The sequence below is a fragment of the Stecheria intestinalis genome (assembly GCF_009696165.1).
Taxonomy (GTDB): Bacteria; Bacillota_I; Bacilli_A; order Erysipelotrichales; family Erysipelotrichaceae; genus Bulleidia; species Bulleidia intestinalis.
In genome coordinates this window covers 57,672-113,112 of the sequence record NZ_VUMN01000005.1, presented here as the reverse complement: position 1 = coordinate 113,112, position 55,441 = coordinate 57,672, and the positions used below count along the sequence as shown (strand labels likewise).

Below are 55,441 nucleotides of genomic sequence, written 5' to 3'. Positions count from 1 at the left end.
TTCCTGATCCGCAGGTTCTCGATCTCGAATACGTCAGCTTCTCGTTTCTCAGGGATCATGATCTCTTCTACTCCGTTTATCCAAAGAAGAAACGTCCTCGGTACAAGAAGATTTATAACCGTATTCTACCGATGAAGTATGAGATTCCCTCATAATCATCTGACCGGCACCACCAATCACTAAGCACTGAAATCATGGCAGGTTCTGGCTGAGCATCCGTCATTATTCCCCGTTGCGCTGACCGTGTCTGAATTTTATCGGCACAGCAGGGCAGGTTTTACTGCGCTTAAATTGTAACGTATTTGAACACTTTTCCTATCATTTCAGGCAGAAAATCCATAGAAAAGAGACCGGAATTACTTCAGAACCGGTCTCTCACTATTCCTTGTCACACACAGCTTGCGATAACTTCGTAAAACTTGCGTTCAGTTTTTCAATTCACCATCTGTATAGTTCTCAGAGTCTCCTTCTGAAGCAATCTTCTGATCCGTCCATGCATCAATTGCCTTCTTCAGCTGCTGCAGATAGGGAGAAAACTGTACCTGTTCTCTTCCATAAGTCTTCTGCAGATCATATTCCAGCGGCAGCCATGAACGAATATCTGCTTCATCATGAGAGATGACTGCTTCCAGCTTATCCAGCGCCTTGTAAAGCTTTGCCTCAGGAGTCTTCAGTTCAATCATCTCCTGCAGAAGCGAAAGCCATTCTTCTTTCGCCGGCGAAGGAAATGAATTCACCCAGTTCAGATACAGGTCTTCTTCTGCAGTCTCATTCTGAGCTGTCTTCTCAAATGTCGGAATATCACCTGTAAAAGCTTCGCCGAGATCATGGATCAGACACATCCGGATGACCCGGTTCATATCCAGATTCTGATACTCCGGTACGCCATCCAGCAGCATCGCCATGAGCGCAAGTCTCCAGCAATGATCCGCCACACTTTCCTTCCGGCCTTTCTCAGTCCAGTTATGGCGGGTGCTGACTTTCAGCTTTCCGGCTGTGTTCAGAATCTTCAGCAGTTCTTCTGGTTTCATTTCAGGTTTCTCCATTTCTTCAGGCATCAGGATACTGTCAGTGCCGTCAGCAATCATTTTCATGACATTTAGTTCTGAATCAGCAGACAACCTGCTGGCAATCATAAATCCGGCGGATGATCGCTATCCTGGAATCTGAGGTCACTGTATCATAATCAATCCCGGAATTCATCCTATCCGCAGGATCTATTATTTCCGCATGCATCCAGCATATTGTCGAATCTGCAAAGCAGAAAAAGACTGGAGCAGAAGGTTCTGCTTCAGTCTCATGATCAGCCATTCCGGGTTTCGCTGCCATCCGGGAATCCGCTCTGTTCCGGGGTCTGATCGGTACTGCTTTGATAGTCGCTCGTGCGTTCCACCAGTTCCAGTTCCACAGTAACTTCTTCACCATCCCGTTCTACCGTAACTTGAACTTTATCTCCCGGATTCTTGTCCTTCAGGAAATCCCGCACTTCCTGATATGTCAGTGCTTCTTCCCCATCCAGTTTCTCCAGCACATCGCCGACCTGCAGTCCGGCTTCCTCCGCCTTGGAATTGGATGCGAATCCCTGAATCGTCGGTCTGCCGCTGCCGAACTGAATACTCACTCCGAGGGCTGCTCCGCCGGCATCATCTTCTTTGCTGTCTTCGCCTTCCCCGCTGAAGATATTCTTCTTATCAGGGGAAGAACCATTCTCGCTGCTTCCGCTGCCATTTCCAAAGAAGCCGCCGAAGAAATTATTCGTTCCTTCCAGCACTTCCACTTTGCCATTGAGCTCAGAGACCTCATTCTTGAGATCTGCTACTTCTTCCTTGAGCTCGCTGATCTCCTCATTCTCAGCTCGCGTCGCAAGATATCCTCCGGTAAATCCAAGGCACAATGCCAGAAGGACCATCAGGACCGGCTTCCAGATCGAAGGCTTCTTCGGAGTTACCGGCGAAACTTTCCTGACCTCTGCAGCAGGTTTCACTTCTGATGCAGGTTTCGGTTCTTCCTTCTTCACCGGTTCAGGTTTCCTGTCTTCCGGCTTTGCGGTTCCGCAATTGCTGCAGAACTTCCCGGTATTTTCCGTGCCGCAGGACGGGCACTTCCATGCCTCGCTGTTTCCTGCAGCAGTGCTTTCTTCAGGTTTCTTCTCTTCATCCATCATCTTGTTCCTCCTGTAACACGATTAAATGTAATACAGCAGGGTGAACGTTATGTGAAGAAAGACACATATGAATCTGAAACTACCGTTCCAGGAACTTCAGAACTGCTTTCTTAAGCTTTCCTTCTGTTCCGCTGTACGGATGCTCGCGCAGCGGCAGGTTGAACTTCGTCGACCCGATCAGGACCGTACTCGGATGCGTGAACTCCCGGAAGCCCCACTCGCCATGATAAGCCCCCATGCCGGAATGTCCGGTTCCGTTGAACGGGACACCCTTCACCATCAGATGCAGACAGACCTCGTTGATGCAGCCGCCGCCATACTGCTGCGTCTGCATGACTTTCTTTGCCCACTTCATATCCTTCGTAAAGACATAGAGTGATAAGCCGTGTTCCCGGGAAGCGATCGTATCAAGCATCTGATCAATTTCGTCATCCGGAAATGGAACAATCGGCAGCAGCGGATTGAACAGTTCATGATTCACGATCGGTTCCTCTGCCTTGACAGGATAGATGATAGTCGGTGCATAGCGCAGCGTATTTGGATCTCCTTTTCCGCCCCATAAGATCCGATCCCGATACTGCTCTGCTTCCTCTGCACAGCTGTCATAGGCTCTTCTCGAAATCAGATGGGGGAATTCTTCATTCCGCTCCGGATTCTCGCCCAGCTGCATCGCAAACGCCTTGATGAGTTCGTTGATGAACGGCATCGCAGCTTCTTCCGCCACTGCAATCTGATTGATGTTGATACACACCTGGCCGGCATTCATTGCCTTGAAGAATGCAATCTTCCTGGCCGCATCCTTCAAATCCGCGTCCTTGCGGATCACGCACCAGTTTCCGTTCTCCCCGCCAAGCTCCAATGCTGCCGGCGTCAGGTTCTTCGCTGCTTCTGCAAGCACATGCTTGCCGACTTTCGGGCTGCCGGTATAGAAGATCTTGTCGAACCGTTCTTCCAGGCACCAGTCTGCCACTTCATGACCCCCATCAATCACGGTCACATAATTCTCCGGGAAGGTATCCCGGATCAGCTTCTGCATTGCCGCCGTGCAATGCATCGACTTCGAGCTGGCTTTGATCACAGCAGTATTGCCGCCGGCAATCGATGCAGTCAGCACGCCAAGCGATAAGAGAATCGGAAAATTGAACGGAGAGATGATCAGTGTTGTTCCATAAGGCATCTTGTATACCTTCGTGATCATGCTCGGAAAGCAGAGCACACCGCTGAAGTGCGTTTCCGGAGCAGCCCACTTCTTCAGCCCGGCAATCGCTTCATCAATCTCCAGGATGACCGAACCGATATCGCAGAGATACGCCTCCGTATCACTGCGTCCGAGGTCTTCTTTCAGAGCCAGTTCCAGTTCGTGCTGATGTGTCTGCATTGCGATCTTAAGCTTGATCAGCTTATCGATTCTCCAGTTCACATCGAGGGTTTCTCCGGTTCTGAAGAACTTGTGCTGTGCTTCGGTGATTTCGTGTATCCGTTCCTTTGTCCATTCCATCATGCTCTCTCCTTGCGCAATTCTGCGATCAGCTCTGCAAAGTCTTCATTGCCCCAGGTCACCGGCGTCGGGTAGAGGGGATTGGCTTCTTCCATTGCCCAGGCAATGATCTGAGGAATATCTTTTTCCTGGATCATTTCCGCCCCTTCCGGGATCTGCATCTCTTCTTTCATTGCTTCGATCCAGCGGATGAATGCATGTGCTTTCTCGGCATTCGTGCGCCCTTCAATGCCGCATGCATCCGCCAGCTCGCTCAGAGAATCATAGACCGCAGGCCCATACTGGCGCATCACATGAGGCAGGATGATGCTCATCGCAAGTCCATGCGGGACTCCATACAGACCTCCGAGCGTATGTCCTACTGCATGCACATATCCTACGCAGCCTCGTGTGAACGCACGCCCTGCATAGAATGCAGCTTTCTGCATTTCTCCGCGTGCCTCCAGATCCTTGCCATCATGATATGCCTTCAGCAGGTTGTCATGAATCAGCCGGACTGCTTCCCTTGCCAGAAAGTTTTCCAGTTCCGTATTGTAGGTATGATTCGTATATGCTTCGACTGCATGGCATAGAGCATCCATACCGGTGGTGGCAGTCACTTTCGGCGGCAGGCCCTGAGTGAGTTCCGGATCCAGAACTGCATAGTGCGGCAGAATACTCGGATCATTGATGCTTGCTTTATGGTGCGTTGCGGAATCGATGATGACAGCAGCCACCGTGGTTTCTGAACCGGTTCCGGCGGTAGTCGGGATCGCAAACAGCAGCGGAATCTTCGCATGCACCTTCAGAATTCCCTGCAGCTGCGCCACAGTCTTATGAGGATGAACAGACTTTGCTGCAATTGCCTTGGCACAGTCAATCGGCGCGCCTCCGCCCAGTGCAACGAGTGCCCTGCATCCATGATCCTGGTAGACCTTGAAGCCGGCTTCGACATTATCGCTGGTCGGATTCGGTTCCACCCCGGAGAATACGGTGTAATGCAGTCCTTCGTGATCCAGAAGATCTGTCAGCTTTGCGGCAAGGCCGAGCTTCACAAGATTCGGGTCCGTGACGACCAGCAGCTGATCAGCGCCCTTTGACCGGATCAGTGCAGGCAGGCGTTTCAGGCACCCTGCCCCTTCCAGGCAGTCCGGCATGCGGTAGCCCAGAAAGTAATTTGCTTCTTTCATCCCAGCCTGAAAAACGCGGCAGTAAATTCCGGAAATGATCTTATCCATAAGAATTCCTTTCTCTGGCGTCTGCCAGCAGATTCCCCTCATGGACATTCTAGCATATCCGGATCAGTCCGCATAACCCGCACAGAACAAGCCCCTTTGTGCAGAAAAAACACGTCTTCTGCATCATGCAGGAAACGTGCTTTCTGATCATTCAAACGGATGGAAGTTACCGGACTCATCCCACCAGCCGCCGTCAACCCATGCGCCGGTTTCAGGATCCACATAGCCATACTGGGAGGCATCCACTTCATGCCCTTCGCAGGTTTCAGTCGGAGCACTGTCCGGGGTTGCATATTCCGTGATGGCATAGCCATTGGTTTCACAGCTCTCCGCTGCCAGCAGTCCTGTCTGGTTGCAGACTCTGACCTGGATGATTCCGAGCTCCTCTGCGGTCTTATTCTGGATTGCCGCATCAGGCAGATTCTTCTTCTGATGAATCGGATCCATATACGCCTTCCAGAGCGGAGCCGCCTGATAATAGGAAGAACTGTTCGTGAAGCTCGTGTAGTTATCCGTCGAAATCCGCATGAAGCTCGTGTAGTAGTGCGTATAACCGCCGAAGCTGATGACCTGGTGCTCATGGGTGCCGGTCTTTCCGCACGAAGTCACGGACGACAGGCGGGCATTGACACCTAAGCCCTCAGTCATATTCGTCTGCATCATATCGGTGGTCAGCCATGCAGTGGACTCTGAGAATACCCGATGCGTTTCCATCGCACCGTCATTCAGAATCTCTTCTCCTGCCCGGTTGAGCACCTTTGTATAGCAATGCGGCTCAATATAGACACCGCCATTTGCAAGGGCAGCATAGGCGCCGCCCATCTCAAGCGTCGTGACATCGGTTGCGCCAAGTGCCAGGCCTGCTGCCGTCTTGGTCAGGTTGTCCGCATTGAAGCCTTCCTTGACCATGAAATCATACGCTTTGTCGATGCCTACATGTTCCAGCATGAACCGGGCAGCAGGAATGTTATGGGACAGTTCCAGCGCCCTGCGCATCGTAATCGGTCCATCTGTATAATCGCCTGGAGGCCAGCCGTTATTCGTACCGTAGCCTGGAATGGAATACGGCATATCATCCACCACCGTGCCAGGGAAGTCGCCGGTTTCAATCGCCGGTGCATAGACCGACAGCGGCTTGATGCTGGAACCGACTGCCTGGGTACTGTCTGTTGCACGGTTGTATCCCTCTGCAGTCGCAGCCTGCTCTCTGCCGCCGACAATCGCTTTGACTTCACCAGTCGACTGTTCGATGACAACAGCGGAGAACTGAGCTTCTGATCCATCTGCTGCAGTCGGATAATTCTGATATTCTGCGGCCGCCGTCTGCACCTCGCTCTGGATATCCGGATCAATGGTCAGATAGAACGAATATCCGCCATTGCGGAAATTCTGCTTCATCTCTGCAATCGAATCATCGGTAACTTCCTGCCCAGAGGCTTCCAGAAGCTTCGTGGCGATCTCCTTCATGGCATAGTCCACGAAGTATGCATTTGCATAATAGGTGTCACTCGTCTGCGTCGTGCGTCCTTCTTCGGCAATGACCAGCTTATCGGCAATCGCTGCATCATACTGCTCCTGCGTGATCTTGCCGTTATCCAGCATTGCATAAAGAACCGTGTCGGTACGGGCATTGCAGCGATCCATATCTCCCGTCCGCGGGTTGTAGTTATTCGGACTCTGCACGATGCCGGCAAGACATGCATACTCCCGCAGGGTCAGATCATCCAGATCCTTTCCGAAATAGTCTGCAGCTGCATTCTTGATACCATAGTTCGGGCCGCCCATATAGACGGTATTGAGGTACCACTCCAGGATCTCCGCTTTTGACATCCGTTTCTCAAGCTGAAGCGCAAGATAGATTTCCTGGATTTTGCGCCTGTAGGAGACTTCCTGGGTCAGAAACGTATTCTTGATCAGCTGCTGCGTGATCGTGGAACCGCCATAGCTTGCCGTATGCGTGAGCTGGCCCCACACAGCTCCCAGGGTCCGCTTGATATCCACGCCATGGTGCTGATAGAAGCGCTTGTCCTCAATCGAGACAATCGCATCCTTCATCGTCTGCGGAATCTCATCCGCAGTCACCCAGTCGACATTCTCATTCGACCCGTAATCCATGAAATAATTCCCTTCGGAATCATAGATCGTAGAAGCTTTCGAATAATTGCCGAACTTGGAAAGATCCAGCTCCGGAACTCCTCTGAGGTTGTAGCGGATATAGAACCCACCGCCGACAACCAGCAGGATCATTGCCAGAACAACCGTCAGAATCACCCGGGTGCGGATTTTCTTCTTTTTCGCTTTCTTCTTCTGCTCCGGTGTCTGCTCGATCTTCCGTACCTTCTTCTTCGGCTTCACCTCTTCTGCTGTTTTTTCATGAACAGCAGGTTTCTGCTCAGCCTCTCTGACGGTATGGATCATCTGTGTCTTCTCAGGCTGCTTTTCAGTCTCAGGAAGCGGAATCGGATGAATCTTCTCTGCCTCGGTCCTGGGTGCGACGATCGAAGGAATCGTCACGGAATCCGTGTCCTCATGATTTCCGAACGGATCTTCTGCAGTCTCTTCCGGAATCTGATATTCCGGTGTGCTGAGGCTGCTGTTGACTGCTTTTCCATCTGCGCTGAGAACTGCCGGAGCTTCTTTCTGCGTCACACTTTCCCGTACTTCCGGGGGCGTGATTCTGACTTTGCGGATCGGTTTCCCGTCAGAGCTCAGAACCGCAGGCTGCTCCTGTTCCGGCTCCTCGGGCAGCGGCGGCATGGCGGAAGCGATCGTATCCTGCCTGAGAAGCCGCTGGGCAGCGTTCAGAAAATCACGATACGTAAACGGAGATACGAGAACCTGATCTGCTCCGGCCATCCGGAAGGCATGTTCGTATCCTCTCGCCGAATCACCTGCCAGCATCAGCACCGGGATCGTCGGCGGAACTCTGCGCAGAAAAGCCGCAATCTCTTCCGGATCGGAAGCCAGATCATCGCCGACCACGAGCAGATCGAATCTCGTCCCGGCAATTGCCTTGAGCGCCTTCTCACGATCGGCCGCAGCAGCAGCTTCATATCCTTCCTGTTCCAGTATCTGTTTCATTTTTTCGCAGAATTGAACTCTGCGATCTGCTATCAGTATCTGCATACCTGCCTATTATAAATTAACCGCAGAAAAAAGAAAAATAGCTGATTCCGATCAGAAAAGGAATCCCCCGAAGAAGATCCCCTGATCTGATTATTTCACACGATAAGTGATATGGCTACCCGGAGGCACAGACTCCAGAAGCCAGACATTTCCGCCGATGACACTGTGATCGCCGATCACGGTATCTCCGCCGAGAATCGTCGCATTGGCATAGACAATGACATAATCGCCGAGATCCGGATGCCGCTTGCCCGACTTGACCGGCAGGCCATTCTCATCCAGATCGAAGCTCCTTGCTCCGATCGTCACCCCCTGATACAGCTTCACATGATGGCCGAGCACTGCTGTTTCACCGATGACGATGCCGGTGCCATGGTCAATGCAGAAATAGTCCCCGATCTTCGCGCCCGGGTTGATATCGATGCCGGTCTTTTCATGGGCATACTCCGTCATCACCCGGGGAATGAACGGCACTCTCAGCTCAATCAGATGATGCGCGATCCGGTAGATGCAGATGGCATAGAAGCCAGGATAGCAGAGAATCACTTCTGCCTTGGACTTGGCAGCAGGATCTCCATCATAAATTGCCTGGATATCGGTAATCAGCGATTTCTTGATCTGAGGAAGACCCTCCAGAAACTGCTCTGCAACCTCTTGCGGGTCCCGCCCGTCACCATCCATGCAGAAACAGCTCTGAAGTTCTTTTCGAAGATCCATTCTCAGCCTGCCCAGAGCTTCTTCCTGACTGAGTCCCTGGTAATGGAAGAACCCCGGCAGGATCACGACCTGGGCAAGCTTCAGGATTTCCTTGATATGCGTGCGATCCGGGTATTCACATGCCGCACACACCGTCTCATTGCCGATTGCATTGAGTTCGTTCAGCAATGTCTGATCTTTTTCTTCCATGCTTCACTCCTGAAACATCGCCGTCGAAAGATAGCGATCCCCGGAATCCGGGCAGATCACAACGATATTCTTCCCGGCATTCTCCGGTTTCTTCGCTTCCTGAATCGNCGCCCATACCGCAGCTCCGCTTGAGATTCCGACCAGAATCCCTTCTTTTCTTCCGAACTCTGCCCCGGTCGCAGCTGCGTCTTCATCGCTGACTTCCGTAATTGCGTCATATGCATTCGTATCCAGAACTTCCGGAATATATCCTGCCCCGATTCCCTGAATCGCATGCGGACCTGGCTTTCCGCCGCTTAGCACCGGCGAGGATGCCGGCTCTGCCGCAATGACCTTCACGCCCGGATTCTTCTCTTTCAGATACTTCGAGATGCCGGTGATGGTTCCGCCGGTCCCTACGCCAGCAACCAGAACATCCACCTTTCCCCCAAGTGCTTCATGGATTTCCGGTCCGGTCGTGCGGTAATGTGCCTTCCAGTTCGCCGGATTCACGAACTGTCCGGCAATCCACGCATGGTCCATTGAACCGGCAAGCTCTTCAGCTTTCGCGATCGCGCCTTTCATGCCGAGCTTTCCATCTGAAAGGACCAGTTCAGCACCATACGCCTTCATCAGCTTCCGGCGTTCTGCTGACATCGTATCCGGCATCACGATGATGACCCTGTAGCCTCTGACTGCTCCGATTGCCGCAAGACCGATGCCCGTATTGCCGGAAGTCGGTTCAATGATGACCGTATCCGGCTTCAGGATACCTCGCTCTTCGGCATCCTCGATCATGCTGAGAGCCGTCCGATCTTTGATAGAACCAGTCGCATTGAAGCACTCCAGCTTGGCATAGACCTTCGCAGCAAGGCCATATGCAGATTCAAGATGCGTCAGTTCCAGAAGAGGGGTATGACCGATCAACTGCTCCATGGATTGTGCAATTGTTTCCATGATCTCTCCTCCGATTCTTCTCTTGTAAAAATCATAAAACACTCCAGCCGGAAATTCAGCTGAAGTGTTCATTCAGAACGATCAGAATGCTTTCTGATACGGAAGTTTCATGACAATTTTCCGGTAAGTGTGCGGCTGTTCAGTGTGACATACCGGCCGATGTCCATCCCATGGAAAAGCCGCCCAGAACATCCCCTTCGAGATCAGCATATGATGTTCACGATCTCCTGAAAGCTTCTGCTTGTCGCCTGCTTCCTCATACGGAATCGTCACTTTCAGATCCCGGACATCATGCCAGGCAACTTCTTCGCTGCCTTCGAGAATGATCTGCAGGTCAATATATTTCTGATGAGACTCGAAGTCTCCTTCGGAAAGCGGCTTCGTCACTCCTTCCTGAACCATGTAGAACCCATGCTCGAACATATACTTCCCGATCTGGTCCGTTCCGTTCTTCTTCACGGCTTCCAGTCCCTCTTCCAGATACGGCAGCACGGCCTTGTAGTCTTCAAGATGCTCAATGGAATCAATGATCATTTCAGTGTCCTCCTGCCTCTCATGATACTGCAGTTCCTGAGAAACGCAGAAAAAATGGAAGCCCTGGCTGGGAGCTTCCGTGAGGGGTAGAGTATGTTTCCATACTCCAAACAAGGTTCCGGTTTCTAGGAGGACCGGAACAGACGGGCTGTCATCGCTGACACCCTGGCCAGAGCCAACCATCCGCAGGATGGAAGTCGCAGTGCCCCGACCATTAATATAATATACATAAATCGGCCGGAAATGGAATGTCAGAACATCAGTTTTTTTTGATTTTCTGCAGTGAATTCAGGTCAGAATGAAAGAGATTTCAGAAACGTTTCCAGTGCTTCAGAGTTTCCATGCGGAATCATACTGAGATCCCGATCTTTCCGGTTGATCAGGCAATCCGTAACCAGATATACCTGCATCCCGGTTTCCAGAGCCGCCGCATCTTCTTCCGCATCATTTCCGATCATTATGCACTCGGCAGGATCAAGATCCAGGTTCCGGCAGATTTCAAGGAAATACTCCGGATTCGGCTTGCACGTACACGAAGTTTCATAGGTCGTGATCGCCTGGAAGTCCTCCGGTTCAAGCCCCGCCCACCGGATCCGGGAATCAGTCGCAATCTCTGGAAACAGGGGATTGGTCGCAAGAATCGGCTGGCATCCGGCTTCCTTCAGATTCTTCAGTACTCTACGAAAGATCGGATTGACCCTTGTCGCAGCACGGGCATTTTCAAAAACTGTGCTGTAGAATTCCAGAAAATGAGCTTCTTCTGCTGCCCGGGAATGCCCGGTTTTCTGCTCGAACACCGACCAGAACCGCTGCTCATTCGTACAGGTTCCGTCATTCTTTACCATTGCTGCGGTGCCTGTCCACATCGCATCGATCAGCGGCTCCCGTTCAAAGCCATATGGAGCCATGAACTTTGCCAGTTCACCGAAATACGCCCTGATAAATGCATCCATGTCCATAGGCAGAAGCGTTCCGTCCAGATCGAACAGCACCTGTTTCATCGCGCTGCCTCCGTCTCTCTGAGATTCTCCTTGGCAACTGCAAGCATCAGCTTGATGCGGTTTTCCTGATTGACCTTGGTTGCGCTTGGATCATAGTCTACCGGAGTGATATTGGCTTCCGGATATTTCTCGCGGATCTTGTTGATGACGCCTTTGCCGGCAATGTGATTCGGCAGGCAGCCGAAGGGCTGTGCACATACGATATTGCTGTAGCCGCCTTCGATCAGTTCCAGCATCTCCCCAGTCAGCAGCCAGCCCTCGCCCATCTTCGTACCAAGCGAGAGGATATCGCCAGGCTTCTTCATTAGCTCCTTGAAGGAACCCGGGGCATAGAAGCCATAGCGCCTCATGGCTTTCGACATCTTCTTTCCGATATGATCCATCAGATTCAGCCCGATTCCGGCATACTTTCCCATCTTCGGGCTGATGCCATAGTACTTTGCATCCATCGCCCAGTTTGCGCAGCAGTATTCCGCATATCCCATCAGACCAGGCATATTGACTTCGCAATCCTGGCTCTCCAGAAACTGCAGCAGATTGTTATTGCCGGTGGGAGAGAACTTCACATAGATTTCTCCGACCACGCCGACCTTGACTTTCGGCACGCGCTTCATCGGAATCGATGCAAAGTCCTTCGCAATCATGCGGAACACATGACCGAACTCCGGAATCAGATAGTGCTTGTCATGACGGATCCAGTCATCCAGCTGGGCGACCCACTTCTCGCACATCGCATCCGCATCGCCGCTGTGTATTTCATAGGCATGTGCTTCATTGCGCAATGCGACAATCTCATCGCCGTACTCAATTCCCGCAAAGATCTTCATCAGCATCTTCGGGGTCCATGGCATGATCGAGCCAGCCTCAAGACCGCTCGCATTTGCCGAAGCAACCGGAACGAAGTCATAGCCGGAGCGGACCAGTGCCTTGCGTAGAAGCTTGATATAATTCGAAGCCCGGCAGCCGCCGCCGGACTGCGTGATCAGCAATGCAGTCTTATGCACGTCATACTTGCCTGAATTCAGAGCATCCAGAAACTGGCCGATGATGATCAGCGCCGGGTAGCATGTATCGTTATGCACGTACTTCAGGCCAAGCTGCGTGACTTCGCTTGACCCGCTGCCCATAAGCTCCACCCGATGATAGCCTTCGCTCTCCATTGCCGCCTTGACCAGCCTGAACTGGGTCGGGCACATATTCGGGATCAGCAGCGTATAGTCCTGCAGCATGTCTTTGGTGAAATTCGGTGTGAGATATTCCATGCGCTTACTGTTTCTCCTGTTCTTCCTGACGCTCTTCCAGGGCTGCGAGAAGGCTTCTCAGACGGATGTTGACCGTGCCCAGATTCGTGATCTCATCGATCTTCAGCTGCGTATACAGCTTATTGCCTTCCTGCAGGATCTCTCTGGTTTCATCCGTCGTGATCGCATCGAGACCGCAGCCGAAGGAAACCAGCTGCACGAGGTCCATATCAGGCTGCTCAGTGCAGTACTTCGCAGCCGCATACAGACGGCTGTGATACGTCCACTGATTCAGCACAGCAGTCTTGAATCTCTGCTCATGGATGCTGACAGAGTCTTCCGTGACGACCGCAGCACCGAGCCTACTGATCAGCTTGTCGATGCCGTGGTTGACCTCCGGATCCACATGATACGGACGTCCCGCCAGGACAATGATATGCCTGCCCTGCTTCCGGGCCTCTTCGATGATCCAGGCACCTTTGTCACGGACCGCCTTCATATGCGCTTCATATTCTGCATAAGCCGCATCCATCGCCGCCCGGATCTCTTCATCCTTCAGATCCGGGAAATGCGTTCTCAGCAATGCAGGATACCGTTTGCGGAATTCCTCACGGTTTGAGATATCCACGAAGTCGAAGATGAACTTCGTCTGCTCCAGGGCTTTGATATTGTCCTTCAGCACTTCCGGATAATATGCAACAATCGGGCAGTTGTAATGATTATCGCCGAGGTCTTCATCGATGTTGTAGCTCATGCACGGATAGAAGATCGCATCCACATTCTGCTTCAGAAGCTCTTCAATATGTCCATGCGAAAGCTTGGCCGGATAGCAAGCCGTATCGCTCGGGATCGTTCCCTGCCCTTCCTGGTAGAGCTTCCGGCTGCTGACCGGGCTGACCACGACCTGGAAGCCGAGCTTCGTCCAGAACGCATGCCAGAATGGCAGCAGTTCATACATATTCAGACAGAATAGAATGCCGATCCTGCCTCTGGTTCCTTCCCCCGGGTTCTTTGCATACTTCAGCAGCTCCGACAGCTTGTAGGCATACAGATCCAGGCTGTCATCTCCTGCTTTGCCAGTCACCGGCTTATCGCAGCGGTTGCCGGAGATGAAACGCTTGCCGTCATGGAACGTATTCACCGTCAGCAGACAGTGATTGCCGCAGCCCTGACACGTGAAGGAAGTGACCTTCTGCTCGAAGGATTCCAGTTCTTCCAAGCTGAGCAGAGAAGACACATGACCGCTGCCTGCCTTCTTTTTGCCATACAATGCGGCTCCGAATGCCCCCATGAGTCCGGCAATATCCGGACGGATGACTTCGACGCCCATCTCTTTCTCAAAAGCCCGCAGCACGGCTTCGTTATAGAAGGTACCGCCCTGCACGACAATCTTTCTGCCGAGCTCTTCCGGGCTTGCGCAGCGGATGACTTTATATAATGCATTCTTGACGACAGAGATCGAAAGACCGGCACTGATGTCCTCAATCGCTGCTCCGTCTTTCTGCGCCTGCTTGACTTGCGAATTCATGAATACCGTGCAGCGGCTGCCGAGGTCTACCGGCTTCTTGCTGTAAAGGCCCATGCGTGCAAACTCCTGCACATCGTAGCCCATCGCCTGCGCAAACGTCTGCAGGAAGGAACCGCATCCCGAAGAACAAGCCTCATTCAGGAAGATATTCGAAATGGCTCCATTCTCGATCTTGAAGCACTTCATATCCTGACCGCCGATATCGATGATGAAATCCACATCGGGCATGAAATGCCTTGCGGCAGTGAAATGCGCAACCGTCTCAACCAGCCCGTAGTCGCAATGGAATGCATTCTGGATCAGATCTTCGCCATACCCGGTCGTCGTGACACTGGCGACCTTCAGCTGGGGATGCTGGCGGAATACTTCTAGCAGCGTCTTTCTGACCAGCGTGACCGGATTGCCATCATTCGGCTGATACCACGTAAACAGAATATTCTCATCGGAATCGATGATCACCATCTTGATCGTCGTCGATCCGCTGTCAATGCCGATATGGACCGGCTCCTTTGCCTGATCAAACGAAATCCGGGGAACACTCGCCTTCATATGGCGGTTATGGAACTCCCAGTATTCTTCCTTATTCTGAAACAGCGGCAGCAGGCTGCTGTAAGTCGCCGTCTTGCTGTAATCCCGCAGCTTCTGGATTGCCGTGTTCAGATCAATCTCCCGATCGGCATAGAACGCAGCTCCCATCGCGACGTAGAGCAGAGAATTCTCCGGACATCTGCCATGCACATGCAGCGTCTTGTCAAATGAATTTCTGAGACACTGCGAGAAGGTCAGCGGCCCGCCGAGATACAGAATATTGCCCCTGATCGGCCGGCCCTGGGCAAGCCCGGCAATCGTCTGATTGACGACTGCCTGATAGATAGAAGCAGCGATATCGCCAGGCTTTGCGCCCTGATTGATCAGCGGCTGCACATCGGACTTTGCAAATACGCCGCAGCGGCTGGCAATCGTATAGGTACGCTCTGCTTTTAATGCCTGCTCATCCATCTCTTCGGCACTCATTTTCAGCAGCGTCGCCATCTGATCGATGAACGCACCAGTACCGCCAGCGCAGCTGCCATTCATGCGTACTTCAACCCCATTGGTCAGAAACAGGATCTTGGCATCCTCACCGCCGAGCTCAATGATGCAGTCGGTGCCAGGGGCAAGCTTGTTCGCCGCAACCCGGGTCGCAAATACCTCCTGCACAAACGGAATCCCCGACCGGTCTGCAAGCCCCATGCCAGCAGAGCCCGAGATTGCAAGCACCGCCTTCCCGGAAGGCACATACTGCTCTTTCACCCTGGTCAGGATTTCTTCTCCTTTTTCCAGAATATGACTCAGATGACGCTCATAAGTCGAATATACAATCTCATTCTGCTCATTCAGAACGACGCACTTGATGGTCGTCGACCCGATATCCAGTCCAATACGCATGCACTAGTTCTCCTCGTAAAGCTAAGATATTTTAAACAATAAATGAAGGAAGTTCAAAACATCTGAACGACTTCACAGCATTTCGCAATAATATCTCTTACACATCCAGAAATATGTCTATCTGAAGCGAAGTCTCCGAAAAATCATTCCAGGAATCAAGATCAGGCTGAGGCCGCAGTTTTTCCTTTTTCCGATTGCGTGCCTTACCCCGCAATGATAGAATGCAGTCGTTTATGAAAAATACACAGCTGAAAGGCGCATTTCTGACATTATTCGGAGGAATCTGCTGGGGCGCATCCGGATCCGTCGGGCAGTATCTTTTCGCCTATGAGGGCATGGACAGCAGATGGCTTGTCCCGATCCGTTTAGGCCTGGCTGGCATCATCCTGATTGCATACAGCTTTTTCCGATACGGAAAACACACCCTGGATCCGTGGCGCACCTGGAAAGACGCAAGAGACCTTGTGATCTACGGGCTGCTCGGCATCAGCTTCTGCCAGTTTCTGTACTTCACGACGATCCAGCTCAGCTCTGCTGCCATCGGAACAATTCTGCAGGATCTTTCTCCGGTCATGATCCTGGCGGTATCATGCATGCAGGCAAGAAGAGCCCCCTCGCACCGGGAAGTGCTGAGCATCATGCTTGCTTTGCTCGGGGTCTATCTGCTGACAACGCATGGAGATCTCGGCCATCTGGCAATTCCGCCTGCTGCGCTTGCGGCTGGTGTTCTCTGTGCCGTCTGTGTGACAATCTACAACGTCTATCCCAAACGCCTTCTGTCGCAATACCCTGTGGCAATGCTGCAGGGATGGGCATTCCTGATGGGATCGGTGTTTCTCCTGATTGTGTTCCGGCCATGGACGTATGGCTATGTGCCGACCCCGATAGGATATGCTGGCATCGCCTTCGTCGTCATCGTCGGAAACGTTCTGGCATTTACATGCTATATGACCGGCGTCAAGCTGATCGGTCCGGAGAAGAGCATCCTCTACGGCTTCTCGGAACCAGCTACCGCTGCCATCATCACCGTGACTCTGTTCCATCAGCCCGCAACACTTGGCGATGCGGCTGGCTTTGCCTGCATCTTCGGAATGCTGTGGCTGATTTCGCATCAAGCTGAACCTGAGGAGAAAAAGAAAACCTATGGGAAAACTGCACTTCGCATGTGATTATCAGGAAGGTGCTTACCCTTCTATTCTGAAACGCCTGGAAGAAACAAACTATGATCATACGCCAGGCTACGGAGCCGATGAAATCACCGCTTCTGCAAAGGAACGGATCAGAAACGCCTGTGATGCCCCTTTGGCAGAAGTGGAATTCCTGGTCGGCGGAACGCAGACCAACGCGGTCGTCATCGATTCTCTGCTGAAATCCTATCAGGGCGTGATCACTGCCGATACCGGCCACATCAGCGTCCATGAAGCAGGGGCGATCGAATTCTGCGGGCATAAAGTCATGACCCTTCCTTCTTCCGAAGGAAAGATCACCGCCATGCAGATCGATGCCTTCGCTTCTGCTTACGAGAACGACGGCAACCGGGATCACATGGTGATGCCGGGCATGATCTATCTCTCGCAGCCGACGGAACTGGGAACGCTGTATTCCCTTGAGGAACTGACCGCCATCAGCCGCGTCTCTCATTCTCATGGACTGAAGCTCTATATCGATGGCGCCAGACTTGCCTATGCCCTGGCCAGCAGCGAGAATACGGTATCCCTGAAAGACTTAGCAAAGCTCTGCGATGTCTTCTACATCGGCGGAACCAAATGCGGTGCCTTATTCGGAGAAGCAGTCGTGATTCCGGATCCGTCTCTGATTCCTCATTTCTTCACGATCATCAAGCAGCATGGTGCTCTGCTTGCAAAGGGAAGAATTCTCGGCATTCAGTTTGATGAATTGTTCCGGGATGATCTCTATCGGAAGATCGGCGCATCTGCAGTCAGACAGGCAGATCAGATCCGTAAGGTTCTGAACGATTCCGGCTATCGCCAGATGCTCATCAATCCGACGAACCAGATCTTCGTCAGCCTGGAAAACAGCAGGATGAAGAAGCTCTCTGAACAGCTGGAATTCAGCTTCTGGGAACAGTCCGATGAGAATCATACCGTGATCCGTCTGGTCACCAGCTGGGCGACAAAGCAGGAAGACACGGATCAGCTCATTCAGATTCTGAAATCCTTATAAGAGAACAGGCGGCTGCCTGTTTTCTTTCCGGGTCCAGGCTTCCTTCAGAACCTGCATAGCTGCAGCAGAAGCGGATCCGCTTGCACCTTCTGTTTCAGAGCAGATCAATGCTGTCTGATCTGCCCAGAGCCAGAAAAAAGGAACATGCAGACAGCACATGTTCCCATGGAAACTGAAATTCGGATAATGCTCAGTAATTCTCTTCGTGCACTTCGAAGTAAGACTGCGGATGTCCGCATACCGGGCAGACGTCCGGCGCCTTGGTGCCGACTACAATATGTCCGCAATTGCGGCATTCCCAGATCTTGACTTCGCTCTTCTCGAATACTTCTTTTGTCTCGACATTATGCAGCAGCTTGCGATAGCGCTCTTCATGCGTCTTCTCGATCGCACCCACGCCGCGGAACTTCTCTGCCAGCTCATGGAAGCCTTCTTCATCTGCTTCCTTTGCCATGCGGGCATACATATCTGTCCACTCGTAGTTCTCGCCTTCCGCACCTGCTTCCAGGTTCTCAGCCGTATTGCCGAGCATGCCGAGCTCCTTGAACCAGAGCTTTGCATGTTCCTTCTCGTTTTCAGCTGTCTTCAGGAACAGTGCAGCAATCTGCTCATAGCCCTGCTTCTTTGCAACCGAAGCGAAGAACGTATACTTATTGCGCGCCTCAGACTCTCCTGCAAATGCCTGCAGAAGATTCTTCTCGGTCTTCGTGCCTGCATACGGATTCTTCTTTTCTTCCTCTACCGGTTCGAATACTCCCTTCTTATGGCATACCGGGCATTCCTCAGGAGCCGCATCGCCCTCATACACATACCCGCATACCTTGCATCTGAATTTCATAATCTGATCTCAGGCCTCCTTCACCTGTTTTCATTATTATTGTCATTTTCCGAAAAAATCAAGGCATTTCGCGAGGAATCATAATCCGTCTCGCTATGATGCAGGCCGATAGAAGCCTTATGTATCCTTCTGCCGGCCTCTGTTTCTGAGTCATTCACCAAGTCTGCATGAATCAGATGCTCACTCCGCGTGAACTCAGAAAATCAGAAAAACTGGTCACAGCTGGACCACAGCATCAAAATGAATCCGCGAATCCGGATGATGCTGAATCACGCAGATGATCCTGTTCTTTTCTGCAGCAATTTCATTCAGCAGTTCTTCATAAAGAGCTCTGGTTTCCAGATCCAGCTCTGAATCTATCTCATCCAGGAAAATGCAATCTGCATGAGATTCCATAATCATCAGCTTTGCCAGCAGAAGTTTCTTGATCTGGCCCCCGGACAGGTTTGTCCCTCCGTTCTGAATGCATACCTCTGAATCGCCGAAATGAAGGCGATCGAGAATCTGATCGATTTCATCATCTGCTAACGGCTGATGTGTAACTTTCCGCAGATATTCTTTTACAGGAAGATTCAGAAGAGGCTCTGACTGGCTGATATAAGCAATTCTATTCAGGTAGCTTTCTGTTTCGATTTCCGACAGACTGATTCCATCCACAAGGATCTTCCCATCATAGCATTCAATCGTCTTGGTCAGCAGCCTGAACAGGGTGCTTTTGCCCGAACCATTTCTTCCCATCAGATGAATGCAGCTTCCTCTGGCAAATCGGGCATGAAATGATTCGAGAATCCGCTGAGCATGATCAGGATAAGAAAACCCGCTGAGATCAATTTCCAGACAATTGATCTTCCTGATTGCCAGGGTCCCGTTATGCTGAGGCAGTTTCAGCAGTTCATCCGTATTTCTGAAACTGATCAGTGTCCGGCTGATCGCCATGAGCAATTGTTCTGCATTTTCCGCCTGACGCATGACCAGATTGAACAGCAGAGTATACACCGCAGCATTCAAAGTAATCCCATGCTCCAGCTGATATGCCAGAAGAAAAGAAAAAAACACCGAGATCAAGGTATTGCTCTGCTTCACGATTCCGGAATAGAAATACACGTGCCTGTCTTCCCTGATGCTTGCCTGAATGAATGCATCCACATCGCGGGCGGTCTGATCGGTGATTTCTTTTTCCAGCAGGTTTACTTTGTAATAATCCAGAGACTCCGTGAAATTCACAATATGGCCATGCAGGCAGGACAATGATCGGTTTGTCTCCTCATTAAAGAACTGGATTGCCTTATGTGAAAAATAAGAAATTCCGGTTCCCGCCAGAAAGGCAATTGCCAGGAAGATGCCGAGGCTGGGATTCTCCCTCAGAGAAACCATAAGCAGGATCAGCACGAGAATCAGGGAACCGATGAGCTGCGGAATATGGTGTCCGATCGTTCTGAAGACATCCAGCACATTGCTGTACAGCCGGAAGGACAATGTATCTTCCGGATACTTCATCACGTCATAACCGTCAGCACGCATCAGGACCTGCTGGCATTGCGTGAGCAGATCTTTGATAAATTTTCCGCCGAATCGGTCCAGTGACTGGTTCCAGACAATTTCCAGAATGATGCTTGCTGATGGGATGAGAATAAGCAGGCAGCTGGAGAGCACCATCTGATCAGAGGACTTCTGTGCATATGCCTCCAGGGTGTGCTGCAGAAGCCATGGCGCAGAAGAGGCAAGACATGCACAGAGGATCGTGAGACTAATGCTTTTCAGAAAATATCCTGGGTTTTTCCGGACAGCTTCTATCAGGAATTTCAGAACAAGGTTCATAACTTTCTCCCCTATCTCTCAGAAACCAGCACGGATGCCGGTCATCTCTGATTGATATGTTCTCACAGCAGCTCTTAGTTCTGCAAACAGAAAAGGCCTCCGATGAGGGATTCAGGAGGTCTTTTCCGGTTGTAAAAGGGGATTATTTCTGATGGATTGGGAAAGGGGTCCAATCATTTCAGGTCAGACATCTCTGTCTGTACTTTTATAATAAGAACTCACTTCCGCAGAATTATGTCAGATTTTCGTCAAATTATGTGATCAGCCTTCAGCAGGATCAGAACCTGCAGGCAGAGAATCACCGGAATGCCGACGGAAAACAGCGGTTTCCTCGTCTTATGGTGAAAGCAACCCATGCCGAGCAATGCTCCGATGCTGCCGCCAGCAATGGCCGAAAGAATCAGCACTCTCTCCGGAATGCGCCAAGCATGATGAACTGCTTTCTGCTTGTCGATCCCGAACAGCGCAAACGAAACCAGACTGACCGCAATCAGATAAACCGCAAGCGGTCTACTCACAGACGATCTCCGCTCTCGAGCCCGGCTGTGTGGCGTTTCGTGCTTCGAGTTCCTTCGTCACGATGATCTTCTTCGGAATCCGGTCCTTGAGTTCCTCGACGTGAGAAATCATGCCGACCAGGCGGTTCTCTCCGGACAGACGTTCCAGCACAGAAATCGCCTGCGACAGAGAATCATGATCCAGAGTTCCGAATCCTTCATCGATGAACATCGTATCGATCTGAACACCGCCCGCCTGGCTCTGCACTTCATCCGAGAGTCCTAACGCAAGCGCCAGAGAAGCCTCAAATGATTCTCCTCCGGACAGCGAACGCACACTGCGGTTTCTGCCTGTATAGTGATCGATGACATCCAGTTCCAGGGCCTCATGACTGCGCAGGCCTCTTGCCTCGCTGCGGACCAGTTCATACTGCCCGTCTGACAGGACTCTCAGGCGCAGATTTGCCCGATACAGAATCCGGTCAAAATATGCCATCTGGACATAATCTTCCAGCGTGATCTTCTCTCTGCCCTTCATGCCGGCATCTGCCGTCATCGCAAGATCATTCATCCACTGCCATCTGCGGGTTGCCTCATCCAGGCTGGACGCATACTTCTGCAGCTTCTTCAGAGCCGGCTTATTCACGGAAAGTCTGCCATTCACCGCATCCCGCTGCGACTGCAGCGCAACCCGCTGGGTTTCCATGGCCGCCCGATCCTGGCGCAGGGCAGCCTGGTTCTTCACAAACGCATCGCGATCCGTGACTCCGGTTGCCGCAAGCGTCCGGTTCACCTGCTTCTTTGCCGCAAGTCCTGCCGACAGATTCTTTTCTGCTTCACTAGCCGCAAAACCGGTCTTTTCATAATGCTGTTCCCGCTTATGAATCTCCTGATCCATGCGGGCAAGGTCTGCTTTCGCTGCTTCTTCGCTCGGATAATTCAGTTCCCGCTTCAGCTCTTCGCTCCTAGCTGCCTCAGACTTCTTCTTCTGCGCAAGCACATCAGCCTTCCGTCTCAGATCGGCAATAGCTGCCTCACTGGTCCGGATTGCATTCTGCAGCGAAGGAATCCTGAGCCGCAGCTGCTTCAGCTGCGTTTCCTGTTCAGCCAGCGCATCGCGTTCGCTGACTGCCTGCTCGCGGAGCATCATCACTTTTTCCAGCTTCTGCTGGGCTTCCTGCTTTCCGGCCTGTCCCGAAGCTTTCACTCCGGCATTCTTCATGGCTTCCTTTTCATGCTCAGCTTCCACTTCCTGACGCTCCAGACATGCCTGACACGTGCTTCCCCACTTCTTGAGGACTTCATTTGCCTGATTCATCGAAGTCTCTGAAGCCCTGACCTGATTCTCTCGCGGAGTGCCTTCACTATGATGTGCAGGCGATGGATGAGAGACAGACCCGCATACCGGACACGGTCTCCCCTCGGCCAGCTGAGAAGCCAGAATTCCAGTCTGTCCAGCCAGGAATGCACCGAGAATCGCATGATATTCTTCGGTCTTGCGGGCATATGCAGCATCTGCTTTCTGCAGTTCCTGCACCGCATTCTGATAATCCTCTCCCGCCTTCAGAAGCACTTCAGCCTGCCGGATCGCCTGATTCAGAGAATCTGCCTGACGATCCAGCGCCTCAACCTTCTCAGCCGCCTTCACATGCTTCACATCAGCCCCATCAAGAGCTTCCTGTTTCTTCTTATCCGCTTCCAGTTCCGTGCGCAGCCCGCTGAGCTTTCCTTCTTCGGTTTCAGCCTGTTTCAGGAATTCCTCTGAATTCTTTCCGGCCAGCGCAGCCGCGGCCAGATGCTCCGTCAGTTCCTGATACTTCGGCAGAGCTCTTCTGCGTTCATTGTAAACTGCCCGCATGCCGGCGATGGTTTCCTTCTCACCGCTCTGATTCAGCGAATCGAGCAGGTTTTTCCACTGATCCCGCTTGTTCTGAAGATCCGGAATCGAAGCACTTGCCGCATCGAGCTGATCATAGATCCGCCGGATCTCGTCACCCTTGCGCAGTTCTCCGGCAATGGATTCCAGATGGTCATGAACCTGCTGCAGTTCTTCATCCTTCTTCTGCAGCAGCTGTTCGTCTTCCGCAATCAGTTCTTTCAGCAGCGCCGCCGCATCTTCCGGCTGCACGCTCTCCCGCCTGCTGATCAGAAGATCCAGCTGTTCCTTATGAGGACTGTCTTCCGTACACTGAATCGAAGCAGTGATGGAAGAGATATCCCTTCTGCCGCCATGGATCTCTCCCTTTAGATCATTGGCATTCTGGCTGAGCTTTTCCTGCAGCTCCTTGTAGTAGGACGTATGGAACAGTTCCCGGAAGATCTCATTGCGCTTCTTCGTATCTGCCGTCAGCAGTTCCTGGAAACTGCCCTGGGCAATCATCGCAATCTCTGCAAACTGCTCCCGGTCAATGCCGAGCAGCTCCTCAATGGCAGAAGTCACCGCCTTGCCCTTGGAAACGGTATGACCATCCGGATATGTCAGCTCGGCATCCGCAGTTTTCTTCTGCGCTTTCCTCGTGCCGTTCTTCAGCACCTTGGACCACGAATACTCCGGATTTCTGCGGATCTTATAAGTTCTGCCCTGGAATTCGAATTCCATCTCGACATAGGTTTCCGTCTCTTCTGCCGCATACTGGCTTCTGAGCATATCAGGCTGGCGCATCCCGCCGGAAGTCTCTCCGTAAAGCGCATAGGAAATCGCATCGAAGATCGTCGTCTTGCCAGCTCCGGTATCACCGGTAATCAGATAGAGGCCATGATCCCCGAGCAGAGACAGATCCAGCATCGTCTTGTCTGCATATGGTCCGAATGCGGACATTGTCAGCTTCAGCGGTCTCATGCCTGCTCTCCTTTCCAGATCTCATTAATCTCTTTCTGAACGTATTCTTTCTGCTCCTCGCTCATCTCCTGCTGATTGCGCTGTTCATAGAATTCCGCAAAGAGATCGTACGGTGTTTTCTTCTCCATCTCCTCCGCAGCCTGCAGCGCTTCTTCCCCTTTCACGCTGCGGCTGGCATAATCGAGCTTCATGATATACGGGTAATGCGCACCGAGCGTCGTGATGGCATCGGGCACATCCTGGGGATCATCCAGAATGATGCTGAGATATTCCTGCTGGTGTTTTTCAATCATCTCCGGCTTCAGAAGATCCGCGAACATTCCTTCCAGCACTGCAAACGGACGCTTCGGAGTCAGACGGATCAGGCTGATCCGCATCTGTCCCTTCTCTTCTAGATCTACCAACGTGATGGACTTCTCGTTCTTCTCGCCGAATGAATAAGCTAGAGGCGTCCCGCAGTAGCGCACCGTCTGGCTGCCTGCCGCCTGAGACGTATGAATATGCCCGAGGGCCACATAATCAAACCCATCGAATACCGACGAATCGATGCAGTCCAGACCTCCGACCGCAAACTCCTCAGACCCGTCTTCTTCCAGAGAAGCACCGGCAACGAACTGATGCGCAACCAGAATATTCCGCTCTTCCGGATTCAGATCTGCGGTAGACAGCGCATATTTCACTGCTTCTTCATATGTAGATACTTTCTTCGATTCATCTTCGATAAACCGGTTGACTGCAGACGGACGCAGGTACGGAAGACTCCACACATGATAAGGACCGAAGCGATCCATCAGATCCGTGCAGGTCAGCTTGCCATTCCATACTCCCGAGATATGCACATTCACTTCGTCCAGCAGATCTCCCGCAAAGGAAAGGCGCTCTCCGCTGTCATGATTTCCAGCAATCAGGAAAATATTCATATTCTCACGTTTCAGAGCTGAAAGAAAATCATTCAGCAGCGTGACTGCCTCTGCCGGCGGCACGGTACGATCATACACATCGCCAGCAATCACGACCGTATCCACTCCCTTGCGGATCAGTTTCTCTTCGATCTGATGAAGAATCTCACGCTGATCTTCGAGCATCGAATACCCGCAGACGACCTTCCCCAGATGAAGGTCTGACAGGTGCGCCAGTTTCATAGCTAAATACCCCCTCTATGATGCTTGAAAGCATTATACCAGCGGAAAACAGAAGAAGCCCGGATTCACTGCTCAATCCGGGGAAGATTCCACTGGAAATGCGCAGCCAGAACCCGGACCACGACAATCACGGCAGCCCCTGCCGCAATCGAGAACGAAGCCAGATTCAGCCGGCATAAAATCAGACATACTTCTGCGCCGATGATGGAAGCCACCGCATAGACATGCTTGCGGAAAATATCCGGCAGCCGGTCCACCATCATATCTCTCAGCAAGCCTCCTCCGACTCCGGTCACAAGGCCGGAGAACACGCACAGAAAGCCATTCCCGGTTCCGTACTTGCTGATTGCAGAATGCACGCCGACTACCGTGAAAATTCCGAGCCCGATCGAATCCATGACCAGGAGCAGCTGTTTCCAGTTCTCCACATTCAGGTTCGAAGGATGTCTCGACTTCAGATATGCCACTGCAAATACAATTGCAGAAGAAACCGCAGCAGTAATCACATAGATCGGATCGGTAAAGCCACTGGGCGGTATGACCCCCAGCACGAGATCACGGATCACGCCGCCGCCTGTCGCCGTGACAATGCCCAGGGCCAGCACGCCGAACAGGTCCGAACGGGAACGAAGTCCTACGGAAGCACCGGAAATCGCAAATGCAACCGTTCCGATCAATTCAAATATCAGGGTATAGTCAGTCATCATGGAAATCATAACACAGACACCCCTGCCGGATGTCTTCCGTTTTCAGAACATGGCGGATCTCATTCAGTACCCGCTTCTTATGGCGGCTCCATTGCGGAGCAATCAGCAGGTTCCCAGGCCCGTCGCCTGTGAGACGGTGAATCACGGTCTCCTTTCTGAGACGTGCAATGCAGCCAGAGACCAGCTTCACATAATGCTCCTCACAGAGCACCTCAAACGCCCCGGACTGGTATTCTTTCGCTAAATCAGTTCCTGCCAGAACATGCAGCAGCTGCAGCTTCGCGCCATCTATCTTCACTGCATTCAGGTGGTCGATGGTCTGATAGACCATCTCATCACTCTCTCCAGGCAGTCCCAGGATCACATGTGCAATCACGTCAATGCCAAGCGCATGAAGCTTCGAAACACAATCATCAAACACAGAAGTCGGATATCCTCTGCGGATATACTCTGCCGTCTGTGCATGCATGGTCTGCAGGCCGAGCTCCACCCAGATGAACCGATCCGGAAATGCTTTTTTCAGTTCTGCCAGAAGCCGGTATACCTCTGAAGACATGCAGTCCGGCCTGGTCGCAATCGAGATGCCTGCCGAAAGCGGATCCTGCAAGGCGGCAGAGTACAGAAACCGCAGCCGTTCAATCGGAGCATACGTATTCGTATAAGCCTGGAAATAGAAGATATAGCTTCTTTCTCCTGCATCTCTGCAGGAAAGATACGGAACTTCATCGAGCTGAAGCTGCTGACCCTCATAATGCACCGCAAAGTCGCCGCTTCCCCCTGCATCGCAGAAAATGCAGCCCTTCGTTCCCAGTGTTCCATCCCGGTTCGGACATGTCATGCCCGCATCCAGCGGAATGCGGTAAAGCCGCTTCCCGAACTGTTCTCTGCACCAGACCGGAAACGAAAGATAACGCTCACTCATGAACTTCTTTCTTCTTCTGATTCTTTTCCTGGAACTTTGCAAAGGACTCCCGGATCCTTGCCAGGCTGACCGTGACTGCAGCTTTCGGAAGACTCCAGCCCGCATCCTTTGCCTGCTGGCTCGAATTGATCACGGAAGTCAGAACTTCTTCAAAGCCCTTTCCCATGACCTCCTGCACATCCGAAGCTCCCCCGGCTGCCAGCGAATCAAAGAAGTCATTCACAAATGCCTTGCGGTCTTCCGGATTCAATCCGCTGATCCACGTATCCAGCACCTCATTGACCCAGGCACAGGCCGGATTCGATTCCGGAACTGTCAATAGCTCCACGCCATTCTTCACGCGCCAGGACGCAGGATCATGTTCCATGATCCCGGCAGCGCTGCTGACCACGATCCTCGTATCCGGGAACTTCAGTTCAAACAGCTTGCCGATCACATCGTAGGCCGGCTCGATTCTCGTCACGAGATTCCGGATCGGGTCCACGATATCCGTGCTCATGACATCCGGGCAGATGCCAGGTCCGTCATTATCAAAGATCCGGATGATCCGCTTCTGCTTTGCCTTCGGCATTGCGGCAGAGGCATACACGGCCAGAAACCCGCCCTTGGAATGACCGCCGACATAATACCGGAACCCCGGCACCGTCTCTTTCTCCAGATACTTCTTCGCCGACTCCTGAGCAGGAATCCGGGTAAACGAAATCATGAAATCCTCTTTCCATCCCACAATCGTATCATCTGTTCCCCGGAATGCGATGAACCGGTCTCTGCGATTGAGCTCCACACTCATCGCCGCAAACTGCTCATCCAGATCCGTACTCAGGATCTCCGTGCAATGATACAGCTTCAGCGGTCCGAACCGCTCCGTATCCGCCGCCGCATTCAGCACCTGGAGCCGCGAAGACTTCTGCCATTCTTTCCCTGAGAACGTACCGGCCGAAAGAAACCGATCCCTGCATTCCCGGATCGAAACCCGCTCTTCTCCATTCACCACTTCATGAAACGGCAGATAGCTGAGCAGGCAGAACACCAGATTGTCGGCCGCATTCAGCTCCCGTTCTTTCAGGGTGACATCACCCCGCATCACGACATAGTCAGTCAGACTGTATCCTTCTTTTTCCATACTCTCACACTTCCGATGCTATTTTCGCATACCCCGATGGAAAATGAATACCTGGAGAGAGAGAAAAACCTTGTCAGTATTCCTCATGAACTCTTTCCCGATGCACACAGGTCTTTATGCATTCCAGATGATCTGTTTCTGTTCGGATTGCCTGGAAGCAGTTATGATGGTTCTATGAAAGAGGAAGAAGAATGAACCTGAAAAGTACGAAAGTCGTGATTATCGGCGTCGGGAATGTCGGCGCCACCTGTGCCTATACGATCGTGAATATGGGGCTGTGTGATCAGCTCTGCCTGATTGATATGAACAAGGAGAAAGCAATCGGAGAAGCGATGGACCTGACGCATGCAGTGCATTTCATGAACCGCAACATGCAGGTCTATGCCGGCGGCTACAGCGACTGCTCGGATGCGGATGCCATCATCGTCACTGCTTCCGCCCCGATGGATACTTCCAACGACCGCCTGACCTGGCTCGCTCCCAGCAAGAAAGTCATGAAATCCATTGTCTCTTCCGTCATGGCCTCCGGATTCAGCGGCATCTTCATCGTTGTCTCGAATCCGGTAGATCTGATGACCTATTATATCCAGAAGCTTTCCGGTCTGCCGGAAAGACAGGTCATCGGTTCCGGCACCACTCTCGATACAGCAAGACTATGCTGTGAGATCGGCAGCCTGTTCGAACTGAACTCCAAGAGCGTCTCTGCCTATGTGATGGGCGAGCATGGCGATTCGGAAATGGTGGCGTGGAGCACCGCCACGGTTGGCGGCAAGCAGCTGCGCGATGTCATGGAAGACAATCGTTCCAGAGCGGGCGACGTCGACCTGGACCGCCTGCAGGAACAGACGAAGAAAGCAGGCTGGGAGATCTTCAACCGCAAGCATAATACTTCCTATGGAATTGCCGCATCGACCTGCGCGATTCTGAAGTCCATCCTGCTGAATGAGAACCGGATCTATCCGGTCTCCGTCATGCTGAGAGGACAATACGGACTGACAGGAGTATGTCTTTCCGTCCCGACGATCCTTGACCGTACTGGTGCGAAAGAAATCGTCGAGATCCGGCTGGCCAAAGGCGAAAGCAAGAACCTGAAGCGCAGTGCGGATGTCGTGCGTTCCTGCTATGATCTCCTGGAAGACTGAACAGGAGAAGCAGTATGGAATTCTCAGAAGTGATCAGAAATCGATATTCCTGCAAGAATTATTCCGATCGTCCCCTGGAACAGGAGAAGCTTGATGCAATCCTCGAAGCAGGAAGACTTGCCCCGACTGCCAAGAATCTTCAGGAACAGCATATCTACGTGCTGAAATCAGAACAGGCACTTGCGGCCATGGATGCAGAAACACCATGCCGCTATCATGCCCCGGTAGTTCTCGCCATTGCATTCAATCAGGAACATGTCTTCAAGTATCCGGGCGGAAAGAACAACTCCGGCATCGAGGATGCTGCGATTGTCACCACCCATCTGATGCTGGCAGCGTACAACGAAGGCGTCGGCAGCTGCTGGGTCAATTTCTTCGATCCTGACAAGCTGGCAGAAGCCCTTTCTCTTCCGGAAAACGAGCAGATACTTGCCTTGCTGGATCTTGGCTACCCGTCTGAAAACGGCATGCCGCTCCCGAATCACAGCTCGCGCAAGGACCTTTCCGAGACGGTTTCCTATCTCTGAGAATTCCATTGACGCGGATCAGATTCCATAGTACTATTCCGTCAGTGCTTTAAGGCAGGTCCCGTGAGGCCGCCAAGGACTGCAGGTACATCCGGAACAGTTTTAGCATGTACACGGCTTTCCTTGAGCGAAGGCCGTGTTTTTTCATGACATGGTCAGCGCTCAGCACGAGAAAGAAAGGGAGTATTTCATGAAACTGACCTACGGCGTCAACGACAAACCAGCATTTCCCCAGCTCATCGTCTATGCCTTTCAGCAGGTACTTGCGATCATGGCAGCTACCATCACCGTTCCGATGGTTGTCGGCAACGGCATGTCCACTGCTGCAGCATTGTTTGGAGCAGGCCTCGGCACATTGACTTATGTTCTGTTCACCAAGAAAAAGAGTCCGGTATTCCTGGGCTCCTCCTTTGCATTTATCGGTTCGATGACCGCCGCCTTCGCCGGCGCAGTCAGCCTGCAGGCAGGCTATGCAGGTCTCATCATCGGTGCAATATTCGCCGGCCTGGTCTATGTAGTCCTGGCCATTGCGGTCAAGGCATCCGGAACCGGCTGGATTGACCGCCTCATGCCGGCGGTAGTCATCGGTCCGACTGTCTCGATCATCGGTCTCTCGCTGGCCGGCAGCGCCATCTCGAATCTGCAGGTCAGCAGCGCTACCGGTGCCCAGACCAACATCGCGATCCTCTGCGGAATCATCGCCCTGTTCGCAACGATGCTGGCAAGCACCTACGGCAATTCGCACATCCGCATGATCCCGTTCATCATCGGCATCCTGTGCGGATATGCCGTTGCCCTGATCTTCACCCTGATCGGAAACAGCACCGGCAATGCAGATCTGCAGATCATCAGCTTCCAGTCCTTCCAGGCACTCTCGGAAGGCGGCATCACGCTGAAGACATTCCTGCAGGTTCCTGACTTCACCTTCCTGACCGCAGCACAAGGCTTCAGCCAGATCGATGCGGAATACCTCGGCGTTCTCTTCATGGCTTATGTGCCGGTTGCCTTCGTCGTCTTTGCTGAACACATCGCGGACCATAAAAACATCTCCTCGATCATTGACGCAGATCTTCTGAAAGATCCTGGCCTGGATCATACGCTCTTAGGCGACGGCATCGGCTCTATGGTCGGCGCGTTCTTCGGAGGCTGCCCGAATACGACATATGGCGAGTCGATTGCCTGCGTTGCCATCACCCGCAACGCCTCTACCGCAACGATCATCGCGGCAGCCGTCGAGTGCATCATCCTCTCCTTCTTCAGCCCGATCGTCGCCTTCATCTCCAGCATTCCGTCCTGCGTCATGGGCGGTGTGTGCATGGCCCTCTACGGATTCATCGCTGTCTCCGGTCTCAAGATGATCCAGAATGTCGACCTCGAAGAAGGCCGCAACCTCTTCGTGGTATCCGTCATCCTGATTGCCGGCATCGGCGGTCTCTCGCTGAACTTCTCACACGTGACGCTCACCGCAGTTGCGACGGCATTGATCCTGGGCATCGTCGTGAATAAGATGCTCGGCGCACCGAAGAAGAACTGAGCCTTCTGATCCCATCCGGAGCTCTGCACCTGCGGGGCTCTCTTTTTTATTTCTTGTTCTTCATTGCCAGAAGAGTCAGAACGATGAGGGAACCAGCACTGCACGCGATGCCCTGAGAGAGTCCCTTCACGGAATAATGGAACGAGACTTCACATGTTCCCTCAGGAAGCACTAATCCGATGAATCCTCCGTCTGTACGGATCGATTCTGCATCGGTTCCATTCACTGTGATCTTCCAGCCATCCGAATCCGGTATCGAGAATACCCAGAATGTTTCTGCATCATCCTGAATCGTGAACTTCACATCGGTTCCGGACCATTCTTCCGGAGAACTGAACTTCCGGGAGACAGAGAGACAATTCTGAAGATTCTCATATTCCTCATCCGGAACAATCACGGTCTTCTCCAGCAGTTCCATGATCTGTTCATGATTCTGTTCAGGTTCTTCTGCCAGTTCATTGAGGACGGATTCCTTTGTCAGCTCCTCTGCAGAGAATGCCATGCCCTGGGCAGCTTCATTGCGGTAGACATTGAAGTGTTCGGTCGAGAAGATCGGGGTATCGTTCCGCACCGATTCCGAATACTTCGGCGAGCAGATGGAATACTTCGCATCCAGCAATGCAAACTGTCCAGAATCCTGCAGATTGAATTGCCAGTTCACATCCGGATAGAGACCGATCCAGGAAAGATAATCATGAAGCGCAGGCTCATAGAGACTGTCATAGCTGGATAAGGACGGAATGCCGTAATACATGCCGGCATTGGCCAGAGAATTCTGATCTGCCTGAATGCCGGTATTGAGATCCACCCGGAAGAAGGAATCATCCATTCCCCGCAGCGTATCCATGATCTCCTGGATCTCTGCATCATAGGCAAGATACTCTGCCTCTCCGCCGATGGAGATCGCACTGCGCATCGAAACGTTTCCGAACACCAAGACCTCCGCCAGAACTGCAGTTATCAGAGCACGAGGGCGCTGCTTCTTCCAGAGATATCCTTCCAGCGCAATCATGACCACTGCCGCACCAAGCATGATCTGTTCCGGATAGCCCAGGGAGAACTCAATCTTCTGCGCAAGCGGAATCACGATGCCAAGCACTGCAGAAAGAATCAGAAGCACAGCTGACGTCTTCTTCAGAAGAACTTCATCCGGCACCTCATCCAATGCCTCTGATCCGAGCATCACCAGACAAAGCACAGCGATGAATGAATACCTCAGGGAATACGTCAGATGAAACAGCAACCCGAACTGCGGAGCAGCAAACGTCACCAGCGTCACAATGAGAAGGACTCTGTTCCATTTCTTTCCCTTCAAAGCCTGCGGCACTGCCAGAAGAGAGATAGTGCCAGCATACGTTCCGATCTGATAGAAGTAATACCAGTAGTCGTGATACAGCAGATGCGATCCCCTGATAACCGGAATGAAAAAGCTCATCACAATCGCACACACATTCGTGAAACTCCACCAGGAATAATGATTCAGCGTACCGGAAAGACGCGGGCTTTCCAGCATTGTCCAAAGCGCAGGCACAACCAGAAATCCGGCCAGCCCGATGCCAAGCAGAATCTTCAGGAGAGCAGACCATGCATGACGGAAGAAATGCGTCTGCTTCAGCGATCCATGGATCTGCTGCCAGCGCACGATCCAGTACAGAACTCCGAATAAGCCTAGCGGCCAGAACAGATAGAAATTGATGCACGCACAAAGGAACGAGGAGAAGACCAGGAGCTTTCCCGACCGCTTCTGCAGCATGTCTTCCAGTCCGGCAAGAAACAGCGGAAGGAAGACATAGAAACTCAGAAACTGAATCTGTTCCAGAAAGACATCCGTCCATCCGCTGAACATGAACAGCAGCGAGAACAGGAATACCGAAGCGTCTGAACGATTCAGCTTTCTGAGCCAGATGGAGCACGTCACGCATGCCGTCAGAAGCCTGAGCCCGGTCATCAGAAACTGCACCGTAGGAAGATAGGAAATCACCCGGTACAGAAGATATCCGATCCAGGCAAAGGGATCCCCGATCAGAAATAATGCCTTAGACGTATAGAACGAATTCCCTAGAAATGAATTCCAGCTCCAGAAGATCTCTCCGGAATCAATCAGCCGGCAGAATTCCCGGTAGTATGGAGTGCCCTGGCGCACATAGTCATAGGCAATCAGATATGTATCATCCATGCTTAATGGCTGATGTGTCAGAATGCTCTTCAGGAGATTCCAGCTGTATGGCAGAAAATACAGAAAAAGCAGAACAAGCGCCGACAGCACCAGACATGCATAGAACTTTGCCTGCTTCTTTCTCATGAGACAATTCTAGCACATGGTGCTTCCCTCAATCGCTCTGCTTCATTTGCCCGGAAGAGATCATTGCGCTATCGTTATACCGAAAAAGGAGAACTTATGACCAATACGATGAATAGTCCCTGGCCGGATCCCGCCGGTGTAATTCCGGTTACGGATGGATCCGCAGAAGATGCCAATGTTACCGCCCGGCGGTATCTCGACAGCCTTCATGTCGAGATGAGGCTGATTGATTCCGTGAAGCCGGACCTCTCCGTCACGATCTTTCAGAAAACTTATCAGACCCCGATCATGATGCCGGCTTTCTCGCATCTGAACAAGAATCCTGGCAATGGCAGGCTGCCAATGTCAGAATATGCGGCAGCTGCCGCAGACCTGCATACCCTGAACTGGGTCGGCATGGAAAGTGATGAGACCTTTCAGGAGATCATGAAAGAAGGCGCCGATACGGTGCGGATCATCAAACCGTTCGCCGACCATGACCGCATCCGCAGCGAGATGAAAGCCGCGAAGGAAGCAGGCGCTGCCGCTGTCGGCATCGATATCGATCACATTGCCGGAAAAGACGGCGAGTATGATGTCGTGGATTCCATTCCGATGGGACCGGTATTATACGAAGATCTATGCAGCTATATCCGGGAAGCAGATCTGCCTTTTGTCGTCAAAGGCGTGCTGTCAGTATCCGATGCGCTGAAGGCAAGAGATGCCGGAGCAGCTGCCGTATTCGTTTCCCATCACCATGGCCGCGTTCCGTTCGGCATCCCGCCGGTCTCCATTCTCCCCGAAATCCGCAAAGCTCTGGATGGAAGCGATGTCGCAATCTTCTGCGACTGCTCGATCAGCAGCGGCTATGATGCCTACAAGGCACTTGCGCTCGGGGCAGATGCAGTTTCGGTGGGCAGAGGCATTCTGATGCCGCTGCTGAAGGAAGGACGCGAAGGCGTCATCCGCCAGGTCACGAAGATGAATCGGCAGCTTTCTGAACTGTGCATGTATACCGGTGTTCCGGATATGAAGTCTTTCGATCCTTCTGTGATTCACATCCCCGCAGCTTATCAGTTCTGAGATCCCTTCCTGGGATCTCTTTTCATAGAAAAAAGCAGAAACAGGAATTCCCGTTTCTGCCTGAATCAGATCAGCCTTCCAGCATCGCTGCTGCTTCTTCCAGATGTTTCCGGATCTCGATGTGCTGAGGGCATGCATCTTCGCACTGTCCGCAATGCACGCAGGAACTTGCAGCACCATGATCTTTCAGCAGACGCTGATAATCACGCTTTGCGCCTTCCAGATCATTGTAGACAAGTCTGCGGTTGACGGCTTTGAATACCCCCGGAATCTCGATATGCATCGGGCATCCGCCTGTGCAGTAATGGCATGCCGTGCATGGAATCGTCTTGACCTCCGCCATTGCCTTGCGTGCATGTTCCAGAACTTCCTGTTCCTTCTCGCTTAGCGGCGTGAAGTCTTTCATATAAGACAGATTGTCATTCATCTGCTCCAGCGAGGACATTCCGGAAAGCACGACCATGACATCCGGCAGGGAAGCCGCAAAGCGGATAGCCCACGATGCATAAGATCTCTCTGGATTCACAGTCTTCATCTCTTCGGCAATCACCGGCAGCGGATTGGCAAGACTGCCTCCCTTGACCGGCTCCATGACCACCACCGGCTTGCCATGTTTCACGCATACTTCATAGTTCTTCCGCGACTGCACTTCCGGATTCTCCCAGTCGGCATAATTCAGCTGCAGCTGCACGAACTCTGCTTCCGGGTGAGCGGTCAGAATCGAATCCAGAACTTCTGGCGTATCATGGAACGAGAAGCCCATGTGGCGGATCTTCCCCTCTGCCTTCTTCTGCTTCACGAAGTCCCAGATGCCATACGAATCATAGAACTTCAGATTTTCAGAAGACAGCGCATGCAGCAGATAGAAATCGAAGTAGCCTGCACCCGTCCGTTCCAGAGAAGTCTCGAATTCCTTCTTTGCTTCCTCTTCAGAGCTGACTGCCCATTTCGACGCATTGAGCTTGTCTGCCAGATAGAACGAATCACGCGGATGACGCTCTACCAGAGCCTTGCGGCACGCTTCTTCCGATCCGTCATACACATATGCCGTATCGAAATACTTCATCCCCGCAGTCAGAAACGCATCCGTCATCTGTGCTGCTTCTTCCGTGTCAATGACATTCTCGCTCTTTCTAGGCAGTCTCATCAGACCGAACCCAAGCTTCGGCATCGCAGATACAAATTCTTTTTCCAGCATACTTCCCGTTCTCCTTTCAGAACTCCGTGTCCTTCATCGAGGAATTCACGGTCACATCGCACACATCCTGCACCCCGCAGGACGCAAAGTATTTCTCTTCCAGAGGAATCCACTGATTCTGAAACACCTGAACCTTCTCTGCAGGTTCTCTCTTCTTCAGTCTTTCCATCTGATCCTCCGGACTCACATCCAGAAAGATCTTCAGACCATAATACTTCCGAAGATCCGGATGCAGGCAGTAGGAACCTTCCACAATGACCGCTTCTGAAGCAGGAACCGTAATCTGATCTCCCATCTGCATCACCTTGCAGTCAAATCTCTGAAACGTCACTTCTTTCTGCTGCTTCACCTGTTCCAGCACTTCTTCCAGACGCTCCCGGTCCATATTTCCGCCAGGCTCGGCATACCGTGCTTCCGTACGCTGCTCAGGCCTCAGAAAGAAATCATCCGCATGAATCACCGGACAGTTCAGCTTTGCGCAAAGCAATCCTGCAAATGTCGTCTTGCCGGATGCACACCTGCCATCAATTCCGATCAGCAGCGGATGATGCGACTCTTCCAGAAACTCTGCAAAATGCGAGATCTCCTGGGCTTTGTATTCAAAGAATTCATCAAGAAAATCAGTCATATTCACTCCTATCGGCGGATCGTTCCGCCGCCTTCGGTCTTATTATAAGACTTCGTCGCATGATACACCTGTATCAGTCTGCGCTCCATCTCATTGAGCTTCTTTTCCCTGCACAAAACAACCCTTACATACACATAGAGTCCATCCCGGATATCGCTGTATACTTCGCCATTGCCCCTTCCCGAGAAATGACTGAAGATCCGATGATAAACCCGCAGGGACTGACCGACATACACATTCTGATAATTCCGGATCTGATCCGAAGATTTCAGAGGGCGTTCATAGGAAGCGATCACATAGCATCCCGGTTCATCCTGATACTTGTATCCCTTCTGTGTTTTACGGTCGACAATCCAGTCTTCCAGAAATTCTTCCCGGCTCATCCATCTTCCCTGCGAACCTGATGCCGCAAGAATCCGGATTGATGCCCATAGAAATACCGCAATTCCGCCGAACAGGAAGCCATTTTGCAAAGCAGGATCTGCCTCTTTCCGAAATATCCAGAAGAGAAAAAAGCAGAGCGCAGAAAGCACATACAGGAAAGCAGTGAACTTTGCCTTCCTGCCCGGATGCACTGCAGGTGCTTCCGGTTCTTCTCCCTTTGAAGTATGAACCTCCAGCAGATTTCCCTCTTCATCAAAATCCATCTGCACGGAATATACAGGCTTCTCGTGTGCGGTCATACCGGTATTATAGCAGTTCATGCAGGAATGCCAGGGCATAAGAAAACCGCAGACCTCCGATGGAAATCTGCGGCAATCAATCGTTCAGAAATAATGATTACTTAGCGTAATCAGCAGCACTCTGACCAGCGATTCTGCCGAATACGACGAAGTCTGCGACTGCGTTTCCGCCCAGACGGTTTGCACCATGCACGCCGCCCGTCACTTCGCCTGCTGCGAACAGTCCCGGAATCACGCTCGAATCTGCTTTCTCTACTTCTGCAGAAGAATCGATCTTCAGGCCGCCCATCGTATGATGGACACCCGGCTGTACCAGGATCGCATACATCGTGCCTTCCAGCTGATGGTTGAATGAGGTTCTGCCGAAATCCGGATCGCTCTCATTGGCAACGCATGTATTCCAGTCATCAATCGTCTTTGTCAGCGTATCAGCGTCAACACCCATCGCTGCAGCCAGATCTGCGACCGTATCGCCCTGAACCGTCCATCCCTTGGTTACATAGCCCTGGATGACCGTCGAAGCATCATACATCGACTGGTCGACAATCAGCCATGCCTGGCCGTCTGTCTGCGCATTCTCGTCTGCACTGACCTTGTCTCTCGTACCGACTTCATCCGTGAAGCGGGATCCTTCCTTGTTCACGAGAATTGCACCATCTCCGCGGAGTCCTTCCGTGATCAGGTTTGCACTGCCATCATCTGCGACATGGACTGTCGGATGAAGCTGGATCTGATCCATATCTACCGTCGCTGCTCCGACATCCTCTGCCGTTGCCATCACGATGCCCTGGCCCTGTGCGCCCGGTGCGTTCGTCGTGATATAGCCGTCCAGTGCCGGATTCTGCTCTGCAACCATCGCATTGTTTGCACCAAACCCGCCGGTAGCTAATACCACTGCCTTCGCATTGACGGTCAGCGTGGAACCATCCTTCTGCTCTGCCTGAACCCCGGCTGCCTTGCCATCCGACATCAGAATCTTATTCGCTGTTGTGTTGTAATGAACCGTGATGCCTCTGTCCTCGACATTCTGCGTCAGAATCGGAACCAGATAAGCTCCGACTGCAACGGTCTTGCCCTCGTCATTGACCGGACGGTGAATCCGCTTGACGCTTGCGCCGCCGAACTGTGCGACGTTATGCAGAGATGCACCGATCGTATCCAGCCAGTCAATCGCATCTGCGCTGTTCTCGCAGAGCGTCTTCACCAGTTCCGGATCATTGATGCCCTTGCCGCCGATCATCGTATCCAGTTCAAACAGCTCGGTGGAATCGAAGTATCCCTGCGGATCTGCCTGGTATGCATCCCACTGTTCCTGAACTGTCTTGGCCAGTGCAGTGATCGTCTCATTGTCTGCATATTTCTCTGCTGCCGTCTTCAATGTCTTCTCGACACCGGCTGCTTCATCGAAGTCATTGTCATCCTGGTAGACGGTCTTAGCCGCATTCATGCCGCCGGTCGAACGTACGGAGTTGCCGCCGCCCATTGCCTGGCTTTCCAGAATGATGACCGACTTGCCTGCATCCGCTGCCGTGATTGCGGCAACCATGCCTGCTCCGCCGGCACCGACTACGACAACATCTGCTTCTTCCGTGACATCTCCGGCTGCGGTTGCAGCAGAGACTGCGGTCTTGTAATCATCCGGATTCAGTCCTGCGGAAGTCAGAGCTGCAGCTGCTGCTTCCAGAACTGCATCACTGGTAACCGTAGCACCGGAAACCGTATCAACTCCGATACTTCCGGAATCCTTGATCTCCTGTGCCATCGTTTCCATCGCAGTATCGCCGATGCCCGGAGTCTCATCCTTGCCTTCAATCGATACGTCTGTGATCTTGGAATCTGTCAGCGTCAGCGTGACGGTAACATCTCCGCCCTTGCCCTGGGCTGTTCCTTCGAACGTTCCGGATACACCGGCAGACGCCGAAGCTGCGGACTGATCATTTCCCGAAGAGCTGCATCCTGCCAGGGACACAGCCATGGCCATGGTCGAAACAAGTGCAATCAGTTTCTTCATTTCTTCCTCCCTTATCAAGGCATTTCTGCCTCAGCACGAAAATTATAATGATTTCACAATCTCGCAACAAATGTATTTTTCATATATCTTACATATCAATTTATTATAATAACTGCATGATCAGCTATGACTACTACCGAATCTTCTATTATGTCGCTTCTTCCGGCAGTTTCACGAACGCAGCAAAGCTTCTGAATAACAGCCAGCCGAATATTACCCGCTGCATTTCCAACCTGGAAGCTCAGCTTGGCTGCCGGCTCTTCATCCGCACGAGAGGCGGTGTCACGCTGACTTCTGCTGGCAAGGAGCTCTACCGGCACGTCTCGGCTGCAGTGGTTCAGCTGGATGCTGGCGAAGCTGCTGTGAATTCCGAGATCGGCCTGAAATCAGGCATGGTGACCATCACTGCTACCGATGCCGGCATGCGGCTGATTCTTCTTCCGGCAATCACTGAATTCCGAAAGAAGTATCCGAAGATCCGCTTCCGCATCACCTCCATGAATACACCACCTGCCATTGATCAGGTCGAAATGGGGATGGCAGATTTTGCCGTTGTCACCGATCCGCTCTCCCTGCCAAAAACCTGCCGCAGCACGGTGCTTTCGGATATGAAAGAAAGGCTCTACGGCACTGAGGAAATCAGAAAAGCTGCAGAAAAAGAAACTTCTCTGCTGCAGCTGATGAATCATTTCCCGCTGGTCACGATGAACACCGGATCAAGCACGCGGGAATACTATGAATTATTCTTTCTGAAGCACCATATCCCATTCCGCCCGGCTATGGAAGCGTCGAGTCTGGAACAGGTCGGAGCTGCGATCGCAGCCGGGCTCGGCATCGGCTTTCTGCCTGAGAAGCTGGCAGAAGAAGCCAGATATCCCGGCACTCTGCAGGAGATTCCGATCCGGGAAACCCTGCCGATCAGGAAACTCCATCTGATTGAATCCGGATCAAGGATTCTGCCGCCGGCAGCACATGCCGTTATTTCGCTGCTGAAGAACCGGTGATCCAGCTTTCGTCACAAGGATTGTCGCGGAACGCCAGCAAGGCGCTGACCTGGTCTCTGCGGATGCGGTTTTCTTCGACTGCGATTTCCAGCAGCGTGTCATAATCCGAAGCACTGTAATTCACGAGATGATGTTCCTGCAGACGATCTGCAGCTTTCTTCATGCCATACGTGAAGATCGATACGATGCCGAGCACTTCGCATCCTGCTTTTCTCAGCACTTCTGCAACTTCGACACATGATCCTGCGGTTGAGATCAGATCTTCGATGACGACTACCTTTGTGCCTGGTTCGCACTTTCCTTCAATCTGTCTGCCGCGGCCATGATCTTTCGCGCTGGATCGCACATATCCCATCGGAAGGCCGAGGATTTCAGCGGTGATTGCCGCATGCGCAATGCCAGCTGTGCTCGTTCCCATCAGCTGCTGGCATTCCGGGAAATGTTCCCTGACCAGTTCTGCTAATGCATGTTCCACGTCGCTGCGCACGCTGACATCCGACAGCGTCAGGCGATTGTCGCAGTAGATCGGCGACTTGATTCCGGATGCCCAGGTGAACGGTTCCTCCGGTCTCAGAAATACCGCACCGATTCTCAGAAGATCTGAAGCAATTTCCTTTTTCATGCATATTCTCCTTCCGTGAATTCCTGCATTGCCCTGCGATAGGCAGCGACAGGATCTGCTGCACCTGTGATGGATCTGCCGACCACGATATAGGTGCTGCCGAGCTTTCTGGCCATTGAAGGAGTCGTGACCCGCTTCTGGTCTCCTTTTGCGTCTTCGGCAAACCGGATACCTGGCGTTACGGTCAGAAAGTCTTTCCGTCCGAGATGCGGACCATTGCCAGCACGATGCTGGTGAAGACCATCGGAACGATGACCAGCTGCAGGGATCTCACGAAAAGCTGTCCGATGATGTAGAAGAGGCCGATGGCACTTTCATTGCCGGATGCGGAGATGTCCGCAAACAGAAGATGATTGATGACGTTCCAGCTATCTGAATTCCCCGATGCATTCAGATGCTCGCGCAGTGGGATCACGCCAAGTCCGGCGATGATGGCTGCACTCATGGCAAACAGCATTCTTCTGGTAAGACTACGTGATTACTTCTGCATTTCCGATCTCCCTTTCGTGAAAAAAGCCTCCAGGCAGATGGCCATGGAGGTTCAAGTTCACAATATGCAGTTCCGCTGCATTTCTGCAGTCTGTACCCGGACCAGCTATCATCGCCTTCATGGTATCTCGTACCATATTAAAGACTGCTTTTTCCTGGGAGAATTATAGGCACGCCCGGACAGGAGGTCACCAGGAATTTCCATTACATTTCTGCCGAGACAGAAAAACCGCCGGAATGGCCCGGCGGCTGAGAATGAGCAATGCGATTACTTGTTCTCTTCTGACCAGAAGGACTTAGCAATCTGCGAGCAGACTTTTGCGTTGTTGTAAACCAGATGGATGTTGGAATCCAGCGAATCGCCGCCCGTGATGGAAGCGACTTTTGCCAGCAGGAACVGCGTGCACTCCTTGCCCTTGATTCCCTTCTCATCCATTTCCTTGATCGCTTCATCAATTGCAGCATTGATGACCTTGTCATCCATTGCATACTCTTCCGGAATCGGATTTGTTACCAGCATGCCGCCCTTGAGGCCAAGGTCATGCTGAACACGGAATGCCTTTGCGCACTCTTCCGGGGTATCCAGTTCATAGTCAACCTTCAGTCCGGAATGACGGGAATAGAATGCAGGCAGCTCCTTCGTTCCATAGCCGATGACCGGAACCCCATGAGTTTCCAGATACTCCAGCGTTAAGCCGAGATCGAGAATTGCCTTTGCACCAGCACAGACAACCATGACCGGAGTATTTGCGAGTTCTTCCAGGTCAGCAGAGATATCGAAGGTCTGCTGTGCCCCGCGATGGACACCGCCGATACCGCCGGTAGCGAAGAACTTGATGCCGGCCATGTTGGCAATCATCATGGTCGTCGTGACGGTGGTAGCACCATCCTGGCCTTCTGCGCAGAGCACTGCCAGATCGCGGCGGGATGCCTTTGCGATCTTGGTTCCCTTCTTGCCGAAGTATTCAATTTCCTCCGGAGTAAGACCAGCCTTCAGGCGGCCGCCGATAATGGCGATCGTTGCCGGGACAGCGCCATTCTCACGGATGATCTTCTCTACATTCAGAGCCGTCTCCACATTCTGCGGATAAGGCATGCCATGAGAAATAATGGTTGACTCCAGAGCCACGACTGGCTTGCCGGCCTTGACAGCTTCAGCTACTTCAGGGTTCACATCAAGATATTTGTTCAGCATTTTCGTATTCCTCCTTATGAATTTCTATTGCTGAGTGGTCAGAAGTTTTTCCTTGACGGATTCCACCGACATATCCGGGTTGATGGTATCCGCACCTTCGACTGCAATCGCTGCTGCAGCACTCGCCCAGGCTGCCGCATCGATGAGATTGGTTCCTTCGAGATATGCCCATGCCAGGGCTGCCATGAAGGCATCTCCGGCACCGGTCGCATTCTTCATCTCTGCTCTGCAGCAAGGATACGTGAGCATCTCATGGTGATCTGCCGCGAAGACTCCATCTGTACCAAGTGAGATGAATACCCGGTGCAGACCGGTATCCAGGAGAACCTTCGCGGCTTTCTTCAGATCTTCCTGGTTATGGATCTCAACGCCGCTGAGATGTTCTGCTTCAATCCGGTTCGGCTTCAGCGTATGCAGTTTCCCGAGATAAGGTTTCAGCTTATCCGCCTTGGCCACGGAAACCGGATCCGCGAAAATCGGAGCTGTGACATGTTCTGCAATATACTTAATGGATTCTTCCGGAATATTGGTATCGATGATGACGATCTGCGCATTATTCAGAATCGTCAGGTTATGGCTCAGATAACGAGGTGTGATCTCCTCGCAGATGGCCATGTCATTCACGGCAAGAGCCATATCTCCATCCGGATCATTCAGGAAGATATACGTGGAAGTTCTTGCGCCTGGAATCTTTCTTGCATGGCTGATATCAATGCCGAGATTCGCACAGCTTGCCTCGATGCGCTGAGCATAGCCATCATCTCCGAACGCAGTCAGAAACCGCACATCCACTCCGAGCAGAGACAGATTGTGAGCAATATTTCTGCCGACGCCGCCAAGACTCGTCTGAGCCTTGCCCGGATTGGAATCTCTGGCAACCAGCGGTGCAAACGACTGTCCGCCGATATCGATGTTCACGCCGCCGACGACCGCAACATACGTTCCGGAACGAAGCACATAACCTTTGCCTGCAATATACCCTTTCTTCATCAGATTGGAGATATGCACGGCAACTGCGCTCCTGGAAATGCCTGCTTTCTTTGCAAGCTCTTCCTGGGAGATCATCGGGTTTTCCTCAATCCACTGAAGAATCTGACGTTCTCTCTGTGTCATTTGTTCTCCTTTGCTTTTGCTTATTTTGCAGCTTTTGTTTACTAAACCAGTATAGGCGCAAGCGCTTCCAAGTCAACAGCAATTCTCTGTTTTCCTGTTCTCAGATTTTCTCTATTCTGGCCTTCCGAGAAAAAAAAGGCAATCCCCTGAAACATGGGAGCCTGTTCATTTTCAGAAGCCATAGCTGCATAAGCAGGTGATCAGCGAGAAGACGCCGAGAATCGATGCAAGAACCATCAGCAGCCGATGAAACTGGCGATCCGTGATCCGAAACTTCCGGCCATCCAGTTTTTCAAACAGCAGATAGATCATGAAAATGCTGAGCATCGTCATGACGATACTCAGCAGATGGATTCTGGTCAATTCCTTCATCATCTCTGCCGCTGACACAATCAGAGTATAGCATGAGAGAGGCAGAGAACAAATGCGATTATGCGGCAGTCCGGGCAGGACGCAGTCTTCTTCTGCGCAGCAGCGAAGCATTGCGGGCAGCAGCGGGCTTCATGCCAGGCACCTGTCCGAACGCATTCAGAATCAGATAGAAGCACAGGCTGCCAAGCAGGATCGAAGCCCATGCAGGAACGCCGAAGGTTGAAGGCAGAATCCCGGCAATCACAGATACTGCAGCCGTCGTCAGCGCATACGGAAGCTGCGTCTTCACATGATCGAAGTTGTCGCAGCCGGCACCCTGCGAAGAGAGAATCGTGCAGTCGGTGATCGGCGAGCAGTGATCCCCGAAGATACAGCCGGTCAGAGAGCAGCCGATGCATAACGGCAGATAGCTTGCCGTAAGCGCCGGATTCTGTGCCACCATCGATGCCGCAATCGGAACCGCCATCGGCAGGGCGATGAACATGCAGCCAAAGGAACCGACCGCAAACGACACAGCACAGCAGGAGAGGAACAGGAATGCAGGAACAAGCTGCCATGGCATATTTCCTGAGATCACCCCTACGGCGTAATAAACCGTTCCGAGATCCTTGACCACCCCGGACAAAGCCCAGGCAGTTGTCAGAATGACAGCCGTCGGAAGAATCTGCGCACAGCCGGAAATGAAGGCGTCGATCGCTTCCTTCAGCGTGAATGCATGGCTTATGATTCCCATGAACACAGCCACCGCGGTGCCGAGCATCGTTGCCTCAAAGATCAGGAATACCGTATCCGCCTGGCCGAATGCAGTTGAGAGATTCTGCATCGTAAACGGTGCGTTCTCGGCCAGAAGGCCGGCTTTCACAGCGTTTGCTCTGCCAGTCACGTAGAACATGATCAGTGCATATACAAACAGGACTACCAGCGGAACTACTGCATTCCGGACTTTTCCTTCTGTTTTCTTCCCGGTGCTCTGCTTCTTCTGCTCTGCTTCATAAATCTCGGAATCCCTGCGCAGCGGCTGACCGTTTCTTGCCCTGGTCTCTGCTTCCAGCATCGGCCCGAACTCTCTTCCGGTCAGAGAAGACTCCAGAATGAAGATCAGGCAGAAGATGCAGTAGAAACAGAACGGAATTGCCTGCAGGAACAGCTGATATCCTGACAGATTCAGCTGTGCATTTTCAAGTCCCTGATTGATGACCGACACTTCTACAGCAACCCAGCTTGAGATGATGGCAATGCCGGATACCGGTGCCGCGGTGGAATCCACAATATATGCAAGCTTCTCCCGGGAGACATTCAGCTTATCGGTGATCGGCTTCATGACCGGTCCGACGATCAGGGAATTCGCATAGTCATCGAAGAACACGATGACGCCGAGCAGTTCGCCGACCAGGCTCGCCTTGCGGGCACTGTTCACCTTACGGACCATCTTCTCCGCCATCTGCTCGAAGCCGCCGCTTCTGCGGATCACTTCCACCATGCCTCCGATCGCCAGGCACGAAATCAGCACTGCCACATTATTGCGATCAGCAATCGTATTCACGATCCGCGTGCAGGTTTCGTCGAGAATCAGATACGGAGCTTCTTTCTGAAGACACATCCACATCATGACCCCGCTCACAAGACCTGCCAGCAGAGAAAGAATCACATCCTGGAAACAGAATGCAAGCAGAATGGTAATGGCTGCCGGAATGAGGGAAGCCCCGCCGAGGGCTTTGCCAATGGAAGCTGCCGAAGAAAGATCAGCAGTTTCAGCAACAGAGAGTGAAGCAGAAATACCAGCAATGACAAGAACTGCACATACGGCTGCCGCTGCAGCCTTCCTGAGACGAACCGGGTGAGAATCCATACTGTGATCAAGCGCTCCTTATTGCGCAATATGTCACCATTCTTCTGACTTTTACTGTCGAGCCGATCCTGTATCTTTTCACGGCTCCCCTATTCGATCAGGAGCATGCTTCCATGTCTGCGGCTATCACAAACACATTGATAACAATAGCACCTTGCTGTCCTACTTCAAGATGAAACTTTTGCGAATTTTTCGCCTTTCTGAATCGCCCTCACTTCTGTAAATAAAGCCCATGATCAAGCCGTATTCAGCAGTTCATAATCCGATCAAATTCATCAAGAACTTCAGAAAACAGCAGAATCCGGAAGAAGACAGACACCTGGAAGCAGGCATATATGGATCCGAAACAGGGCACAGAAAACCCGCAGCTATCTATGCCACGGGTTCCTGCTCATTCTTTCAATTCAGATTTCCACGAAGACCTCAGCACCCTGGTGGCAAATCGGGCATTCTTCCGGAGGAGTTACTCCCTCACAGACATATCCGCATACTCTGCACTTCCAGGTCTTCATCAGATCAAAAACTTCTGCACCCTGATGGCAGACCGGGCATTCTTCCGGAGGAGTTACTCCCTCGCAGACATATCCGCATACTCTGCACTTCCAGGTCTTTATCAGATCAAAGACTTCTGAACCCTGATGGCAGACCGGGCACTCTCTCGGAGGCTGTTCTCCCTCATAGATATAGCCGCAGATCCGGCACTTCCACTTTCTGACCTTGGCTCCTGGTTCTGTGACTTCCTCATAATCACTTTCAGACTTCCTGGTTGCCTTCAGCTTCCGATAGGAATCAGCGCTCTCTCCGAGATCCTGTTCTCTGGAGTGATAAGTCGTATGAAGCATCTTTTCCGCAAGCTCAGAGAGCGGTTTCCCATAGAAGGACTCATACAGCTCATTCAGCTCCTGGTTCCTGGTGCTGACCTTCTCATCCATTGCGGCATCTTTCTGAAACAGGCCTTCGATCCGTTTTTTTCTTGCTTCATCAGCCGTTTCCAGATGCTTCGGCTGACCTCCGCCGCCAATACAGCCGCCCGGGCAGGTCATGACTTCGATGAAATCAAAGTCCTCCAGCTTCTGTTCTTCCAGGAAACGGCGGACATTTGCCGTTCCGTAAATCACTGCAGCACGCAGGCAGAGAGACTCTGTAAGCTGTACTTCAGCAGTCCGGATGCCTTCATACCCGCGCAGTGCGGAAAGATGCAGCAGCTCTTTCGGTGCCGGCTTGTGATTCAGGTATTCATATGCCGCTCTCAAGGCTGCTTCCATGACGCCGCCGGTCGCTCCGAAGATCACGCCGGCACCGCTCTTCTCAGACATCAGGGAATCGTAATCCGACTCCTCAAGAGAGCTGTAATCAATGCCGGATTCCTTCGCCCAGCTGATGAGCTCTCTCGTCGTGATGCAGAGATCCATGTCTCTGAGTGATGGTTCATTCCAGAAAGAAGCAGAATCATTCATTTCTTCTCTGCGGATCTCAAACTTCTTTGCGGTGCATGGGGTCAGGCACACATTCACGATCTTCTTCGGATCGATGCCTCTCTTTTTCGCATACCAGGTCTTGATCGTCGGTCCCTGCATGCCAATCGGACTCTTGGCCGATGAAATATGCGGCAGCAGATCAGGATAATAGGTCTCTGCGAACTTCACCCAGGCCGGGCAGCAGGACGTAAACTGCGGCAGCGGAGCATGCTTTTCCGTGACACGGCTGAGCAGTTCCGAAGCTTCTTCCACGATTGTCATATCTGCCGCAAAATCGGTATCCAGCACGATATCAGCCCCCAGCGCGCGAAGCAGCGCAACCATCTTTCCTTCTGAGAAAGTCCCCGGCTTTTCTCCGAATCCCTCTCCCAGAGAAACCCGGACCGATGGCGAAGTAGATACGATGACCAGCTTCTCAGGATCTGCAATCGCCTGCTTCAGCGCAGCAACCTCGCTCTTTTCCGTGATCGAATCCACCGGGCAGACATTCGCACACTGTCCGCAGTGGATGCAGATCGGCACATCCCCTGTTTTCTGCAGGTCGTAATACGTCAGAACCGAGATCTCATCCCGGCATACGTCCCGGCAGTTCCCGCAGCGGATACAAAGTTCCTCACGCCGCTCAATTGATGGATTCTCCGGGTCAATCGGAACCCGGATCTCCGGTGATAGATGTCTAGTCATCCTGATGTCCTCCTCTGTTTATGAGTCTGCCATCTCACCCAGAACGGCAGCACCCTTTTCTCAACTATGATTTCTCAGCAGAAGTTTGTCTACACAAAGATACGATAATCTCCGAGCCCCAGGGCTGTTCAGGAGCAGCCAGAAATGCATGATCATGCACATAAAAACCGCATAGCTCTGCGGTTTTCATATCTATGGAGCACCTGACGGGAATCGGACCCGCGTCTCAACCTTGGGAAGGTCGCATTCTACCATTGAACTACAGATGCATCTTTCAAGTACTTTTTTATATTAACCCACCGGAGGATTTTTCTCAACATGCTGATACAATGTCCGGTATGGAAATCACCCTTGAACAAGCCTTGCGTCTGACCAGCTGGTTTCAGAAAAATCAGCGCATTCTCCCCTGGCGGAATACCGGAAATCCTTATGATGTCTGGCTGAGCGAGATCATGCTGCAGCAGACCAGAGTAGAATTTGTGAAAGAACGCTTCCTGCAATTCCGTAAAAAACTTCCGGATATTGCCTCGCTTGCAGAGTGCGAAGACGATCGGCTGATGAAGCTCTGGGAAGGCATGGGCTATTACAGCCGGGCAAGAAACCTGAAGAAATGTGCTCAGGCAGTCATGCAGGAATATGATGGCGTGCTGCCTGCGGATCCTTGCAAGCTGAGAAAGCTTCCGGGAATCGGCCCGTATACGTCCGGGGCAATCGCCGCCATTGCCTATGGCATTCCGGTACCAGCAGTTGATGGCAATGTGCTGCGGGTGCTGGCAAGACTTTTCTCTGATCCTTCTGATATCCGGAATCCGGAAACCAGAAAGTCTTATGAATCAGTCATTTCAGATTTCTATGAGAACCATCTTTCTGAAGCAGAGAAAGCTGATCCGGCGTTTGTTTCTCATTTCACCCAGGGATTGATGGAACTTGGTGCACTGATCTGTGTTCCGAATGGAGAACCGCATTGCGACAGCTGTCCCTGGAAGCCGTTCTGCACGGCACATCTGGAAAACAGGACGGATGAAATTCCTTACCGGAGTGCTCTGAAAGAGCGGAAAGTAGTAAAGCGCACGCTGTTTGTGATCCGGGATGGCGAACGCTTCCTGCTGAGAAAGCGACCTGCGCATGGACTGCTGGCTGGATTATATGAATTTCCCGGGATGGATGAATGGCTGGACGCCAGTCAGGCAGCCGAAGCTGCCGAGCAGCAGTTCCATGTGATGCCATTGCGGATCAAGCGGCTGCCGGATTCAAAGCATCTCTTCACGCACCTGGAATGGGATATGCGGGCATATGAGATCCGGATTGCCGATCTGAGCACCCTGAAGGCGGAGAACTGTCTGCTGCTGACAGAAAAGGAACTTGCTGAGACAGCAGTTCCTTCTGCATTCAAGGCAGTCAAAGCCTGGTATTCTCTTTAGTGTCTGAAGCGGGCAAGGATGTTGCTGAAGAAGCCATTGCCGCTCTTCTCTGCTTCCTTGACCTGCGGAGTTACTTTCTGTGGCTTGATATCCATCTTATCCGCCATGGTCTGCCGGCGATAGCTCTTCTTCTTTTTCGGCTGGCTGTTTCCGGAATGTTCCTGGTTCTTCTGCTCAGCCTGTTTCGGCTGAGTTTTCTGGTTATGGGAGCCGGAGTGATTCTGATGGTTCTGATAATTCTGTTTCTGATCAGAAGAATCGTTCTTTCTGCTCTGATTCTGGTTATGGTGAGGATCAGCCTTCTTCTTCGGCGGGTTCTGATTCGGCTTCTTGGCGGAAGACTTVTGTTCCGGATTCTTTTTCTGTTCTGACGGCTTTGCTTTGTTCGGCTTGTTTCCGGAATGATTGTTCTTCCGGTGATTCTGCTGCTTCATTGCAGGTGCTTTTGCGTCAGTCTTTTCAGCCGGCTTAGCTTCCGGAAGCGGGCTGCCGTTTTCTCTCGTCCACATAGCAGTATTGTCGCCGCCCCTGTGGAGCAGAAACTGTGCTGCGGTATTCAGATCATGGAAGCGGTAGTTCTTTTCGAACTGGATTCTTCCGGTCTCGGTTTCGCCGAGAATTCCTTTCTCCGTCATGTCCCGGAACAAAGAGCGCATGGACTTCATTTCCTGAGGTCCGTATGCCTTCATGGTTGTCCCGGCGAGAATTTCAATGCACTGCGGGTTCACATAGAGGGCCCGCGCATTGACTGTCGGAGCAGTGAGTATGATCACGTTATCATTTTTTGTCATTTCGATTGATGCCTTTCCTGGTTCATAAGGGTAAATTGCGATGATCTGATCTGCCATCTCATCGCAGCGCTGCAGAATGTCTCTGACGGTCCATGTATCCTTCTTCAGAAGCTCCGTATTCATGCGGATGTGGAGGGTTTTCGAAAGAACGGACTTCTTGAATGCGAAATCCTGATTGCCCATCCGGGTATTGTCATACTCCGCACAGAGCGTAAGGTTGCCGATCAGATTTGCATAGAAGGCATATTCTTCTTCATCCCGGGCGCCGCTGTGCTGCTTCCACCACGCATCTGGATGCTGGGGCATGATGTGCTCGATATTCAAGGCAGAAGTATCCACTTCAGCCGTAGCCTCGTAGTGCTCGATCCGCTCCAGAACCGGGCGGATGCACATCAGTGAATAAGCATTAACTTCTCTCAGGCAGCTGCGCAGCTGGCTGTCAGTCGGCATTGCCAGAGCCTTTCCGCGGTTGTTGTTGACGAGAAATACACGAGTGATCTCCATGAGATTCTGATGCGTCTTCTGCCAGCTGTTGAGAACAGAACGAAGCAGCTGCGGGAAATACCGGCTGAGCGAACCGCTGTCCATTCCGCAGAGAGACCGTCTCATCAGATACGTATCCAGCAGGCGGATCAGATCCATCAGCGTCTTCAGATCAAGCTTTCCTTCGTCATGAAGACTGAACATGCCCATCAGGAACGGAGCCGGAACCCTGGTTTCATTCCTGCGGAAATTCTTCAGCACTGCTTCCAGCTCCGGTTCCTCGGCAGGTCCGTTCACAATGGCATTGTAATACCGGCAGAAGCGATTGATCTCCCGGAGCTTGGTTTCCTTATCTGCTTCCAACGCATTCCAGAAATCCTTGAATCCTTCGTACACATCTCTGCGATTGAGCAGTTCATACGTTCTGGATGCCAGATAATACCGGAAGAATTCTTCCAGCTTATGAGAATCCGGCATCATCTGTTCCAGCGGCTGCCAGTACATGCGGTAATTCCGCTCCTGCACTTCGCTGGTATCATTCATCAGAATATAGTTCCGGATCATATCTGCAGAAGTCAATGGAGCACCCGTGCTATTGATGGACTCGAAGATCTGCTGTGCATTGTCCTGATCGGAAAGCGGAAAAGCCAGGATATCCATTCTTCCCAGCGTATCCAGTATCTCAGCCAGAGAATATTTCTGGGCTGCCTTCTCGATTCTTCCGTAGATATAATCGTAATTCCGGTAGACCGTTGTTTCCTTCTCTTTTTTCGTGAGATCAGTCCAGCTTCCGTAGACAAGCTTGGCATAGACATCGTCTTCCGAAACAGCAGGCTTCAGGCGCAGCCGGGCTTCTTTCGAGGCATGGCGGTTATAGAGATAATAGTCATCAATCATCCCTTCAATCTCCGCATCATTCTTCTCCTTGGCCACCCGCTTGAGGCAGAGCAGGAAGATGAAGGAAGTCGTCAGACGCTGCTGGCCATCCACAATCTGAATCTCCTTATACATCGCACCGAGATCAGATTCGGTATAGATCAGAATGCCGAGGAAGTGATTCCGGCTGCGATCCGCAAGCAGGCCCTCCAGGTCATCCATGAAATGGGCAGTCTCACCGAAAGGATTCCAGGAATAATTTCTCTGATATACCGGAATCACGAGCTGACTGCCCATCATCGATTTGATAAAGTCAGACATCGTCGTTCTGACTGGCTGTTTGATCATTCTTTCATTCCTTTCAAGGCGAAGTAATCATATCACAGACCCGCCCCGGTGTCTGCGCGGCGATTCTGCGCTGTCCGGGATCGTTCTGATATGGAAGCAGGGAAAACCAGAATATTGTGATGAAACTTTTCTGTTTTTTCTGTTGTTTTCCGAATTCCGTTATGATAATATACATGAGCAGTCGCTCTGGCGAGTTGGTGAAGCGGCTTAACACACCGCCCTTTCACGGCGGCATTCACGGGTCCGAATCCCGTACTCGTCACCATATGGTTTTAGGGGTGTCGTACAATGGTAGTACATCGGTCTCCAAAACCGCTAATGGGAGTTCGATTCTCTCCACCCCTGCCTTAACTGGAAAAGTCGAACACGATCAGCGAATGATGTGCGGCTTTCCCCAGATAACACTGTGCCTCGTATGAGGCTTTTTTTTGCGTTCTCAGAAGAAAACAAAGAGGAGGAACCGCATCCCCCGTTCCTCCTCTGTTCGTATTCAGGCTGCTTTCTTCACATCCTTGAACTCAGTGCCATTGGTCAGCACTACAATGACCGTGTCCGGATGGCCGGCTGCCTTGATCTTCTTCCGATCAAACTGGAGCAGTTCCTGACCAGCCTTGACTTTGTCGCCCTGCTTGACGAATGCCTTGAAGCCGTCGCCATTCATATTGACGGTATCCACGCCGACATGGATCAGCACCTCCATACCGGTATCAGATTTGAGACCGACCGCATGATTCGTCGGGAATACCATGACCACTTCGCCGTCAAACGGTGCATAGACCACATCATCACTGACTTCAATTCCGATTGACGGACCCATCGCTTCGCCGGCAAATACTGCATCCGGGATTTCAGATGCCGGAATGATCTTGCCATTGACCGGAGAAAGAACGACACCTGCTTCTGTGGTGATTGCGGTTTCCTTCGGAGCTTCAGCCTTTTCGAACGCTGTCTTTTCAGCCGCTGTGCCTTCTGCTTCGACTGCATCAGCCTCAGCATCTTCTTTCCAGAGGATGTTCGTCAGAACGAATGCCAGGCCTCCGGAAATCGCAAGAAGAATCGTATAGACCAGCGGATTGTTGATCGTGAGATAGCCCGGGATTCCGGTTACGCCATATGCCGTAGCACCGATTCCGGAGAATGCCGCAAACAGCGAGCCGACTGCGCCGGCGATCATAGCCGCGATGAATGGCTTGAAGAGACGCATATTGACACCGAAGATAGCCGGTTCCGTGATTCCTAACGCTGCCGAGAGCGAAGACGGAACTGCAACGGACTTCATCTTTGCATTCCTGGTCTTGAGACCTACTGCCAAGCAGGCACCGAACTGTGCAAAGTTCGCTGCCGAAGCGATCGGCATCCAGGTATTCAGACCGCCGGCTGCCAGCATGCCTGCTTCGATGATGTTATACATATGATGCAGACCCATGACGACCGTCCACGGATACAGCGCACCCATTGCCGCAGCCCCGAACGGATTCTTGACCAGCACCTGTGCACCGGCAAGCACCCAGTTCTCAAGCTGTGCGAAGATCGGGCCGATGACGATGAACGTCAGCAGGGCCGTGACCAGCACGGTGACCAGCGGAACCACGAAGAGGTCGATCATTTCCGGGACCTTCTTATGGAGCCACTGCTCCAGCCTCGACATGAACCATACCGATATGATGACCGGAATGACATGTCCCTGATAGCCTACCTGACGGACTGAGAGGCCGAACAGATTCCAGGTCGGAATCGCGCCTTCATAGCTTGCGACAGCCCACGCATTCACCAGGTTGGAATGAATCATCAATAGACCGATGACCGCACCCAGATACACGTTGCCGCCGAAGACCTTTGCCGCAGATACTGCAACAATAACTGGCAGATATGCGAACGCGGTATTCGCTACCATATCCAGGAAGTTATACCAGTCGCTTGCCGCAAATCCCGGAATCGCCTTGCCGAGTGCTTCCACAAGACCCATCATGAGACCAGAAGCTACGATCGCCGGCAGAATCGGAACGAATACATCGCCCAGTGCTTTCAGCATCTGCTTCCAGACCGGCATCTGCGCTGCCGCAGCTGCCTTCACGTCTTCTTTGGTCGCCGCTGACAGACCCGTGATATCAAGGAACTCGTCATATACCTTATTGACGGTTCCTGTTCCGATGATCAGCTGAAGCTGACCATTGGAAGAGAAGACTCCCTTGACGCCCTCGACATTTTCGAGTGCTTTGACATCAACCTTGCTGTTATCCACAATTGCAAGGCGGAGCCGTGTTGCGCAATGTGCTGCTGAAGCGATGTTGTCTTTTCCGCCCAGATGACTGTAAATCTCTTCCGCGCACTTCCGATAATCCAATGCCATACCCTTTACTATTCTCCCCTCGTTGCTTATAATCCGCTTCCGTCCAGAAGCCCGAGCATCTGAAATCCCTTTTCAAGCCCGTCTTCCTCTACAGAAGGAACTACCACATTGCTGATCTTCTTCAGAGTCTCTGCACCATTCGCCATGCAGACAGATGTTCCCACCGTCTGAATCATGGTCAGATCATTCATCGAATCGCCGAATCCATACGTATCACTCAGCGGTACCTTCAATGCTTCTGCGATCTTACGGATCCCGGTCCCTTTATCAAACGCACGATTGATCAGCTCTCCATTCTGACAGCTCCCATGTGCTCTGACTTCCTGGATCACGAAATCAAATTCATCTCCGAGCATCCGCTTCGGTTCCTCCAGCTGTGATGAATTCTGACACATGATCACAACCTTATATACGGGTGCTCCGTCATATTCTTTCATCGGCCGGATCGAAAGCGACTCTGATAACGCTTTCCGCCACCGTTCGATTTCAGAATTGTCCGCATCCGCATTCTTCAGGAAGTCGCCGAGATTCTCATCTCCATAGGTTGCATTCTTCGCTTCAATCGTGCAGAATACTCCGTTCTTATGAAGTACTTCCAGACTTCTTTTCAACTGTTCATCTGTCATCGGATGATCATAGATCACCTTGTCATCCAGTGTGACATAGCCGCCAGCCGAAGCCACCATGCCGTCAAACGGATACTTCAGTAACGGTTTCAGCATGGCATAGTTCCGTCCTGTGCAGAGAAACACCAGATTTCCGAGATCTCTGGTCCTGCGGATTGCCCGCAAGGCACTCTCTGGCGGAACATTGGATCCAGCCGGAGTCAGAGTCCCGTCAATATCCAGGAAGATTAGTTTCATTCGCTTCCCCCTATTCAATTCAGGCAGACACCGAAGCAGTCTGCCGTTTCTGTTTACCATAATTATACGTTAGGAAGAAAGCCCTTACACTCAGAAAAATTGAATTTCGGTACAGAAATTTCTGATGGCGAAACAAATCGTGAAAAAAAGCAGCGGCAGAGAGAGAAAGTTTTCTCCCCCGCCGCTGCTAGTTCAATGCCTTATTCTTTCCTGCGGCGATCCGCTGCCTGCGCAGCAATCAGAGCGATCAGAAGGATCACCATGCACACGACAGCGATGGTCTGGATCGAATTGCTGGAATTCGTTCCCAGAACAACAGAGCCATCCGCATCCGTTACCGGAACCAGCAGGTCTCCATTTCCATCACGGGAACAGAGCACCGGCGACATATCAGCCTGCGAAACTGCATAGACATTCGCTGCACTCTGCAGGGAAGCCGGAAGCTGATCTTTCGCAATCCGCACACAGTACAGATTATCGGAATTCAGAACTGCTGATGAAGCAGAAAGATCAAAGGCGGCAGTATTCTTTTCCTTGATTCCGAGGTCTGAAGAAGTCAGCGCATTGAGCAGACCGCTGTCTGCGGTTTCAGAAGCAGCGGCTTCTGCATCGGCAATCACCGTGATTCTTCCATCACCATAAGGATTGCTGTAAGTATCAGGAACCTGCTCATTCTCCAGCGACTTGAAGAAGCTGCACATCAGCTCTACATCAATGACATTGTCATCTCCGTTCACGATGGCCTCATCGTTCTGGAACATTGTCAT

General features: G+C 52.0%; 43 protein-coding genes, 3 tRNA genes and 1 pseudogene (1 of these 47 running past the window's edge). 10 read left to right on the top strand and 37 right to left on the bottom strand.

What is annotated here, in order from left to right; all coding sequences use genetic code 11:
- Window positions 1-425: 425 nt before the first annotated feature.
- The 11 genes from FYJ51_RS03715 to FYJ51_RS03665 form a co-directional block, all read right to left on the bottom strand.
- Complete coding sequence (locus FYJ51_RS03715) at window positions 426-1,031, bottom strand: HD domain-containing protein (protein ID WP_154503338.1); 606 nt, start codon at window positions 1,029-1,031, stop codon at window positions 426-428.
- Window positions 1,032-1,303: 272 nt separating this feature from the next.
- Window positions 1,304-2,164 (bottom strand): PDZ domain-containing protein, encoded by an 861-nt coding sequence (locus FYJ51_RS03710; RefSeq protein WP_154503336.1) that lies wholly within the window; start codon window positions 2,162-2,164, stop codon window positions 1,304-1,306.
- Between the two features lie 79 nt (window positions 2,165-2,243).
- Window positions 2,244-3,665, bottom strand: coding sequence for an aldehyde dehydrogenase family protein (locus FYJ51_RS03705; protein ID WP_205946161.1), 1,422 nt, complete (start codon window positions 3,663-3,665; stop codon window positions 2,244-2,246).
- Window positions 3,662-4,879 (bottom strand): iron-containing alcohol dehydrogenase, encoded by a 1,218-nt coding sequence (locus tag FYJ51_RS03700; protein WP_154503334.1) that lies wholly within the window; start codon window positions 4,877-4,879, stop codon window positions 3,662-3,664. The genes FYJ51_RS03705 and FYJ51_RS03700 overlap by 4 nt, the downstream gene beginning before the upstream one ends.
- A 147-nt stretch (window positions 4,880-5,026) precedes the next feature.
- Window positions 5,027-8,005 carry a transglycosylase domain-containing protein gene (locus tag FYJ51_RS03695; RefSeq protein WP_154503332.1) on the bottom strand — a complete coding sequence of 993 codons (2,979 nt, stop codon included), beginning with the start codon at window positions 8,003-8,005 and terminating at the stop codon, window positions 5,027-5,029.
- Between the two features lie 90 nt (window positions 8,006-8,095).
- Complete coding sequence (locus tag FYJ51_RS03690) at window positions 8,096-8,911, bottom strand: serine O-acetyltransferase (RefSeq protein WP_154503329.1); 816 nt, start codon at window positions 8,909-8,911, stop codon at window positions 8,096-8,098.
- 3 nt (window positions 8,912-8,914) lie between these two features.
- Window positions 8,915-9,847 carry a cysteine synthase A gene (cysK, locus tag FYJ51_RS03685; RefSeq protein WP_154503326.1) on the bottom strand — a complete coding sequence of 311 codons (933 nt, stop codon included), beginning with the start codon at window positions 9,845-9,847 and terminating at the stop codon, window positions 8,915-8,917.
- A gap of 81 nt (window positions 9,848-9,928) precedes the next feature.
- Complete coding sequence (locus tag FYJ51_RS03680) at window positions 9,929-10,381, bottom strand: YhcH/YjgK/YiaL family protein (protein ID WP_154503323.1); 453 nt, start codon at window positions 10,379-10,381, stop codon at window positions 9,929-9,931.
- 293 nt (window positions 10,382-10,674) lie between these two features.
- Window positions 10,675-11,382, bottom strand: a complete 708-nt coding sequence (locus tag FYJ51_RS03675) for an HAD family hydrolase (protein ID WP_154503320.1) — start codon at window positions 11,380-11,382, stop codon at window positions 10,675-10,677.
- Window positions 11,379-12,644: a 2-hydroxyacyl-CoA dehydratase gene (locus FYJ51_RS13790; protein ID WP_154503317.1), complete on the bottom strand. Its 1,266-nt coding sequence runs from the start codon at window positions 12,642-12,644 to the stop codon at window positions 11,379-11,381. The genes FYJ51_RS03675 and FYJ51_RS13790 overlap by 4 nt, the downstream gene beginning before the upstream one ends.
- A gap of 4 nt (window positions 12,645-12,648) precedes the next feature.
- Window positions 12,649-15,579 carry an acyl-CoA dehydratase activase gene (locus FYJ51_RS03665; RefSeq protein WP_154503314.1) on the bottom strand — a complete coding sequence of 977 codons (2,931 nt, stop codon included), beginning with the start codon at window positions 15,577-15,579 and terminating at the stop codon, window positions 12,649-12,651.
- Window positions 15,580-15,812: 233 nt separating this feature from the next.
- Between FYJ51_RS03665 and FYJ51_RS03660 the strand changes: the two genes are divergently transcribed.
- Window positions 15,813-16,748: a DMT family transporter gene (locus tag FYJ51_RS03660; protein WP_167836574.1), complete on the top strand. Its 936-nt coding sequence runs from the start codon at window positions 15,813-15,815 to the stop codon at window positions 16,746-16,748.
- On the top strand, window positions 16,723-17,763 hold the full coding sequence (locus tag FYJ51_RS03655; protein WP_154503311.1) for a threonine aldolase family protein: 1,041 nt from the start codon (window positions 16,723-16,725) through the stop codon (window positions 17,761-17,763). Before FYJ51_RS03660 ends, FYJ51_RS03655 begins: the two co-directional genes overlap by 26 nt.
- A 190-nt stretch (window positions 17,764-17,953) precedes the next feature.
- On the opposite strand, the gene rbr is transcribed toward FYJ51_RS03655, so the two are convergent.
- The 8 genes from rbr to FYJ51_RS03615 all read right to left on the bottom strand — a co-directional run bounded on the left by rbr (window position 17,954) and on the right by FYJ51_RS03615 (window position 27,649).
- Window positions 17,954-18,601: a rubrerythrin gene (gene rbr, locus FYJ51_RS03650; protein WP_154503308.1), complete on the bottom strand. Its 648-nt coding sequence runs from the start codon at window positions 18,599-18,601 to the stop codon at window positions 17,954-17,956.
- A 216-nt stretch (window positions 18,602-18,817) separates the two neighbouring features.
- Window positions 18,818-20,419, bottom strand: coding sequence for an ATP-binding cassette domain-containing protein (locus FYJ51_RS03645; protein ID WP_154503306.1), 1,602 nt, complete (start codon window positions 20,417-20,419; stop codon window positions 18,818-18,820).
- Between the two features lie 248 nt (window positions 20,420-20,667).
- Window positions 20,668-20,937, bottom strand: a complete 270-nt coding sequence (locus tag FYJ51_RS03640) for a DUF1294 domain-containing protein (RefSeq protein WP_105304391.1) — start codon at window positions 20,935-20,937, stop codon at window positions 20,668-20,670.
- On the bottom strand, window positions 20,930-23,755 hold the full coding sequence (locus FYJ51_RS03635; RefSeq protein WP_154503304.1) for an AAA family ATPase: 2,826 nt from the start codon (window positions 23,753-23,755) through the stop codon (window positions 20,930-20,932). Before FYJ51_RS03635 ends, FYJ51_RS03640 begins: the two co-directional genes overlap by 8 nt.
- Window positions 23,752-24,897, bottom strand: a complete 1,146-nt coding sequence (locus FYJ51_RS03630; protein WP_105304393.1) for an exonuclease SbcCD subunit D — start codon at window positions 24,895-24,897, stop codon at window positions 23,752-23,754. Before FYJ51_RS03630 ends, FYJ51_RS03635 begins: the two co-directional genes overlap by 4 nt.
- A gap of 65 nt (window positions 24,898-24,962) precedes the next feature.
- Complete coding sequence (locus tag FYJ51_RS03625; protein WP_205946158.1) at window positions 24,963-25,613, bottom strand: trimeric intracellular cation channel family protein; 651 nt, start codon at window positions 25,611-25,613, stop codon at window positions 24,963-24,965.
- Window positions 25,594-26,526, bottom strand: coding sequence for a TIGR01212 family radical SAM protein (locus tag FYJ51_RS03620; protein WP_154503302.1), 933 nt, complete (start codon window positions 26,524-26,526; stop codon window positions 25,594-25,596). The genes FYJ51_RS03625 and FYJ51_RS03620 overlap by 20 nt, the downstream gene beginning before the upstream one ends.
- Entirely contained in the window at window positions 26,519-27,649 is a 1,131-nt protein-coding gene (locus tag FYJ51_RS03615; protein ID WP_154503300.1) for an Mbeg1-like protein, read from the bottom strand. Before FYJ51_RS03615 ends, FYJ51_RS03620 begins: the two co-directional genes overlap by 8 nt.
- A 191-nt stretch (window positions 27,650-27,840) precedes the next feature.
- On the opposite strand from FYJ51_RS03615, the gene FYJ51_RS03610 reads away from it, so the two are divergent.
- From FYJ51_RS03610 to FYJ51_RS03600, 3 genes are all read left to right on the top strand, one after another.
- Complete coding sequence (locus tag FYJ51_RS03610) at window positions 27,841-28,791, top strand: L-lactate dehydrogenase (RefSeq protein ID WP_154503298.1); 951 nt, start codon at window positions 27,841-27,843, stop codon at window positions 28,789-28,791.
- Between the two features lie 14 nt (window positions 28,792-28,805).
- Window positions 28,806-29,318, top strand: coding sequence for a nitroreductase family protein (locus FYJ51_RS03605; RefSeq protein WP_154503296.1), 513 nt, complete (start codon window positions 28,806-28,808; stop codon window positions 29,316-29,318).
- Window positions 29,319-29,508: 190 nt separating this feature from the next.
- Entirely contained in the window at window positions 29,509-30,852 is a 1,344-nt protein-coding gene (locus FYJ51_RS03600) for a uracil-xanthine permease family protein (protein WP_105304948.1), read from the top strand.
- A gap of 46 nt (window positions 30,853-30,898) precedes the next feature.
- Here the strand turns inward: FYJ51_RS03600 and FYJ51_RS03595 are convergent, their stop codons facing one another.
- On the bottom strand, window positions 30,899-33,154 hold the full coding sequence (locus tag FYJ51_RS03595; protein ID WP_154503294.1) for a YfhO family protein: 2,256 nt from the start codon (window positions 33,152-33,154) through the stop codon (window positions 30,899-30,901).
- A 96-nt stretch (window positions 33,155-33,250) separates the two neighbouring features.
- Between FYJ51_RS03595 and FYJ51_RS03590 the strand changes: the two genes are divergently transcribed.
- Entirely contained in the window at window positions 33,251-34,216 is a 966-nt protein-coding gene (locus FYJ51_RS03590; protein WP_154503292.1) for an alpha-hydroxy-acid oxidizing protein, read from the top strand.
- Between the two features lie 70 nt (window positions 34,217-34,286).
- Here FYJ51_RS03590 and FYJ51_RS03585 read toward each other — a convergent pair whose 3' ends face one another.
- From FYJ51_RS03585 to FYJ51_RS03570, 4 genes are all read right to left on the bottom strand, one after another.
- A complete protein-coding gene (locus FYJ51_RS03585) occupies window positions 34,287-35,414 on the bottom strand; it encodes an aldo/keto reductase (RefSeq protein ID WP_154503290.1) in 1,128 nt (375 codons plus the stop codon).
- A gap of 16 nt (window positions 35,415-35,430) precedes the next feature.
- On the bottom strand, window positions 35,431-36,042 hold the full coding sequence (locus FYJ51_RS03580) for a uridine kinase family protein (protein WP_105304402.1): 612 nt from the start codon (window positions 36,040-36,042) through the stop codon (window positions 35,431-35,433).
- Between the two features lie 8 nt (window positions 36,043-36,050).
- Window positions 36,051-36,725 carry a hypothetical protein gene (locus FYJ51_RS03575; RefSeq protein ID WP_154503288.1) on the bottom strand — a complete coding sequence of 225 codons (675 nt, stop codon included), beginning with the start codon at window positions 36,723-36,725 and terminating at the stop codon, window positions 36,051-36,053.
- 97 nt (window positions 36,726-36,822) lie between these two features.
- Window positions 36,823-38,736, bottom strand: coding sequence for a flavocytochrome c (locus tag FYJ51_RS03570; RefSeq protein ID WP_154503285.1), 1,914 nt, complete (start codon window positions 38,734-38,736; stop codon window positions 36,823-36,825).
- Between the two features lie 116 nt (window positions 38,737-38,852).
- Here FYJ51_RS03570 and FYJ51_RS03565 point away from each other — a divergent pair, with 116 nt between their 5' ends.
- The gene (locus FYJ51_RS03565; protein WP_205946157.1) at window positions 38,853-39,740 is read left to right on the top strand and encodes a LysR family transcriptional regulator; all 888 of its coding nucleotides are present in this window, start codon (window positions 38,853-38,855) and stop codon (window positions 39,738-39,740) included.
- On the opposite strand, the gene pyrE is transcribed toward FYJ51_RS03565, so the two are convergent.
- The 9 genes and pseudogenes from pyrE to FYJ51_RS03520 all read right to left on the bottom strand — a co-directional run bounded on the left by pyrE (window position 39,715) and on the right by FYJ51_RS03520 (window position 47,811).
- Window positions 39,715-40,362 carry an orotate phosphoribosyltransferase gene (pyrE, locus tag FYJ51_RS03560; protein WP_154503279.1) on the bottom strand — a complete coding sequence of 216 codons (648 nt, stop codon included), beginning with the start codon at window positions 40,360-40,362 and terminating at the stop codon, window positions 39,715-39,717. The genes FYJ51_RS03565 and pyrE overlap by 26 nt on opposite strands.
- A pseudogene (locus FYJ51_RS03555) lies at window positions 40,359-40,556 on the bottom strand (orotidine 5'-phosphate decarboxylase / HUMPS family protein); the annotation flags it as partial. The gene pyrE and the pseudogene FYJ51_RS03555, both read right to left, overlap by 4 nt.
- Window positions 40,547-40,807 carry a cation:dicarboxylate symporter family transporter gene (locus tag FYJ51_RS03550; RefSeq protein ID WP_235897212.1) on the bottom strand — a complete coding sequence of 87 codons (261 nt, stop codon included), beginning with the start codon at window positions 40,805-40,807 and terminating at the stop codon, window positions 40,547-40,549. The pseudogene FYJ51_RS03555 and the gene FYJ51_RS03550, both read right to left, overlap by 10 nt.
- A gap of 312 nt (window positions 40,808-41,119) precedes the next feature.
- Complete coding sequence (locus tag FYJ51_RS03545) at window positions 41,120-42,046, bottom strand: pseudouridine-5'-phosphate glycosidase (protein ID WP_154503269.1); 927 nt, start codon at window positions 42,044-42,046, stop codon at window positions 41,120-41,122.
- A 24-nt stretch (window positions 42,047-42,070) separates the two neighbouring features.
- The gene (locus FYJ51_RS03540) at window positions 42,071-43,159 is read right to left on the bottom strand and encodes a PfkB family carbohydrate kinase (RefSeq protein ID WP_154503266.1); all 1,089 of its coding nucleotides are present in this window, start codon (window positions 43,157-43,159) and stop codon (window positions 42,071-42,073) included.
- Window positions 43,160-43,330: 171 nt separating this feature from the next.
- Window positions 43,331-43,534, bottom strand: a complete 204-nt coding sequence (locus FYJ51_RS03535) for a hypothetical protein (RefSeq protein ID WP_154503263.1) — start codon at window positions 43,532-43,534, stop codon at window positions 43,331-43,333.
- Between the two features lie 55 nt (window positions 43,535-43,589).
- Window positions 43,590-45,380 (bottom strand): Na+/H+ antiporter NhaC family protein, encoded by a 1,791-nt coding sequence (locus tag FYJ51_RS03530; protein ID WP_105304412.1) that lies wholly within the window; start codon window positions 45,378-45,380, stop codon window positions 43,590-43,592.
- Window positions 45,381-45,784: 404 nt separating this feature from the next.
- A complete protein-coding gene (locus FYJ51_RS03525) occupies window positions 45,785-47,542 on the bottom strand; it encodes a [FeFe] hydrogenase, group A (RefSeq protein ID WP_154503260.1) in 1,758 nt (585 codons plus the stop codon).
- 195 nt (window positions 47,543-47,737) lie between these two features.
- Window positions 47,738-47,811: transfer RNA gene (locus tag FYJ51_RS03520), tRNA-Gly, on the bottom strand.
- A gap of 69 nt (window positions 47,812-47,880) precedes the next feature.
- Between FYJ51_RS03520 and FYJ51_RS03515 the strand changes: the two genes are divergently transcribed.
- Window positions 47,881-48,963, top strand: a complete 1,083-nt coding sequence (locus tag FYJ51_RS03515; RefSeq protein ID WP_154503257.1) for an A/G-specific adenine glycosylase — start codon at window positions 47,881-47,883, stop codon at window positions 48,961-48,963.
- Here FYJ51_RS03515 and FYJ51_RS03510 read toward each other — a convergent pair.
- The gene (locus FYJ51_RS03510; RefSeq protein WP_154503254.1) at window positions 48,960-51,461 is read right to left on the bottom strand and encodes a DUF262 domain-containing protein; all 2,502 of its coding nucleotides are present in this window, start codon (window positions 51,459-51,461) and stop codon (window positions 48,960-48,962) included. The two genes, FYJ51_RS03515 and FYJ51_RS03510, sit on opposite strands and share 4 nt — an antisense overlap.
- A gap of 188 nt (window positions 51,462-51,649) precedes the next feature.
- Between FYJ51_RS03510 and FYJ51_RS03505 the strand changes: the two genes are divergently transcribed.
- A tRNA-Glu gene (locus FYJ51_RS03505) sits at window positions 51,650-51,726 on the top strand.
- A 9-nt stretch (window positions 51,727-51,735) separates the two neighbouring features.
- Window positions 51,736-51,806, top strand: a tRNA-Trp gene (locus FYJ51_RS03500).
- Window positions 51,807-51,951: 145 nt separating this feature from the next.
- Here FYJ51_RS03500 and FYJ51_RS03495 read toward each other — a convergent pair.
- The 3 genes from FYJ51_RS03495 to FYJ51_RS03485 all read right to left on the bottom strand — a co-directional run.
- Window positions 51,952-53,811 (bottom strand): PTS beta-glucoside transporter subunit IIBCA, encoded by a 1,860-nt coding sequence (locus tag FYJ51_RS03495; protein ID WP_105304416.1) that lies wholly within the window; start codon window positions 53,809-53,811, stop codon window positions 51,952-51,954.
- A gap of 26 nt (window positions 53,812-53,837) precedes the next feature.
- Entirely contained in the window at window positions 53,838-54,674 is an 837-nt protein-coding gene (locus tag FYJ51_RS03490) for an HAD family hydrolase (protein WP_154503251.1), read from the bottom strand.
- A gap of 200 nt (window positions 54,675-54,874) precedes the next feature.
- Window positions 54,875-55,441, bottom strand: partial view of a bifunctional metallophosphatase/5'-nucleotidase gene (locus FYJ51_RS03485; protein WP_154503248.1) — the 3' end only. 1,596 nt of this gene lie beyond the right edge of the window; 567 of the gene's 2,163 nt are visible here — the last part of the coding sequence; its start codon lies beyond the right edge, outside the window; its stop codon occupies window positions 54,875-54,877.

Bases quoted from the DNA above. Each gene is read 5' to 3' on its own strand.
- FYJ51_RS03630 (WP_105304393.1), bottom strand. From the start codon at position 24,897: ATGAAACTGGCGCACCTGTCAGACCTTCATCTGGGGAAGGTCGTCTGC.
- FYJ51_RS03515 (WP_154503257.1), top strand. From the start codon at position 47,881: ATGGAAATCACCCTTGAACAAGCCTTGCGTCTGACCAGCTGGTTTCAG.
- FYJ51_RS03540 (WP_154503266.1), bottom strand. From the start codon at position 43,159: ATGACACAGAGAGAACGTCAGATTCTTCAGTGGATTGAGGAAAACCCG.
- FYJ51_RS03705 (WP_205946161.1), bottom strand. From the start codon at position 3,665: ATGATGGAATGGACAAAGGAACGGATACACGAAATCACCGAAGCACAG.
- FYJ51_RS03570 (WP_154503285.1), bottom strand. From the start codon at position 38,736: ATGAAGAAACTGATTGCACTTGTTTCGACCATGGCCATGGCTGTGTCC.
- FYJ51_RS03490 (WP_154503251.1), bottom strand. From the start codon at position 54,674: ATGAAACTAATCTTCCTGGATATTGACGGGACTCTGACTCCGGCTGGA.
- FYJ51_RS03590 (WP_154503292.1), top strand. From the start codon at position 33,251: ATGACCAATACGATGAATAGTCCCTGGCCGGATCCCGCCGGTGTAATT.
- FYJ51_RS03675 (WP_154503320.1), bottom strand. From the start codon at position 11,382: ATGAAACAGGTGCTGTTCGATCTGGACGGAACGCTTCTGCCTATGGAC.
- FYJ51_RS03525 (WP_154503260.1), bottom strand. From the start codon at position 47,542: ATGACTAGACATCTATCACCGGAGATCCGGGTTCCGATTGACCCGGAG.
- rbr (WP_154503308.1), bottom strand. From the start codon at position 18,601: ATGAAATTCAGATGCAAGGTATGCGGGTATGTGTATGAGGGCGATGCG.
- FYJ51_RS03655 (WP_154503311.1), top strand. From the start codon at position 16,723: ATGGGAAAACTGCACTTCGCATGTGATTATCAGGAAGGTGCTTACCCT.
- FYJ51_RS13790 (WP_154503317.1), bottom strand. From the start codon at position 12,644: ATGGAATATCTCACACCGAATTTCACCAAAGACATGCTGCAGGACTAT.
- FYJ51_RS03660 (WP_167836574.1), top strand. From the start codon at position 15,813: ATGAAAAATACACAGCTGAAAGGCGCATTTCTGACATTATTCGGAGGA.
- FYJ51_RS03695 (WP_154503332.1), bottom strand. From the start codon at position 8,005: ATGCAGATACTGATAGCAGATCGCAGAGTTCAATTCTGCGAAAAAATG.
- FYJ51_RS03495 (WP_105304416.1), bottom strand. From the start codon at position 53,811: ATGGCATTGGATTATCGGAAGTGCGCGGAAGAGATTTACAGTCATCTG.
- FYJ51_RS03550 (WP_235897212.1), bottom strand. From the start codon at position 40,807: ATGAGTGCAGCCATCATCGCCGGACTTGGCGTGATCCCACTGCGCGAG.
- pyrE (WP_154503279.1), bottom strand. From the start codon at position 40,362: ATGAAAAAGGAAATTGCTTCAGATCTTCTGAGAATCGGTGCGGTATTT.
- FYJ51_RS03690 (WP_154503329.1), bottom strand. From the start codon at position 8,911: ATGGAAGAAAAAGATCAGACATTGCTGAACGAACTCAATGCAATCGGC.
- FYJ51_RS03585 (WP_154503290.1), bottom strand. From the start codon at position 35,414: ATGCTGGAAAAAGAATTTGTATCTGCGATGCCGAAGCTTGGGTTCGGT.
- FYJ51_RS03680 (WP_154503323.1), bottom strand. From the start codon at position 10,381: ATGATCATTGATTCCATTGAGCATCTTGAAGACTACAAGGCCGTGCTG.
- FYJ51_RS03700 (WP_154503334.1), bottom strand. From the start codon at position 4,879: ATGGATAAGATCATTTCCGGAATTTACTGCCGCGTTTTTCAGGCTGGG.
- FYJ51_RS03565 (WP_205946157.1), top strand. From the start codon at position 38,853: ATGATCAGCTATGACTACTACCGAATCTTCTATTATGTCGCTTCTTCC.
- FYJ51_RS03580 (WP_105304402.1), bottom strand. From the start codon at position 36,042: ATGACTGATTTTCTTGATGAATTCTTTGAATACAAAGCCCAGGAGATC.
- FYJ51_RS03665 (WP_154503314.1), bottom strand. From the start codon at position 15,579: ATGCGTATTGGACTGGATATCGGGTCGACGACCATCAAGTGCGTCGTT.
- FYJ51_RS03625 (WP_205946158.1), bottom strand. From the start codon at position 25,613: ATGATTTCCATGATGACTGACTATACCCTGATATTTGAATTGATCGGA.
- FYJ51_RS03605 (WP_154503296.1), top strand. From the start codon at position 28,806: ATGGAATTCTCAGAAGTGATCAGAAATCGATATTCCTGCAAGAATTAT.
- FYJ51_RS03530 (WP_105304412.1), bottom strand. From the start codon at position 45,380: ATGGATTCTCACCCGGTTCGTCTCAGGAAGGCTGCAGCGGCAGCCGTA.
- FYJ51_RS03535 (WP_154503263.1), bottom strand. From the start codon at position 43,534: ATGATGAAGGAATTGACCAGAATCCATCTGCTGAGTATCGTCATGACG.
- FYJ51_RS03615 (WP_154503300.1), bottom strand. From the start codon at position 27,649: ATGGAAAAAGAAGGATACAGTCTGACTGACTATGTCGTGATGCGGGGT.
- FYJ51_RS03645 (WP_154503306.1), bottom strand. From the start codon at position 20,419: ATGAACCTTGTTCTGAAATTCCTGATAGAAGCTGTCCGGAAAAACCCA.
- FYJ51_RS03635 (WP_154503304.1), bottom strand. From the start codon at position 23,755: ATGAGACCGCTGAAGCTGACAATGTCCGCATTCGGACCATATGCAGAC.
- FYJ51_RS03595 (WP_154503294.1), bottom strand. From the start codon at position 33,154: ATGAGAAAGAAGCAGGCAAAGTTCTATGCATGTCTGGTGCTGTCGGCG.
- FYJ51_RS03575 (WP_154503288.1), bottom strand. From the start codon at position 36,725: ATGACCGCACACGAGAAGCCTGTATATTCCGTGCAGATGGATTTTGAT.
- FYJ51_RS03600 (WP_105304948.1), top strand. From the start codon at position 29,509: ATGAAACTGACCTACGGCGTCAACGACAAACCAGCATTTCCCCAGCTC.
- FYJ51_RS03715 (WP_154503338.1), bottom strand. From the start codon at position 1,031: ATGAAACCAGAAGAACTGCTGAAGATTCTGAACACAGCCGGAAAGCTG.
- FYJ51_RS03710 (WP_154503336.1), bottom strand. From the start codon at position 2,164: ATGATGGATGAAGAGAAGAAACCTGAAGAAAGCACTGCTGCAGGAAAC.
- FYJ51_RS03620 (WP_154503302.1), bottom strand. From the start codon at position 26,526: ATGAGTGAGCGTTATCTTTCGTTTCCGGTCTGGTGCAGAGAACAGTTC.
- FYJ51_RS03610 (WP_154503298.1), top strand. From the start codon at position 27,841: ATGAACCTGAAAAGTACGAAAGTCGTGATTATCGGCGTCGGGAATGTC.